Consider the following 56,950-nt stretch of genomic DNA (forward strand, 5'->3'; position numbering starts at 1 on the left):
CCGCCGCGTCCCGAGGGGGCGCGGCGGCCGCTCGGCGTAGTTTGTCGGCATGCTGCTGCCCAACTCCCGCACCGAGCCGGACGGTTCGGCCGTCATCCGGGTCCTCGGCTACAACATCCGTTCGATGCGCGACGACGAACGGGCCCTCGCCCGGGTGATCCGCGCCTGCGCACCCGACCTGGTGCTGATCCAGGAGGCCCCCCGCTTCTTCCGATGGCGGAAGAAACTCGCCCGGCTGGCCGCCGCGTCCGACCTGGTGGTCCTCTCCGGCGGCGCGACCGCCGCGGGACCTGCACTTCTGTGCTCCCTGCGCGCCACCGTCGAACGGACCGAGGACGTCCTGCTGCCCCTCACCCCAGGTGAGCACCGGCGCGGCTTCGCGACCGCCGTGGTCCGCTTCGGCGGCGCCCGCGTCGGTGTCCTGAGCTGCCATCTCTCCCTGGAGCCGGACGAGCGCTACGAACAGGGCGGCATGCTGCTGGACCGGCTGGCCGGTCTGGGCGTCCGGCACGCCGTCGCCGGCGGCGACCTGAACGACCGCCCCGACGGCCGCACCTTCCGCCGGCTCGCCTCGGACCTCCAGGACTGCTGGGCCGTCAAGCCGTGGGGCGACGAGTACACCTGGATCCAGGACGATCCGCACCGGCGCATCGACGCGGTCTTCGCGACCCCCGGGATCGAGGTGCTGGGCTGTGGCGTGCCCACGGAGCACCCCGGTGTGACGCGCAGGGACCTGGAAGCGGCCACGGACCATCTGCCGGTCCTGGCCGCCCTCCGCGTACCGGCGGCCGAGAACGAGTCCCCCGGGTCACGCAGGGGTCCCGGGGTGCTCTGATCAGGGGATCGCGCGGGGCTCCCGGGGTGCTCCGATCCACGGGTCACGCAGGGATCCGGGCGGTCCGAGCCGCGGGGCGCCCTCGCCTCCGGCGCCTCAGACCACCGCCCCGCGCCCCGGATCGTCGTCCCCGTCGTCGTCCTCCTTCATCCGGACGACCAGCGTGGCGAAGCCGCCGAGGAAGCCGCCGATCCCGAGGGTGGTCAGCCACCAGGTCATATCCCAGCCGAGGACGACGGCGACCAGCAGCAGGACGGGGCCGCCGATGACAGCCAGCCAGGCGAACTTGGCGGTCGTGTCGGCGGCGGGCAGCGGTGGCGGCTCGGGCGGCACGAAGTGGCCCTCGTCGTCGGGGCCGAAGTCGTCGTCGGACGGCTCGGGCGGCGTGTAGTCGCGCGGGCCGCCGCCCACGCCGGGGGCGAAGGACACCGATCCGCCCAGGCGCTGCGCGGGACGCTTTCCGCTGTCACCGCCGTCCTCGTCGTCCCCGGTGGCCTCCCCCGGACCGAAGGGCGGCAGGGCCAGGTCCTCGACGGAACGGAAGGGCCGGGCGCCCGGCGGGTCCGGCGGCTCGTCGCCGTACCCGGCGACGATGGCCGCCCACGCGGCCTCCTCGTCCAGCGGAGTCTCCTCGCCGGGCGTTCTCTCCGCAGGACGCGGCGACTTCTCCGGGGGCGCCGCGCTCCCGTCGTCCGGCTCGCGACTCTCGTCGCGGTCCGCGTCGTGCTCAGCCACCGGTGGCCGTCCCTTCCTGCCGACTCGCTTGGGGGTCCCTGTTCCCTGGGGCGAGCCGGTCGATGAACGCGAGGCTCTCCTCGAAGATCCGGTCCGCATCATGGTCCAACGTCGCCACGTGGTAGCTCTGTTCCAGCAGGATCTCCGTGACGTCCGTGGAGGAGACACGGCTGAGCACACGGGCCGAGTCCGCGGGCGGCACCACATGGTCCTGCGGGCTGTGCAGCAGCAGCATCGGCTGGGTGACCTGCGGCAGCTCGCCGTCGACGAGCTTGAAGAACTGGCGCAGCGAGTGCGCGGCGTGCAGCGGCACCCGGTCGTACCCGATCTCCTCGGAGCCCTCCTTGGCGATGTCGCTGGCGATCCCCTTCGTCGTCCGGACGAGGTGCCGGGCCACCGGAAGGGCGTACGCGGCGAGGCCGTGCACCTTGTTGCCCGGGTTGACGACGACCACGCCCGCGATGTCGTCCCCGTGCTTCGCGGCGAGCCGCAGGGCGAGCGCGCCGCCCAGGGAGAGCCCGCACACGAAGACGGTCCTGCACCGGTCCCGCAGGGCGCGCAGTTCGCGGTCCACCTCCGCGTACCAGTCCTGCCAGCCGGTGAGCTGCATGTCCTCCCACCGGGTGCCGTGGCCCGGCAGCAGCGGCAGCGACACCGTCAGGCCGCGTTCGGCGAGATACTCCGCCCAGGGGCGCAGCGACTGCGGGGAACCGGTGAAACCGTGACAGAGGAGGACGCCGATCTCTCCGCCCTCGTGGGCGTACGGCTCGGCTCCAGGAAGGACCGGCACCTTCGGTCTCCTGTTCGTGTGAGGTCAGGCAGGAATGGACGCCGACATCGTGCACGTCGTGCGGAGGTACGGGCAGCGGAACGCGCAGAGGTGTCGGGCGTACTTCACCGTACGCGACCGCGCTGACACCGACCAGGGTCGTCGGTCACCTCGAACGAGGTCCGGGTTAAGGTCTGACCCACAGACACAGGAAGGCAGTGGGTTGATCTACGGCGCAATGAAGTTTTCCATCGGGGGGCCGCTGAAGCTCGCCTTCCGGCCGTGGGTGGAAGGCATCGAGAACATTCCCGCCGAGGGTCCCGCCATCCTGGCGAGCAACCACCTGTCGTTCTCGGACTCGTTCTTCCTGCCCGCGATGCTCGACCGCAAGGTCACCTTCATCGCCAAGGCGGAGTACTTCACCACGCCCGGTGTCAAGGGACGACTGACGGCCGCCTTCTTCAAGGGCGTCGGACAGCTCCCGGTCGACAGGTCCGGGGCCCGGGGGGCGGGCGAGGCCGCCATCAAGAGCGGTATAGAGGTGCTCGAGCGCGGCGAGCTGTTCGGCATCTACCCGGAGGGCACCCGTTCCCCGGACGGCCGTCTCTACCGGGGCAAGCCGGGCGGCCTCGCGCGCGTGGCGCTCGCGACGGGTGCGCCCGTCATCCCCGTCGCGATGATCGACACCGAGAAGATCCAGCCCCCGGGGAAGGTCCTCCCCAAGCTGATGCGCCCCGGCATCCGGATCGGCAAGCCCCTCGACTTCCGCCGCTACCAGGGCATGGAGCACGACCGCTTCGTGCTGCGCGCGGTGACCGACGAGGTCATGTACGAGATCATGAAGCTGTCCGGCCAGGAGTACGTCGACATCTACGCGACCGCCGCCAAGCGGCAGATCGCGGAGGCCGCCAAGGCGCAGAAGCAGGCGGACAAGGCGGCGGACGCGGCGCAGAAGGCGTCGGAGAAGCAGGGGCAGGGGGAGTCCGACTCGTAGCGCGGCGCGTCGGTTGCGAGGGGTGGGGGGGCATGGCCAAGCGCGAGAGAGTCATCAGGATGTCGGTCGAGCAGCCGCTCTGGCGTGCGCTCACCGTGTACCGCGTCCTGACCATGGTGTACGCGGTCGGCCTGTTCGTCGCCGCGTACAACACCTTCGTCCGGCCCTGGGTCGCCGTCGGCTACTTCTCGGTCCTCTTCGTCTGGACCGTGGCCACGCTGCCGAAGGTCGCGGGGGCCGCGAGCTGCACCAAGCGGTTCCTCGTCGCCGACCTGGTGATCGCCCTCACCGGCATTCTGCTCACCCCGGTCGCGGACTCCCACCAAAGGATCGTCGAGGGCGGCCCGACGCTGCCGTCGATCTGGACGGCCGGCGCGGTCCTCGCGTTCGCGCTCAAGGGCGGCTGGCGCTGGGCGGCCGTCGCGTCGACGCCGGTCGCCGTCGCCAACATCGTCCAGCGGGGCGCGCCGAGCCGGGACACCGTGCACGCCGTGCTGCTGGTCTGGATCGCCTCCATCGCCATCGGCTACGTCGTCGAGGTCGCCCGGGCCTCCGAGCGCACCCTCGCCCGCGCCCTGGAGATCGAGGCCGCCACCCGGGAGCGCGAGCGGCTCGCCCGGGACATCCACGACGGGGTGCTGCAGGTACTGGCGATGGTCCAGCGCCGCGGCACCGCCCTCGGCGGCGAGGCCGCGGAGCTGGGCCGTATGGCCGGCGAGCAGGAGGTGGCGCTGCGCACCCTCGTCGCCGGCGGACTGGTCCCCGCCTCCCGCGCCTCCGAGGACGTGGCGCAGGGCGCGGTCGTACGGCTCGTGGAGGAACCGGACGACGACGAGCCGTGCGACGTCCGCTCGCTCCTGGCCCCGCACGCGTCGGGCCGGGTCACCCTCTCCGAACCCGGTGCCCCGGTCCTGCTCGCGCCCACCGCGGCCCGGGAGCTCGCGGCCGCCGTCGGCGCCGCCCTGGACAATGTCCGCAGGCATGCCGGAGAGGGCGCCCGCGCCTGGATCCTCGTCGAGGACGAGCCGGACGACGTCGTCGTCACCGTGCGCGACGACGGCCCGGGCATTCCCGAGGGCAGGCTCGTCCAGGCCGAGGGGGAGGGCCGGCTCGGAGTCGCCCTCTCCATCCGGGGGCGGCTGCGGGACATCGGCGGAACGGCCGAGCTGATCTCGGTGCCGGGCCAGGGCACGGAGGTCGAGCTGAAGGTACCGAAGGTTTCACGGGGGAAGGCGGAGCACCGATGAGTGAGCAGCAGGGCCCGATCAAGGTCATGGTGGTCGACGACCACCCCATGTGGCGGGACGCCGTCGCACGCGACCTGGCCGCGTCCGGTTTCGACGTGGTCGCCACGGCGGGCGACGGGGAGCAGGCGGTGCGGCGTGCCCGGGCCGCGTCGCCCGACGTCCTCGTCCTGGACCTCAACCTCCCGCTCAAGCCCGGTGTCCAGGTCTGCAAGGAACTCGTCGGGGGCAACCCCGCGCTGCGCGTGCTCGTGCTGTCCGCGAGCGGTGAGCACGCCGACGTCCTCGAAGCGGTGAAGTCCGGCGCCACCGGCTATCTGCTCAAGTCGGCGTCCACGGAGGAGCTGGTCGACGCGGTGGGCCGCACGGCCGTCGGCGACCCGGTGTTCACCCCCGGTCTCGCCGGCCTGGTCCTCGGCGAGTACCGCAGGCTGGCGTCGGAGCCGGTGCCGTCGGAGCCGGACGAGCCCAAGGCGCCCCGCCTCACCGACCGTGAGACCGAGGTGCTCCGGCTCGTCGCCAAGGGCCTGAGCTACAAGCAGATCGCCGAGCGCCTCGTCATCTCGCACCGCACCGTCCAGAACCACGTGCAGAACACGCTCGGCAAGCTCCAGCTGCACAACCGTGTGGAGCTCGTGCGGTACGCGATCGAGCGCGGCCTCGACGAGGAGTGAACACGTGGTCGGGGTGCGCCCCACCTTCGAGTGAAATTCGTTGATCAACTCGCCGCTGTTTCACCGGAATTGACTCTTCGCCCCATCCCGGGAGGACCTGGGTCGCCGTTAGTGTGACCCGCGTCACCTCACTCGGAGCGAAGGGACCTTTCCATGCGGGTCGGAGTACTGACCGGGGGCGGCGACTGCCCCGGCCTCAACGCCGTCATCCGCGGCGTCGTCCGCAAGGGCGTGCAGGAGTACGGCTACGACTTCGTCGGCTTCCGGGACGGCTGGCGGGGGCCCCTCGAGGGCGCCACCTGCCGTCTGGACATCCCTGCGGTGCGCGGCATCCTGCCGCGCGGCGGCACGATCCTCGGCTCCTCGCGCACCAACCCCCTCAAGGTCGAGAACGGCATCCGCCGTATCAAGGACAATCTCGCCAAGTACGAGGTGGACGCCCTGATCGCGATCGGCGGCGAGGACACGCTCGGCGTGGCCGCGCGGCTCACCGACGAGTACGGCGTCCCGGTCGTGGGTGTGCCGAAGACCATCGACAACGACCTGTCGGCCACCGACTACACCTTCGGTTTCGACACCGCGGTCGGCATCGCGACCGAGGCCATCGACCGCCTGCACACCACCGCCGAGTCGCACATGCGCGTCCTCGTCGTCGAGGTGATGGGCCGCCACGCCGGCTGGATCGCCCTGCACTCCGGCCTCGCGGGCGGGGCCAACGTCATCCTCATCCCCGAGCAGCGCTTCGACCTCGACCAGGTGTGCGCCTGGGTGACCTCCCGGTTCAAGGCCTCGTACGCGCCGATCGTGGTCGTGGCCGAGGGCGCGATGCCCAAGGACGGCGACATGGTCCTGAAGGACGGCACGACCGACTCGTTCGGCCATGTCCGTCTCTCCGGCGTCGGTGAGTGGCTGGCCAAGGAGATCGAGAAGCGCACGGGCAAGGAGGCCAGGACCACGGTCCTCGGCCATGTCCAGCGCGGCGGCACCCCCAGCGCCTTCGACCGCTGGCTCGCCACCCGCTTCGGCCTCCACGCCGTCGACGCCGTCCACGACCGCGACTTCGGCAAGATGGTCGCCCTCCGCGCCACGGACATCGTCCGCGTCCCGATCGCCGAGGCGACCGCCAGACTGAAGACGGTCGACCCGGCGCTCTACGCGGAGGTCGGCGTCTTCTTCGGCTGAGAGCCCCACGGCACCCGGGGCCGGGCCACCGGCCGCTGTGCTCCCGGTGCCGCAGGGAAGACTCCGGGGGAGGCGGCTCGGCCCCCGGTTCCGGGCGGCCGCGGCACGGGCACGCTCAGCCGGGCAGCCTGGGGGCGGTGGTCCGTCCCACCAGCTCCCGCACAAGATCCGCCCCGCGCAGTGTCAGCACGGACTCCGGATGAAACTGCAGGCTCACGAAACCGGCCCCCCGCAGCGCATGCACCTCCCCGCTGCCGACGGCCCGGCTCACCTCGATCCCGTGGACCGCCAGCTCCGCCTCCGCCGCGTCGTCGCACCGCGCGACGAAGCTGTTGTAGAAGCCGACGGTCTCGACCTGCCCGAACAGGTCGACCTCGGTCTGTGCCCCCTGGTACGGCACGTCCTTCCGCACGATGTCCAGTCCCACCTCGGCCGCGATCAGCTCATGACCGAGGCACACACCGAGCACACCGTGCCGGTGGGTGCTCAGCACATCGGCGGTCAGCCCCCGCAGGAACCGCATCTTGGGATCGGCCGTGTCGGACGGGTCCCCCGGCCCGGGCCCCAGCACGAGCGGCCCCTCGTGCGCCAGCACCGCCTCCCGCAGCCCCGGCTCGTCGTACCGCCGCACCGTCGCCTCGAGACCCGACGAGCGGAGCAGATGGGCGAGCATCGCCGTGAACGTGTCCTCGCCGTCGACGACGAGCGCGTGCCCGGTCAGCTCGGACGGGCGCTCCTGCATCCGCAGCCAGAACGGCGCCAGCCCAGCCCGCCGGGCGTCCAGCGCGGCCCGCACCCGCGGGTCGTCCGCGAGCCGTACCCCGGCCGAGCCGGCGCGGAGCCGCCCGGGGCGCACCCCCAGCGCGGTCAGCACCCCCGCGGCCTTCGCATGGGTCTCGGCGACCTCGCCGAGCGGGTCGGAACCGCGTACGAGCGTCGCGCCGACCGGCACCCGCAGCCGCCCGGACGCGTCGATGTCGGCGGTGCGGATGAGGATGGGGGAGTCGAGCGACTGGGTGCCGTTCGCATCGCGGCCGACCAGCGCGAGCGCCCCCGCGTAGTAGCCGCGCCCGACCCCGTCCGGCCCGAGGGGCTCGTACCGCTCGATCACACGGCAGGCGTTCTGCACGGGGGAGCCGGTGACGGTCGCCGCGAACATTGTCTCGCGCAGCACCTCCCGCACGTCGAGCGAGGAGCGCCCGCGCAGCTCGTACTCGGTGTGCGCGAGGTGCGCCATCTCCTTCAGCCGCGGCCCGACGACGACCCCGCCCATGTCGCCGACGGTGCACATCATCTTCAGCTCCTCGTCGACGACCATGGAGAGCTCCTCGATCTCCTTGCCGTCGGCGAGGAAGTCCAGCAGGTCCTCGGGGGTCGGCCCTCCGGCGGGATACCGGTAGGTCCCGCTGATGGGGTTCATGACCACGGTCCCGCCCGCCATCCGGACGTGCGCCTCGGGACTCGCGCCGACCAGGGTGCGCTCCCCGGTGTGCACCACGAAGGTCCAGTACGCCCCTCGCTCGCCCACCAGCAGCCGCCGGAACAGCGCCAGCGCGTCGGCCCGCCCGAACCCGGGGATCTCGCCGGTGTACGTACGCCGGATCACGAAGTTGGCCCCCTCGCCGCTGCCGATCTCGTCGCGCAGCACGCGGCCCACGATCCGCGCGTACTCCTCGTCGGCCACGTCGAAGCCGCCGTCCGTCACCTGCACGTCATGGGCGGGCAGCTGCTCCAGGGCCTCGGCGAGCGGCAGCTCGTGGATCTCCTCGGCGGTCAGCACGGAGAGCGGTGTGCCGTCGTCGCGTACGTCGAAGCCGCGCTCGCGGATCTGCCGGAACGGCACCAGTGCCAGCGAGGGCAGCTCGCCGACCGGGATGTCCGCCAGCCGGGCCACCTCGTGCACCGGGCCGGTCAGCACCTCGACGGTGTCGTGGTCGCGGCCCGGGGTGCGGCGCCGGAGCAGGGCGAAGGGCGGGCCTTCGGGGGACAGGAGAGTGCGCAGGTCCATCGGTGTTCCTTCCGTACGAGGGGGTCGTGGGAGAGGAACGGCCGGAAGTTCTCGGAAAAGACCGAAGGCCGCCCCTCGGGCGGCCTTCGCGAGTCTGGGTACGCGCAGTCAGCGGGCCGCCGGATGAGCGGTCCACCACCAGGACTGGTGCGTCTGCGCGAACATACGGGGCACCCTACCCGACCGTCCGGGCACGGCCGTCGCCCTGCGGACACCGAGGGCCGCGTCCCGTCGTGCCGGGCGCCGTGGAGCGGTACGTTCCGAACGCCGTGGAGCGGTACGTTTGTCTCATCTGGTGAGCGGGGGAATGGACGCCGGACCCGACCCCGTAATGTTGTCGAGGTGACCGTGAACGCTAAGCCCACCGCAATCGGTGGCAACACCTGGCGAGACCTTCCCGCGGCGCAGCAGCCCGAGTACCCCGATGCCGAGGCTCTGCGCGATGTGATCGCGGACCTCGAGTCGTATCCGCCGCTCGTCTTCGCGGGCGAGTGCGATCAGCTGCGTGCCCGGATGGGAGCCGTCGCCAAGGGCGAGGCGTTCCTGCTCCAGGGCGGCGACTGCGCCGAGGCCTTCGACGCCGTGTCCGCCGACCACATCCGCAACAAGCTCAAGACCCTGCTCCAGATGGGCGCCGTGCTGACGTACGCCGCGTCCGTGCCCGTCGTGAAGGTGGGCCGGATCGCGGGGCAGTACTCCAAGCCGCGCTCCAAGCCCACCGAGACCCGTGACGGGGTGACGCTGCCGACCTACCGCGGCGACTCCGTCAACGGCTTCGAGTTCAGCGAGGCGGCCCGCATCCCGGACCCCGAGCGCCTGAAGCGGATGTACCACGCGTCCGCCTCCACGCTGAACCTGGTGCGCGCCTTCACCACCGGCGGTTACGCCGACCTGCGCCAGGTGCACGCCTGGAACCAGGACTTCGTGAAGTCGTCGCCGTCCGGCCAGCGCTACGAGCAGCTGGCGCGGGAGATCGACAACGCGCTGAACTTCATGCGGGCCTGCGGCACCGACCCGGCCGAGTTCCAGACGGTCGAGTTCTTCGCCTCGCACGAGGCGCTGCTGCTCGACTACGAGTCCGCGCTCACCCGCGTCGACTCGCGGACGGGCGATCTGTACGACGTCTCGGGCCACATGGTCTGGATCGGCGAGCGCACCCGGCAGCTCGACGGCGCGCACATCGAGTTCGCGTCGAAGATCCGCAACCCGATCGGGATCAAGCTCGGCCCGACCACGACGGCCGAGGAGGCGCTCCAGTACATCGAGCGCCTGGACCCGGACCGTGAGCCGGGCCGGCTGACCTTCATCGTCCGCATGGGCGCCGACAAGATCCGCGACAAGCTTCCCGAGCTGGTCGAGAAGGTCACGGCATCCGGCGCGGCGGTGGCCTGGGTGACCGACCCGATGCACGGCAACACCTTCGAGGCGGCGTCCGGCCACAAGACCCGTCGCTTCGACGACGTGCTCGACGAGGTCAAGGGCTTCTTCGAGGTCCACAAGGGCCTGGGTACGCACCCGGGCGGCATCCATGTGGAGCTGACCGGCGACGATGTCACGGAGTGCGTGGGCGGCGGCGACGAGATCTTCGTCGACGACCTCCACCAGCGCTACGAGACGGCGTGCGACCCGCGGCTCAACCGCAGCCAGTCGCTCGACCTGGCCTTCCTGGTCGCCGAGATGTACCGCGACCAGTGAGCCGGTAGGTCCGGTGGGCCGGCATGGCCGTACGGGGCGTGGATCCATGTGATCCGCGCCCCATCGCCGTCTCCGGGACTTTTGCGCCACCGGGGCTCCGGGTAAGGTTAGGTTTGCCTCACCGATCAATCGGGACGGCGCAAACGAATCGATCCCGTCCAGGGCCGGGGAGGTGAACCGCGTGTACATCTGCAGTTGCTTCGGTGTGACCGAGGACCAGGTGAAGAAGCACGCGGAGGCCGGTGCCTGCACCCCCCGCCAGATCGCCTCGGCCTGCAAGGCCGGCACGGACTGCGGTTCCTGCGTACGCCGCATCCAGTCGCTCCTGGGCCGCGGTGCCTGCCCCCGGCGTGAGCTCGTCGAGCAGGGCAAGCCCGCACTCTCCCGGGTGGGCCAGGGCGAATCCCTGCTTCCCCGGGCGGACCGGGGCGAGCCCTCGCCGGTCACGGTGCTGGACGAAGCGCCCCAGGTCCTGGACGAAGCGGCGTAGCCGCGCGGGGCCGGGGCCCGCGCCGGGACGTTTCCCCTAACTCTCCGGCTGCTCGATCAGCTGTGCGATGTACAGCGGCTCACCCAACTTCTCCACCAGCTCCAGCTGGGTGTCCAGATAGTCGATGTGGTGCTCCTCGTCGGCGAGGATCGACTCGAAGATGTTCGCCGACGTGATGTCGCCCTTCGCCCGCATCACCTCGATGCCGCGCCGCAGACGGTCGATCGCCTCGACCTCGATCTGCCGGTCCGCCTGGAACATCTCGGTGACCGTCTGCCCCACGCGCACATGGAAGAGCCGCTGGTAGTTCGGCAGGCCGTCGAGGAACAGGATCCGGTCGGTCAGCACCTCGGCGTGCTTCATCTCGTCGAACGATTCCGCCCGGGTGTACGTGGCGAGCTTCGTCCAGCCGAAGTTCTCCTGCATCTTCGCGTGCAGGAAGTACTGGTTGATCGCGGTCAGCTCGGCGGTCAGCTGCTCATTGAGGAATTCGATGACCTCGGGGTCGCCCTGCATCGCAGAGGCTCCTTCCAAGCGGGTGACTGGGCAGGTGCGCGCATCCTCGCACCGGCACTCTGACCAGTCCAGTAAGTGCACGCTTAGTACGAGTTGCCCCAATGGTCTCTTGGCTGGTCATCGGCACCGGTCGCGGTCTGTCAGGATGGAGGCATGGGTCATCCGGTGGGTCGCACGTCTCGACAGGCAGCAGAGTCGGAGCTTCCGCCGGGACAGCGTCTGCAGCGGGGATGGCCGGTCACCCACTACGGTCCGGTGCCGAAGTTCCGGCCCGAGCGGTGGGAGTTCAGGGTCTTCGGCGCGACCACCGACGGCGAGAAGCACTGCTGGACGCACGACGAGTTCACGGCCCTTCCGTACGCCACCGTCGTGGCCGATCTGCACTGCGTCACGAAATTCAGCATGCTCGGGGCCGAATGGGGCGGCGTCCCGGCCCGTACCGTGCTGGAGCTCGCGCCGCCCGCGCCCACCGTCACCCATGTCATGGTCTGGGCCGAGTACGGCTTCAGCGCCAATCTGCGGCTCTCCGACTTCATGTCCGAGCGCACGATCTTCGCCACCCACAAGGACGGTGAGCTGCTCACCGCCGAGCACGGCTTCCCGCTCCGGCTGATCGTCCCGCATCTGTACGCCTGGAAGGGCCCGAAGTGGGTCCGCGGTGTCGAGTACATGACCGCCGACCGCCGTGGCTTCTGGGAGGAGCGCGGCTACCACAACATAGGCGACCCGTGGCGGGAGCAGCGCTACTCGTACCAGGAAGAACTCGGCGACGGCCCCGAGTTCTGAGGGACGGGTCGTCGGGGCCGTCGCCGCGGTGGCTGTTGTCAGTGGTGGTGGCCGTGTGCCACCGCGTGGCCCTTTCCGCGGCCGATCATCCACCTGTTGACCGGCGTGGTGACCACGAACGCGAGGGCGAGTGACACGGCGAGCGAGCCCCAGAACAGCGCGTCCGTGAGGGCGGCGTCCATGGCGCTCGGCCAGAGTGCGATCACACCGTTGTCGATCAGCTCCATCACGGCGATGGACAGGGTGTCGGCGGCCAGGGCGACCCGGAAGGCCGTCCGGAAGTCCACACCGGCCCGCAGGACGCCGCGCAGCGTGAGCGAGTAGCCGAACACGAAGGCCAGGGCGATCGCGAGGACCATCGTCGGGACATTGCCCCACCCGAACGCGGTGCCTGCCACCATGCCGAGCACCTCGCCGATCGCGCATCCGGTGAGGCAGTGCAGCGTCGCCCGGGCCGCCGTGGCCCAGCCGACCCCGGCGGTCCCGTGCGCGTGACCCTCGTGGTCCGTGCGCCGGCCGTCCTGATGCGTCTCGTGCCCTGCGTGCCCTGCGTGCCCCGAGAGTGCTCCGCCGTCGCCGGCATGCGCTCCGTATCCGGCGTGTGTCCCGCGTCCTGCGTGTGCCTCGTGCTGCATGGCGTCCCCCCAAAGCGGTCCGGTGCTCCTGTCGTCAAGCAGGAACGCAATACCCCCAGGGGGTATTCCATCGAGGATTCGTGGCGTGCGCCGAGCAGGTCCGGGAGCGGTTACAAGCCGGCTCAGCCCTCCCTGAGCTTCTTCAGCCGCTCCACGTCCGCCGTGTGCCCGTCCTTGCCGCCCGGCGTCTCGATGATCAGCGGTACGCCCGCGGTGGCCGGGTGGGTCATCAGGGCCCGGAACGGCTCCTCGCCGATGTGCCCGGCGCCGATGTTCGCGTGCCGGTCCTTGTGCGCCCCGACGACGTCCTTGGAGTCATTGGCGTGGATCAGCTTCAGCCGTCCCTCGCCGACCGTGTCGACCAGCAGGTCGAGGGTCCGGTGCATGCCGTCGGGGCCGGTCAGGTCGTGGCCCGCGGCGAACACATGGCAGGTGTCCAGGCAGACGCCGAGCTTCGGATGGGCGTCCAGCGCCTCGAAGTACGGAGCGAAGTCCCAGGTGCGCGAGCAGAGCGAGGCGCCCTGTCCCGCCGTCGACTCCAGCAGCAGGAACGGGTCGTCGTCGTGGGTCAGCTCGTCCAGCAGGGGCAGCATCCGCTCCCGCACCTGGGCCAGCGCGACGGCACGCTCGCGGCCGCCGGTCGCCGAGCCGGTGTGCACGACGACGCCGAGCGCGCCGATCCGGCGGGCCCGGCGCAGCGAGTGGCGCAGCGACGCCACGGACCGGTCGACGGTCGCCTCCGTGTGCGAGCCGAAGTTGATCAGATACGGCGCATGGACGTACGCGGGTATGCCCTCGGTGGCGCAGGCGGCGCGGAACGCCTCGTCCTGCGCCGGGTTGCCGTCGGGCGTCGCCCAGCCGCGCGGATTGGCCACGAAGACCTGAACGGCCTCCGCGCCCATGTCGCGTGCGTACGACAGCCCGACGGAGGCGAGGCCGCCGGACACGGGGACATGGCCGCCGACCGGGTTGCGGGAAAGGATGCTGCTGGTCACGCGCTCCAGGGTGGCACGGTGGCGACGCCGGCCGAACCGCGGGCCGCATCGCGGACCCCGGGCCGTGGCCCGGAGGCCCGGGAGCGCCGGAGTGGGAGCTCCCCAGGGAGCGCCGGTGTGCGAGGGGAGCCCGGTCGGTGTGCAGGGCCCCGTGTGCGAACTCCCCGGGAGCCCGGCGGTCCGTGGCTCCCGGGGCCCGCGCTCGCTCCGGGCTACCTGATCTTGATGGTGATGGTGTCGCCCTTGGGCGCCTTGTCGCCGCCGTGCACGGACTGCTCGGTGACCGTGTCCCCGAAGAGCCCGAGGAGCCCCCGGTCCAGGTCGACCTTGAATCCGGCGTCCTCCAGGGTCTTCGTCGCATCGTCGACGCTGTCCCCGACGACGTCCGGCACCTTGATCATCTCCGGGCCCTTGGAGAGCGTGAGTGTGACCGTGTCGCCCTCGGCCGCCTGGCGGCCGGCGTCCGGCGACTGCTGGGCCACCATGCCCGCGTCGAACTCCGAGTTCACCCTCTGCTGGGCGATCCTCACCTTGAGGCCCTTGTCCACCAGGTCCGAGGTGGCGTCGTCGACGGACTCGCCCGAGACGTCCGGGACGTCGACCCGGCTGCCCTTGCTGACCGTGAGCGCGACGGCCGAGCCCGCATGGCGCTTGGTGCCGGCGTCGGGGTTGGTGCCGATCACCTTGCCCCGGTCGACCTCGTCGCTGAACTCCTGGGTGACCATGCCGGGCGCGAGGCCCGCGCTCTTCAGCTGGGCCTTCGCCCTGGCCAGCGGCACACCCTCGACCTTGGGCACCCGCACGGTCTCCGGGCCCTTCGAGATCGTCAGCCCGACCTTGTCGTTGTCGCGGATCCGCGCCCCCGCGGCGGGGTCGCTGGCGATGACGGTGCCGCGCGGGTCGGTGTCGCTGTACTTCTGCACGACCGAGCCGACCTCGAGGCCGGCGGCGGTGAGCTGCTTCTTCGCCTCCGCCTCGGTCTTCGTCAGCAGCGGCGGGACCTTGGTGAACTGCCCGGCGTTGATGTACCAGACGCCCGCGCCGAGGCCGAGCACCAGCAGCACGGCCACGACGCTCGCGAGCACACCGCGCCGGGGCCCGCGACGGCGGGGCGGGGCGGGGGGCGGGGTCTCCAGCCTGCTCGTCCGGAGCACCCCGGACTCGTCCTCGTTCACCGGCAGCGGGCGCGGCATGGTCATCACCGCGCGCGGGATGACGCTGGTGCGGTCGTCCGCGTTGTCGTGCTCGCCCTCACGGGCCCCCGGCGGCACCGCGTCCAGCTGCTCCTCGGTGAGGGCGGCGCGTGCCTCCCGGACCCGTGCGAGCAGCGCCACGGCGTCGTGCGGCCGCATCTCCGGCGTACGCGCGGTGGCGGACGCCACCAGCTCGTCCAGCTCCACGGGGAGCCCCGGAACCAGGGCCGACGGAGGCGGCACGTCCGCGTGCAGGTGCTGGTAGAGCACCTGGGCAGGGGAGTCCCCGGAGTGCGGGCGGCCGCCCGTCAGCATCTCGTAGAGGACCACGCCGCACGCGTACACGTCGACGCGCGGGTCCGCGGTGCCGTGCTCGATCTGCTCCGGGGCGAGATACGACACGGTGCCGAGGACGGCACCGGTGGTGTTCGTCACCGTGTCCACGGCCCGTACGAGACCGAAGTCCGCCACCTTCACCCGGCCGTCGTCCCCTATCAGGACGTTCTCGGGCTTCATGTCGCGGTGCACGAACCCGGCGCGGTGGGCGGCGCCCAGCGCGGCGAGGACCGGCTCCAGAATGTCCAGCGCGGCCCGCGGGCGCAGTGCGCCGCGCTCCCGCAGGACGTCCCGCAGGGTGCAGCCGGCGACGTACTCCATCGCCAGATACACGTACGCCCCGTCCGTGCCCTGGTCGTAGACCCCGACCACATTCGGATGGGACAGCCGCGCGACGGACTTGGCCTCGCGGATGAACCGGTCCACGAACGACGCGTCGGCCGCCAGCGTCGGGTGCATCACCTTCAGCGCGAGCACACGGTCGAGGCGGGTGTCCACGGCCCGGTAGACCGTGGCCATCCCGCCGGCCGCGATCCGCGCGTCGATGCGGTAGCGGCCGTCGAGCACCTGCCCGACGAGCGGGTCCTTAAGGGTCGTATCCACGCGACGAGTCTACGAGCCGCCATGGACAGCCCGTGCAGCCCGGCGGCCTCCGGGTCCGTACTGCAGCCGAGCTGTGACAGGTCACCATCACACCGCCGGGAACGGGCACACCCGGGGCGGCGACGGGCGTGCCCGGCACCGGGCGCACCCCCTAGAACGCGGGCCGCTCCGGGTCCAGCCGGGCCAGGCCCGCCACGGGCGAGGACGCCTCCGCGAAGTGCCGGCGCGGAATCCGGCCCGCCCGGTGCGCGAGGCGCCCCGCCTCCACGGCGTGCCGCATGGCCTCGGCCATGAGGACCGGCTCCTGCGCACGGGTCACCGCGGAGGCGAGCATCACACCGGCGCACCCCAGCTCCATGGCGAGGGCGGCGTCCGACGCGGTCCCGGCGCCCGCGTCCAGAATGACCGGCACGCGCGCCTGCTCCACGATCAGCTGGAAGTTGTGCGGATTGCGGATGCCGAGCCCGGAGCCGATCGGGGAGCCGAGCGGCATGACCGCGGCGCAGCCGACGTCCTCCAGCTTCCGCGCGAGGACCGGGTCGTCGTTGGTGTACGGAAGGACCGTGAAGCCGTCGTCGACCAGCGTCTCCGCGGCGTCGAGCAGCTCGACCGGATCGGGCAGCAGGGTCCGCTCGTCGGCGATGACCTCCAGCTTGATCAGGTCGGTGCCGAGCGCCTCACGCGCGAGACGGGCCGTGAGGACGGCCTCACCTGCCGTGTAGCAGCCGGCGGTGTTCGGCAGCACCCGGATGCCGAGCCGGTCGAGCACGGACAGCACCGAGCCCTGCGTACCCGGGTCGATACGGCGCATCGCGACCGTGGTCAGCTCGGTGCCGGAGGCGACCAGGGACCGCTCCAGGACGTCGAGGCTGGGCGCTCCGCCCGTCCCCATGATCAGCCGGGACGACAGGGACGTACCGCCGATGAGGAAGGCGTCGTCGGCCATGGTGTCAGCCTCCTTGGACGGCGGTGAGGACCTCGACGCGGTCCCCCTCGCGCAGCGTGGTCGTCGGCCACTGCGTGCGCGGGACGACGGTTTCGTTGAGGGCCGCGGCCACGCCGGACGGGGCCGCGGTCAGAGTCGAGACGACGGTGTCGAGGGTGGTGCCGGGCGCGACGGCGCGCACGGCACCGTTGACGGAGACCGAGACGGATGCCGGTGCGCTCATGCGGGCTGCTCCACGAGGAGGGGCCGGGCGCCGAAGCGCCCGGGGCTGAAGGGGCGTGCCTCGTCCGGCAGCTCCCCGGTGGTCAGGACGTGCGCCATGACGTCGCCGGTGACCGGTGTGAGCAGCACGCCGTTGCGGTAGTGGCCGGTGGCCAGCAGCAGACCCGGCAGCGCGGTCGGGCCGAGCAGGGGCGCGTTGTCCGGGGAGCCGGGGCGCAGTCCGGCACGGGTCTCGATGAGCGGCAGCTCGGTGATGCCGGGCACCAGTTCGTGCGCGTCGCGCAGCAGCTCGTAGACGCCGCCCGCGGTCACCGTCGTGTCCCAGCCCAGCTCCTCGCTGGTGGCGCCGACGACCAGCTCGCCGTCGGCACGCGGCACCAGGTAGACGTGACTGCCGCGGACGACGGCGCGCACGGTGCGGCTGAGGAACGGCGCGTACCGCTCGGGCACCCGCAGCCGCAGCACCTGTCCCTTCACGGGCCGCACCGGCGGCAGCACATCGTCGGGGACGCCGGTGAGCCTGCCGCTGAGGCTGCCCGCGGCGAGCACCACCTGCTCGGCGGCCAGCCCGGTGCCGTCCGCGAGGACGACACCGCGGGCGCGGTCGCCCACGACCTGCAAGCGGTCCGCCCACTGCCGGTGGAAGACCACTCCCGCGCGCTCGCACGCGGTCACCAGGGCACCGGCGAGACGCCGCGGATCGACCTGGTGGTCGCCGTCGACGCGCAGCCCGCCGCGTACGCCGGGCGCGAGCAGCGGTTCGAGCCGACGGCAGTCGCGGCCGCTCAGCCACTCGGACTCGAGCCCCGACCGGTGTTGCAGGGCGTGCAGTTCCCGCAGATGGGCCCGGTCGTCCGCGTCCAGGGCGACGGCGAGCGTGCCGCACTGCCGGTAGCCGAGGTCGAGCCCGGTGGCCTCGGTCAGCTCCGCCGCGAAATCGGGGTAGCGGCGCGCGGACGCCAGGTTCAGCCCCAGCAGGGTCTGCTCGCCGTAGTGCAGTTCCGTGACGGCCGCCAGCATGCCCGCCGCCACCTGGGCGGCTCCGCCGCCCGGTCCGGGGTCCACGACCGCGGTGGCGAGCCCGCGCTGCGCCGCCCGCCAGGCCGTGACCAGTCCGATGATGCCGCCCCCCACGACGAGGACGTCCGCCCCCGAGACGGGGACGTCTGATGTACACGACATGGGCGTCCAGCCCCTCCCTTCGCCGGCATGACCCGGATCAGGTTCGTACGGTCGGAGGCCGCTCCAGCCTCCCTCTCAGCCCGCTGCGACCGGGCTCCCGCGAGTGCTTATCGTTGGTCACCCTAGCTCTTCGCCCCGCACCGCAGTAAGGGAGCCGCCCGCCATGGTCCGTTCGCTGGACGGCCGCGTCCTCGCCCCCGTCGTCGACCAGTCCCCGGGGCAGGTGGGCACCAGGACCCGCTTCGAGTACCGCGAGCAGGACGGCGTGATCTGGGCCGACTACGCGGGCGGCGACGTCGTGCGCGGGCACCTCGTGGGCACCCGTGCGGGCGACCGGATCGACTTCCGCTACGTCCAGCTCACGGTGGACGGCGGGACCTCCTCCGGGCACTGCGTCTCGACCGTCGTCGAGCTGCCGGACGGGCGGGTGCGCCTGGAGGAGACCTGGCAGTGGGAGTCCCGGGAGGGCAGCGGAACGAGCGTGGTCGAGGAGCTGGTGGCCGCAGCCCCCCTGACTGACTGAACGTCAGTTGTCTATGGTGATCGGGTGAGCGACGAGAACCTGGCGCAGGGCGGCGCCGAACTGCGACGACGGGCGGAGCGACGCGTGGTCGTCGCCGGGGCGGGCATGGCGGGGGTGCAGACCGCGGTGGCCCTGCGCGAGCAGGGGTTCACCGGGCCGGTCACGCTGATCGGCGCGGAGCCGCACCAGCCGTACGACAGGCCACCGCTGTCCAAGGCCGTGCTGCTCGGCAAGGCCGAGGGCTCCGCCCTCGACGTCGACTTCGAAGGGCTCGGCGTCGAGCTGCGGCTCGGCGTCGAGGTCACCGGACTGCGCCCCGCCGACCACGAACTCGACACCGAGGCGGGTCCGGTGCCGTACGACGTCCTCGTCGTCGCGACCGGCGCGGAACCGATCCGGCTCGCGGGCTCGGAGGGCGTGCAGGGCGTCCATCTGCTGCGCACCCTGGACGACGCCGAACGCCTGCGCCCGGTCCTGGCGGCCCAGCACGACATCGTGGTCGTCGGCGCGGGCTGGATCGGTGCCGAGTTCGCCACGGCCGCACGGGAGGCGGGCTGCGCCGTCACCGTGGTCGAGGCGGCGGACCGCCCGCTCGCCGGGGCGCTGCCCGCCGAGGTCGCGGCGCCGATGGCCGGCTGGTACGCCGAGGCGGGCGCCGTGCTGCGGGTCGGCGCGCGCGTGGAGCGCATCGAGCCGGGGGCGGTGGTCCTGGACGACGGGACGCGGGTGCCGGCCGGGGCCGTCGTCGTCGGCATCGGTGCGCGGCCCGCGACCGCCTGGCTCGCCGGCTCCGGGGTCGCGCTCGGCGCCCAGGGCGAGATCGTCGCCGACGACCGGCTGCGCACCTCGGCGCCCGACGTCTACGCGGTCGGCGACTGCGCGTCCTTCCCGTCCGCCCGCTACGGCGAGCGGCTCCTCGTCCACCACTGGGACAACGCCCTGCAGGGACCCCGGAGCGTCGCCGCCGGCATCGTCGGCGAGGCGCACGCCGCATACGATCCCGTGCCCTACTTCTGGTCCGAGCAGTTCGGCCGGTTCGTCCAGTACGCGGGTCACCACGCGCCCACCGACACGCTGCTGTGGCGCGGCGACCCCACGGGCCCCGCCTGGTCGGCCTGCTGGCTCCGCGGCTCCCGCCTCACCGCCGTCCTCACCGTGGGCCGTCCCCGCGACCTGGCCCAGGGCCGCAAGCTGATCGAAAGGGCGACCCCGCTGGACCCGGACCTCCTGACCGACCCGGCGCGGCCGCTGAAGGCGGCGGTGCGGTAGCGCGCCGGCCGGGCTTCCGGGCGGCCGCCGTCCGGCCGGCCGGGAGTCCGGGTGTGGCAGGGACGACTGGGACCGCGACAGCCGGAACCCGGCCGGATGGGGACGGCGGTGACGGGAACCCCAACGGCCGAGTCCCGCCGTGCCGGACCGCCCCGGGGCGGCGCCCGCGCAAACCGGTTTTCCCAAGGCCACGGGCACTCCGGGTGCCTCCCGGCCCGGCGCCCGGACCCGGGCCCGGCTTCCGGCTGTCGGTCCGGGATGGCACGCTTGTGCCGTGACCGAGATTGACGCAAAGATCGATGCTCTCGTCCCCGCCTGGCTCACCCTCCCCGACATCGCCGAACAGATCGGCGTCGAGGTGACGCGTGTCCGGCAGCTGGTCAAGGAGGGCCAGCTGATCGCGGTGCGCCGCGGTGAGAACAGGGCGCTGCACGTGCCCGCCGCCTTCATCGACGGCGACAAGGTCGTCAAGGGCCTCACCGGCACCCTGACGCTCCTGAGGGACGACGGCTTCACCGACGAAGAGATGCTGGAGTGGCTCTTCACCCCCGACCCGACCCTGCCGGGCACCCCCGCGCAGGCGCTGAGCGAGAATCGCGGAACGGAGGTGAAGCGCCGCGCCCAGGCGCTCGCCGTCTGATCCGACAACCCGGCGTACGGACCGCGGGCCCCGTGGTCCGTACGCCACCGACTCCACCCACGGGGGACATCGTCATGCCCGGCCCGACGCCACGCGACCCCTACGCCACGCCGCGCGACCTGCTCGCCGACGCCCGGCTCTACCTCTGCACGGACGCCCGCAAGCGCCAGGGCGACCTCCCGGAGTTCCTGGACGCGGTCCTGGCGAGCGGCGTCGACATCGTGCAGCTGCGCGACAAGGGCATGGAGGCCGCCGAGGAGCTGGAGCACCTCCAGGTCCTCGCCGACGCCTGCCGCCGCCACGGCAAGCTCCTCGCCGTGAACGACCGGGCGGACGTCGCCCACGCCATCGGCTCGGACGTGCTGCACCTCGGTCAGGGCGACCTGCCGGTTCCCGCGGCCCGCGCGATCCTCGGCGAGCGCGTCCTCGTCGGCCGGTCCACGCACGCGCAGGACGAGGCCGCCGCCGCGGCGGCCCAGGAGGGCGTCGACTACTTCTGCACCGGGCCGTGCTGGCCGACCCCGACCAAGCCGGGCCGCCACGCCCCGGGCCTGGACCTGGTCCGGTACACGGCCGGTCTCGCCACCGGCCGGCCGTGGTTCGCGATCGGAGGCATCGACCTCGCGAACCTGGACGAGGTGCTGGACGCCGGCGCGCGCCGCGTCGTCGTCGTCCGGGCGATCACGGAGGCGGACGACCCGGCCTCCGCGACGGCCGAGTTCGCCAAGCGCCTGCGGACGGTGTGAGTCCACCTGGTGGACAGAAACGCCCCCGAGGATGCCCCAAAACGGGTTGGGCCGTCCGAGGCGTGGACAAGAGCCCGGCAAATCCGGCATTTAGCTTCGCTCTGGTTGGGGGACCGTCCCGCCCTGGCTAACCTGCCCATATGGCCCTAGGTACCGCGTCCACCAGGACTGACCACGCCCGCACGGTGCGCGACATGCTTGCGACCGGCGAGACCACGTATTCGTTCGAATTCTGGGCGCCCAAGACGGCGAAGGGCGAGCGGAACCTGTGGAACGCGCTGCGCCGGGTCGAGGCCGTCGCGCCCAGCTTCGTCTCGGTTACGTACGGTGCCGGCGGCTCCACCCGCGCGGGCACGGTGAAGGCGACCGAGCAGATCGCCGAGGACTCGACCCTGACGCCCGTCGCGCACCTCACGGCGGTCGACCACTCCGTCGCCGAGCTGCGCAACATCATCGGCCAGTACGCCGACGCCGGGATCCGCAACATGCTCGCGGTCCGCGGCGACCCGCCGGGCGACCCGATGGCCGAGTGGGTGCCGCACCCGGAGGGCCTCGCCTACGCCGCCGACCTGGTCCGGCTGATCAAGGAGTCCGGCGACTTCTGCGTGGGCGTCGCCGCCTTCCCCGAGATGCACCCCCGCTCCGCGGAGTGGGAGGAGGACGTCCGGCACTTCGTCGACAAGTGCCGTGCGGGCGCCGACTACGCGATCACGCAGATGTTCTTCCACCCCGAGTCGTATCTGCGGCTGCGCGATCTCGTCGAGGCGGCCGGCTGCGCGACCCCGATCATCCCGGAGGTCATGCCGGTCACCAGCGTCAAGATCCTGGAGCGACTGCCCCAGCTCAGCACCGCCGTGTTCCCGGAGGCGCTGAAAGAGAGGATCCTCGCGGTCAAGGACGATCCGGCCGCTGTACGCTCCATTGGCATCGAGTTCGCGACGGAGTTCTGCGCGCGCCTGTTGGACGAGGGCGTGCCGGGGCTGCACTTCATCACACTCAACAACTCGACGGCGACGCTGGAAATCTACGAGAATCTGGGCCTGCACCCACCCCAGGTCTAGACCGGCCGTATCCGGAGGGGCGGCGGCCGACGAGAGGGGCGTACATGGGCTGGACGGTCCTCTACATCGCGTTCGGATTCGTCGCGCTGTGGCTGCTCGGCGAAGTGCTGCTGCAGTACAAGGCACGGCTGCGCTGGCGGCTGCTCGCGTTCGTCGGCTTCCTCGGGGTCGTCGTCGGCGTGCTGATGCCCTCGGTCGTCGTCATCGGTATCGGCGCCGCGGCCTTCGCCGTCGGCCAGACGTACGTGACGCTGTCGTTCCGCCGTGGCTTCTCCACCGGCTGGGCCGTCGGCGGCAGGCCGGGCTCCAGCAAGCGCCGCAGGAGCGAGTCCCGGGACGCGGGCCGGCAGGAGCCCACGCTGGAGGTCTCCGGCCTCGAGTACGACGGGGCCGACGACGGCCCCGAAGGGTCCGAGGCGTCGTGGGAGGCCGCCCCGTCCGCCGGCCAGGTCTACGAGCCCGAGCCGCTGCCCGAGGACACCGGTACGTACGGCGTCTACGGCGACTCGCCGTACGGCTCCGACGGCGAGGCCGCCTACGCCGCTGCGGCCGCGGCCCAGCAGACCGACTACGGCTACGGCACCTACGCCGGGTACGACCAGCAGCAGTACGGCTACGACGCCGGCCAGCAGCAGTACGCCGCATACTCCGACCCGTACATCGGCACGCAGAGCTACGGCGGCCAGCAGGCCTACGACACCTACGGCGGCCAGCAGCCCTACGAGCAGGCCGGTTTCGCGCAGGACCCCTATGCCACGGGCGCCTACGCGCCGACGTCGGCCTCGGAGACCCCGCCCGGCGGAGTCTGGGTACCGCAGCAGCGCAGCGACGACCAGACGACGTACGGAGGGGAGCTGCCGCCCGAGCAGTCCTACCCCTACCAGGGACAGGCGCAGGGGCATTCCGAGTACGGCAGCGGGTACGAGCAGCAGCCCTACCGGTACTGAGAGCCCCGGACGCCTTCCACCGCCGCGGCGGCAGGGCCTCGGCCCCTCACTGCGAACCCCTGAAGTCCGGCCCCTCCACGACCAGTCCCGCGACCAGGGCACCCGACATGCCCGCATGGGGCAGTCCGCCGCCGGGGTGGGACCAGCCCCCCACCGTCAACAGGCCGGGCAGGGCGGTGCTGTTCGACGGGTGCAGATGCCGGCCGCCGGCCGCGGCGAGCGCCGGAGCCGGGACCGAGCCCCCCGGCGTGCCGGTGGCCTCCTCGACGTCCGCAGGGGTGCGGATCTCGCGCCAGAGGATCCGGTCGCGCAGGCCTGGCACCGCGCGCTCGGCGACGGCGATCATCCGCTCCGCGTGACCCGCGGCGTCGGTGTCCCCGCCCGGCTGCCGCGCGGGCACCGTGGCCGTCAGAGTGACCGCCTCGTGGTCGGTGTCCGGCACGAGAGAGGGGTCGTCGGGGCGCAGCACCGTGACCGTTGGCTCGGCGGGCAGGCCGGGGCGGTCACCGAACAGGGCTGCCAATGAGGCCTCCCGGTCCGGCGCATGCACCACCGTGCGGTGCGGCGTGCCCTCGGGCCGGCCCCCGCGCAGCGCCAGCAGGACGGTGAGCCGACTGGGCAGCCCCGTCTGCGGCGGCACACCGCCGGGCTCCCGGACCGCGCGGCCCGGCAGCATGGCGTCGAGCACTCCCGGCGCGACGCCCGCCACCACGAACTCGGCCTCCGCGGTCGAGCCGTCCGACAGCTCGACGCCCGCCGCCCGGCCGTCCTTCTCGATGATCCCGGTCACCGCGGCGCCGAAACGGAACTCGACCCTGCGGGCCACGCAGCGCTCGTACACCGCCCCCGCCAGCGCCCGCATCCCGCCGCCCACGGCCCACACACCGAAGGTCTGCTCCATGTACGGCAGGGCCGCCGCGCTCGCCGGTGCGGTCCGCGGGTCCAGACCGGCCGCGACGGCGTAGTGCTCGAGGAGGGCGCGCAGTCCGGGGTCGCCGCCCAGCTCCAGTTCGGCGATCTCCGTGAGCGTGCTCGCCGCCCGGTCCTTGCGCAGCAGCCGACGGCGCGGCACCGCGGGATACGGCTCGCGCTCCGCCAGCACCTGCCAGTTGGGCCACAGCGGCTCTTCGAGCAGCGGGCGCCGCGAGCGGTCCCAGGCCTCCCGGGCGCGGTTCATGAATGCCGCCCAGCGCGCCCCCGCGCCCGCGCCGAGCGCCGCGTCCAGGGCCTCGCCGACGCCCGCACGGGACGCGTTCGGCAGCGCCACACGGGTGCCGTCCGCGAAGACATGGGCCGATGCCGACTCCACCTGGGAGAGCTCGACGCACTGCTCCAGGGGCTCCTTGCCCGTCTTGACGAAGAGGTCGCGGTACACGGCGGGCAGCTGGAGCAGCCCGGGTCCCGTGTCGAACGCGAATCCGTCGCGCTCGAAGCGTCCCACCGCGCCGCCGTAGGTCTCCCCGCGCTCGTACACCACCACCCGGTGGCCCGCCACGGCGAGCCGGGCGGCGGCCGCCATGGCGCCCATGCCCGCGCCGATCACCGCAATCCGTGCCATGCCAGGGACTTTATCGGCCGCCACCGACAGTCACTCCCGGCGGCTCCGGCGCCCTCCGGGCATCGGCGCCTCAACCCGGTCAGCCCGGTGGCCAGGAGGGGGCCGCGAGCCGCTTCTCCGCGCGGCGCTGCGCCCGGCGCCGCAGGAACCGTCCGATCCGCGAGGCCAGGAAGACCAGGAGCGCGAGGCCGAGCGCCAGGAGCGTGCCCGCGACGACGGCCGCCGCCACGGGATGGAACATGGCGAAGGTGACGATTCCGGCGACGCCGAGGTCCTCCGCCGCGCTCACGACGATGTTGCTGAACGGCTCGGGCGACGCGTTCACCGCCATCCGCGTCCCGGCCTTGACCGCATGACTGGCCAGCGCCGTCGACCCGCCGATCGCGCCCGCCGCGAGCTCCGGCAGCGATCCGCTCTGGCCCGCGAGGAGCGCCCCGACCACCGCACCCGCCACCGGCCTGATCACCGTGTGGACCGAGTCCCACACCGAGTCCACATAGGGGATCTTGTCGGCCACCGCCTCGCACAGGAACAGCAGGGCGGCGGCGATCAGCACATCCGTGCGCTGAAGGGATCCGGGCACCTGGTCGGTCAGGCCGGTCGCACCGAAGAGGCCGAGCAGCAGGACCACGGCGTACGCGTTGATCCCGCTCGCCCAGCCGCTCGTGAAGACGAGAGGGAGTACGGACACGGACGCGATCGTAACCAGTGGCCCGTCCGCCGTCCCGGGGATGAGTACACAGGCCTGAGTATCCGTACTCACTCGGCGAGATGAGTAGCCGTGCGGATGGGTGCGGGCCCGCCCGGACGGAAGAGTGGAGGCACGGACGAGGCACTCGCGCCGGTACCGCCGACACGGGGCGGCGGAACGGTGCGGGGCTCTCGCCCGTCGCTCCCTGCGACCGGGGGAGCGGGAAACCGGGGGACCGGGGGACGACCGCACGGGGGTCGACGGGGGAAACGAGAACGCCGGTCCGGCGCAGGTCTCGCAGGAGACCGGCCGGACCGGCGTCCTCGTCGTCGGCAGAGGGCGGGCGGTTCAGCGGGTACCGCTCACCCGGCCCTGGAGCAGCCGCGACAGCGCCGCGTGCACATCGTCCAGGGAGCGCTCCGGCTGGAACGCCTGCCAGTCGAGCGCGGCGACCAGCACCATGCCGACGAGCGCGGCCGCCGTCAGCGGGATGTCGATCTCGTCGCTCAGTTCGCCGTTCTCCACACCCTCGCGCAGAACGTCCTCGACGACGGCGACGGCCTGCCGCCTGACCACCATCAGCGTGGACTGCCAGGCCCTGTTGGTACGCCACAGCTCGGCGACGTACAGCTGGGTGAAGGCCGGGTAGCGGCCGATGAACTCGAGACCGGCCCTGATCATCGCGTCCAGGGCGTCGACCCTGCTGCCGCCCTCCTTCGCGGTCCGCTCGGCCGCCTCCCTGAGGGAGGCGGTGAGCAGTCCCACACCGTGCTTCAGCAGCTCCTCGAAGAGGACCGACTTACTCGCGAAGTTGTAGTAGACCGTTCCCTTCGCGACCCCCGCGCGCTCGGCGATCTCGTCCACCGTGGTGGCGGAGAACCCCTGCTCTGCGATGAGGGTCACGGCGGCTTCGTAGAGCTTCTGCCGCGTCGCCTGGCGACGGGTGCTGCTGCTGTCCATGGCGTTGATTGTCACAGGCCCCGCTCCCGGGTGAGCCGGTCCGACCCGCTGCGCCGCGCGCTCACAGGCTCAGCTCCGGGTGCAGCCGGTCCAGGGTCCACACCTGCTTGCGGCGCGCCGACAGCGCGGTGAGCGCCAGGGTGCCCACGGTGAACGCCGCGAGCACCGCGCACGCCTGCCAGACGGGTCCCAGGCCGCCGCCCGTGATGAGCCTCCTGAGCGCCGCGACGACGTAACTCATCGGAAGGAAGGGATGGATGGCGTTGAAGAAGTGCGGACTGGTCTGGACGGGATACGTGCCGCCCGCCGACGTCAGCTGGAGCATCAGGAACGCCAGCACGAGGATGCGTCCGGCCGCCCCGAAGCGCGCGTTGAGCCACTGCACGATCGCCGCGAAGCACGCCGTGACCAGGCACAGGAAGCCGATCGTGCCGGCCGCGCGGGCCATCTCCAGACCGATGCCCCAGTGCAGCACCGCCATCAGCGCCCCTGTCTGGAGCGCGCCCAGCGCGGCCACCGGCAGCCAGCCCGCGAGCGCGATGCGCCACGCCGACGCGCCCGCCGCGAGAGCACGCCGGTTGAGCGGCTGGATCAGCATGTACGCCACCATCGCGCCGACCCACAGGGAGAGCGGGATGAAGTACGGGGCGAACCCGGTGCCGTAGTTGGGCGCCTTGTGCAGGTCACGCGAGGCGAGCTGCACCGGGTCGGCCATGACCTCCGTGCGCAGGTCACGGTCCTTCTTGTCGTAGTCCGGGATCTTGCCGGCGCCGTCGTGCAGTCCGCCCGCGAGCTTCCCCGAGCCGCCGACGAGCTTGAACATGCCGCCGTTGAGGTCGTTCGCGCCGTTCTCGAGCTTGCCGACGCCCGCGTCGAGGTCCGTCGCACCGGTCTGGGCCTTGCTGATCCCCGTGTGGAGCTTCGCCATGCCCTTGGCGACCTTGCCCGCGCCCCTGTTCAGCTTGTTGACCTTGGCGACCGCGCTCTCCAGGTCCTCGTCGAGGTGCGGCGCCGCCTTGGCCAGGTCCCGGGCCTGCCGCTGAAGCGTCCCCAGGTCCGTCTTCAGCGCCGCTTCGTCGCCGTGGTAGTCCTGCACCACGGTGTTGACGTCCTTGGCGATCCGCGCCGCGTCCGCCGCCGCGTCCTTCGCCTTCTTCAGGTCCGCGCAGGCCGGGTCGGGCAGCAGCCCCTTCTCACAACGGCGTTCGTACACGCCGTTGAGCGCGTCGGAGGCCTCGCGGGTGCCGGTCTCGGCGATGGGGGCCGTCCTGACGAGCGTGTCGAGGTGCTTGCTGATGACGCCCGCGGAGTCGGCGACCAGGGTGGCGTTGTCGGCGATGTCCTTGCCGTTGTTCTTCTTCAGGAAGGGCCGCACCTGGGCCGCCGTGCCGTTGACCTTGTCGGCGAGTTCCTGCGTGCCGTCCGCGACCCGCTGAGAACCCGTCTCCAGGTCACCTGCGCCCTTGTTGAGCCTCGTCAGCCCACCGGCGAGCTTGCCGCTGCCGTCCTTGGCGTGCTGCAGACCGTCCGCGAGGTCCTTGGAGCCCTTCTCGGCCTTGCCGATGCCGCCGTTGAGCTTGTCGGCACCCTTGGCGGCCTTCTCGGTCGCGCCGTGGATGTCCGAGAAGGAGATGAAGATCTTGTCGAGGAAGGACCGCGACGCGTTCGTCGAGGCCGCCTTGCGGACCTCCGAGAACACCGACCGCGAGATCTGCCCGACGATGTAGTTGTTGGCGTCGTTCGTCCGCACCTGGAGCGCGCCCGTCTCCGGGGAGCTCCCGGAGCTGGAGGCGATCCGCTTGCTGAAGTCGGACGGCATGGTCAGCGACAGGTAGTACGTGCCGTTCTCGACGCCCTTGCGGGCCTCGGCGGCGCCGACCTCGTGCCACTCGAAGGTCTTGCTGTCGTGCAGTCCCTTGGTGATGTCGTCGCCCGCGTTGACCTTCGCGCCCGCGGCGGTCGCGCCCTTGTCGTCGTTGACGAGCGCCACGGGTATCCGGTCGAGCCGTCCGTACGGGTCCCAGAACGACCACAGGTACAGGGCGCCGTACAGCAGAGGCAGCAGCAGGAGCGCGACGAGCGCCGCGCGCGGGAGCTTGCCCCTGCCGAAGCGCCTCAGTTCAAGCGCGGCGAGCTTCGGCGAGCGCATCGGCCCCCTCCTTGTCGTTCTCGGTGTTCTTGCCGTGGTCGTTCTCGGCCTGCTCGTCGTGCCCGGTGTTCTCGCCGTGCTCGGCGAGCCGGTCGGTCTCGCCGGGCTCGGTGGCGTCCTCGGTCCGGGCGCCTCGGGTGGTGCTGCCGGCGCCGTCGTTGTCGGCCTCGGTGGCCTTGCCGACCTTGTCGGCCAGGGTCTTCGGGGTGGTCCCGGTGTCCCGGTCGGAGCGGTCGGCCCCGGCGTCCTGCGGCGCGCTCTTCGTCGTGCGCGCCGCCGTCGACACCACGAGCGCGCCCTCCGGTGCCTCGCTGCACACGGCCAGGACCGTCGTGCCGCTGTCCGCGATCGACCTCAACAGCGCCCAGGCCTCGGCCCGTTCGGCGTCCGACAGCTTGAGGTCGGTGTCGTCCACGCCGAGCAGCCGGGGCCGGCCGATCAGCGCGAGCGCCACGGACAGACGCAGCGCCTCCAGACGCTCCAGGTCCCGCACCGCCGTCCGCGGGCCCTTCACGAGCGTGGACACGTCCAGGCCCGCCGCGGCCAACGCGGTGTCGACGAGCTGCTGCGTCTGCGCCTTCCTCCCCCGAACTCCCGACTCCGCTCCGCCGGGGCGCGCCCCCACGGCACGCGGCCGCAGCAGCTCGCGCAGCGATCCGCCGAACCGGCGCTGCAACAGCGCCCTCTCCCGCAGGTGTTCGCCGACGGTCAGCGCGGGATCGAGGTCCGTGACCCCGGGCACGGGGCCGAGACCGCTGACCCTGCGTACATGGCCGAGCTGCTTGGGAAGCCGGAACCGGCCGACGGTCGCGTGTCCCTCGGTGGGCTTCATCCGGCCGGTGAGCGCGAGCAGCAGACAGGTGCGTCCGGAGCCGGAGGGGCCCTCGACGGCGATCAGCGAGCCGGGCGCGGCCTCGAAGGTCACCTCGCGGAACACCCACCCGCGCGGGCCCTCGAGCCCGAGTCCCTCTGCGCGGACGGCGACCCCGGCGTCCGCGGCCGGCCCCCCGTCCGCGCGCCCGTCGCCCTTGTGCGGACCGTCCACGGTCCCCCCTCGTGTACTGCTTTTGAACTGACTGGTCAGTTCAAAAGTTACTCCGAACCTGCGATCGAAGCAAAACGGCAGGTCAGAGCCGATTGTCAGTGGTGTGTCGCACGATGAGCACATACGGCCATTGCGCCGTCACACAGACGACAGGAGGCTCGTCATGGCCCGCTCGTCCGCAGCCGCCGCGTCCCGGCGCCGCGCCACCGGCCCTGCCCCCTCACTGACCGGTCCGGCGGGCGACGTGCACCCCGTGATCCGCCGTGCCACGGCCCCGCCCGCCGCCCTCGTTCTGCTCACCCGGGCCCGCGCCACCCTCGACGAGGCGGCCCTGCTCGAGGTGCCCAACGAGCGGTACGCGACGGCGCACCTCGCCGCCCTGCGCACCGCCGCGGCCGTCCTCGCCGCGCGTGCCCGCCCCGAACCCGCGTCCAGGCGCCGGCCCCGGATCCGCAGCGCCTGGGAAGTCCTTCCCGAGATCGCACCCGAACTGACCGAGTGGAGCGCGCTGTTCGCCTCCGGAGCCGATCGGCGGGCCCGCGCGGAGGCGGGCATCCGCGGCGCCGCCGGCGCCCGTGACGCCGACGACCTGGTGCGCGACGTGGCCATGTTCCTGCGCATGGTCGAGCGGATGCTCGTCCTTCAGCCGGTGCTGCCGCAACCCCGGGAGGAGGGGGCGGGGAGCCGCAGGCAATAGGGTGGAGGTACCTGTCATCGATCTGCTCCGCCCCTGAGGAGTCAACTGCCGTGTCGGACCCGATGCGCCCCCGCGCTTCTCTCCGTACCGCCGTGGTCTGGGAGGTCCTGAAGGACGCCCTCGACCGCCGGGTGAAGGCCACGGGCCGGGAGTCGCTGGACGTCCTCGACACCGGCGGCGGCAGCGGCAACTTCGCCGTGCCCGTCGCCGGTCTCGGCCACCGCGTCACCGTCGTCGACCCCAGCCCGAACGCGCTGTTCGCCCTCGAGCGCCGCGCTGCCGAGGCCGGTGTCGAGGACCGTGTCCGGGGCGTCCAGGGCGACGCCCACGGCCTGTTCGACGTGGTGGAGCGCGAGGGGTACGACGCGGTGCTCTGCCACGGCGTCCTGGAGTACGTCGACGACCCCGCCGAAGGCGTGCGCAACGTCGTCGGCGCACTCCGCCCCTCCGGGGTGCTCAGCCTGCTCGCCGCCGGTCTGGGCGGCGCCGTCCTCGCCCGCGCGCTGGCCGGTCACTTCAAGGAGGCCCGGCATGCGCTCACCGACCCCGACGGCCGCTGGGGCGAGGGCGACCCGGTGCCCCGGCGGTTCACCGCCGAACAGCTCACCGACCTGCTGGGGACCGAGGGCGTACGGGTCGGCGCGGTGCACGGTGTGCGGGTCTTCGCGGACCTCGTGCCGGGCGTCCTGGTGGACACCGAGCCGGGCGCCCTGGACGCGCTCCTGAAGCTGGAGGCGGCGGCCGCCGAGCTGCCCTCCTTCCACTCCGTCGCCACCCAGCTCCATGTCCTCGGCGAGAAGGAGGACCCGGCCGGGGCCTAGACCCCCGGCCGCCCCGTCCGCGACCGTGCCGCTGATCAGCGGCGCAGCCGCAGATGGAGTACGCCACAGCACCTACGATCGGGCGGCTGTCGCCGTATGATCGAGGGAGACCGTCCGGCATGACGGACCGCTGGCTGGGGAATCTAGGCCTCAGTGAGCGGGGCGCTGTGGCGTTCCGGATCGGCGAATTGGCGCAGAGGGGCGGGTTTCACGGGGGCGATTCCCTGCCTATCCTGAAGAGGCCCCCAGTCGCCCCGGCGACTGCACGATGAGGAGGACGCCGTGCCGCTCTCGGAGCACGAGCAGCGAATGCTCGAGCAGATGGAGCGAGCGCTGTACGCCGAAGATCCCAAGTTCGCGACAGCGCTTGAGGGAAGCGGGCTGCGTACGTACACCCGGCGACGGGTCTACCAGGCGGTCGTGGGCTTCCTGGTGGGTATCGCGCTCCTCATGGCCGGAATGGTCCTGACCGTTATTTGGGTCAGTGTGGTCGGGTTCCTCGTCATGCTGGGCTGCGCGGTGCTCGCCGTGACCGGCTGGCGCAAGGCGCCGAAGCCCGGGGAGCAGGCGCGCGGCACCGGTCCGCAGGCGGGGCGCCAGGCCAGACAGCGTAAGTCCATGATGGACCGCATCGAACAGCGCTGGCAGCGCCGCCGCGACGAGCACGGACACTGAGCCGCCCCGGGCAGGGGCGGCGCTCTTGACGGCGCATCGACGGCGCCGTCACCCACTGCCGACGACGAGGGGTGACCACCATGTGTGGTCACCCCTCAGGCATATTCACATCGGGCGTCCACGCCCCGCACTTGGCCTCGGCCCGCACGCAGGTGCGGTCGCGCCGGCGGCCGTGTCCGGCTTCACCGGTCTTCGCGTGCCCGGCCGCTTCCGCGGGTCTTCGCCGGCCCCCGGATCGCACCGCCGGGGCGATCCGGGGGCGGGTCTCAGCCCTCCTGACGCTTCGCCCGCCACGCGGTCATCCGTCGCCCGGCTGACGACCGCGCGGACGACAGGCACCGGGTCCCGCGGGCCCGCAGATCCGCCCAGCGGTCGGCGAGCTCCCACATCACGCGGGCCGTGGAGCGCGGGGCGAACCTGGCCCGCAGCCGGCCGCCCCGGCCCGTGGTGGCCGAGAGAGCCGCCACCAGACGCCGTACGTCGTCGGCAAGCCCCGCGACCGGCCGGGGGTGCGGGGCATAGAGAACCTGCTCCACCGCCGCCGCCACCCGCTCCACGGACTCCGCCGCCACCGGGTCGAGCCGGCCGGCCCGGACGATCCGTGCCGCGGCCGTCCGAGGGGTCTCGGAGTCGTGGGGAGCGATCCCGAAGTCCCAAGCCGTGTCCGTCACCTCGGCCCAGGCCCCCAGGGCACGCGCGGCGGCCTCCTCCTCGGTGCGCCCGGGGGCGCCGAGCCGCAGGGCACGCGTGCGCTGCCGCCAGAGCATCGGCAGCAGCGGCACCACCACCACGACCGCCACACCGAGCGCGCCCAGCACCACCCAGACCAGCAGCCGCCACGGGAAACCGCCGTCACCGGAGCCGGGCGCCGCCTGCGTGGCGGCACCGCAGTCACCGAGCCTGCGCGCCTGGGGCGGGCAGCTGTCGGAGGCCGACGGCTGGTCCTGCGGCGCCGAGGACGCCGCCTCGGAGGGCGTCGCCTGATCGCTCGGGGTGTCGGTCGGCGTCTGGGAGTGCGTGTACCCGGGCGCCGTGCCACGGCCCGGCGTCGGCTCGAAGCGGGTCCAGCCCACCCCCTCGAAGTACAGCTCCGGCCAGGCGTGCGCGTCCTTCAGCCCCACCGCCATCGTGCCGTCGGGCGAGGGCGCGCCGGGCGTGAAGCCCACCGCCACACGGGCCGGGATCCCCAGCGTCCGCGCCATGGCCGCCATCGAGAAGGAGAAGTGGACGCAGAAGCCCTGCTTCTGCTGGAGGAACCTGGCGATCGCCCGGGAACCGCTGCCCGCCTCGACCCGGGTGTCGTAGGTGAAGCCGCCGTCCAGGGCGAACCAGTTCTGGAGCTTCACCGCGCGCTCGTAGTCGTTCCTCGCACCCTTGGTCACCTGCCGTGCCGTCCGCGCCACCACGGCGGGGAGCGACTGCGGCACCTTGGTGAAGTCGCGCCGCACGTCGTCGGGCGGCGCAGGCGCGTTCGCGAGCTGCTCCGCCGTCGGCCGCACGATCAGGCTGTTCACGGTGTACTGGGCGCCCCGTGTGGTCTGGCCGTGATCGCCGACGAGGGTGCGTCCCACCGGCTCGTACCGCCAGCGGCCGCCGATCCGGACGCCGCTCGCCGGATACGGCATGGGCAGCCAGTCCTGGGCGTACCAGTCCGCCGCGGAGACCGTCGTGCGGATCTCCGTCCTGCGGACGTCGGGCGCCAGGCCACGCGGCGTGGGGAACGGGGACGGCACGTCCGTGATGTGCCGGACCGCGGGCTTCCAGGTCGTGCCGTCGAACTCGTCGAGGGAGACGATCCGCAGATACAGGTCCTGGGTGTCCCCGGAGTTCGTGCGGTACGACATCACCTGCCGGTCGTCCGGCTGGTTGAGGCTGTTCTGCAGCGAGACCAGGGGGTTCACCGCCGAGATGGTGCCGCCGTCGCCCGGCCCCGCACCGGGGCCGGAGCCCGTGCCGCCGAGCAGGCCGCCGCTCAGGTCGGGCAGCAGCAGCGGCACCAGCACCGCGATGCCCAGCGCCACCGCGCCGATCCGCCGGCCGGTGCGCACCGGTGCGACCGCACCGCCGCTCCCGCTCTCCAGGCCCGCCGACACCCGGCTCGGTCCGCGTGGGGCCCCACCGAAGACCCGCCCCCACTGCGAGAGCCGGTCCCGGCCCTCGGCGAGGAGCAGCAGCAGATAGCCGACCGCCGCCAGCAGGAACTTGAGCCAGCCCCAGTCGCCGTCCGACAGTCCCGCCGCGACCGAGTACAGCGCGAGCAGCGGCAGCCCGGCCGGAGCAGCGCTGCGCAATGTCACCGCGAGCGTGTCCACGGCAAGGCCGATCAGCAGCACGCCGCCGATCAGCATCAGCCGTATGCCGTCGGTCAGCGGCGCCGGAATCGCGTACCTTCCCACGTCGTCCGCGCCCGCCTGCAGCAGCGTCCCGAGATGCTGGAGCGCGTCCGGGCCCGGCAGCACCAGCGCGATCGCCTGCTCGTGGGCGAACGTCATCGTGAGCAGCAGCAGCGTCGTCAGCGCCTGCGCCGCGACGGTCAGCGGCCGGGCCAGTGGCACCCGCCGGGCCGCCGCGCCCACCCCGCTCTGCGCGGCGAGCAGGAACACCGTCTGAAGGATCCAGGTCGCCCGGTCGACCAGCGGCAGCAGCGCACACGCCGCCAGCAGGGTGGCCAGGGCGGCGCACACGGTCAGCCGTGCCCGTCCGCTCATGACCGGCCTCCCGCCGCACCCGCCGACGAGGCGGAGGTCATCCGGCCGCTCTCCCGGTCCGCCTGCCGCCACACGGAGGGCAGGGACGCGCCAGGTGGCACCACGACGGCCGTCCAGCCGGCGTCGTGCAGCATGCGCAGCGTGTCCGCGGGCCGGCCGGTGCCGTGCATCCACTGCTCGCTGTCCAGCAGGAAGGCGACCGCCGCACCGCTGCGCTGCCGCATTCTGGCGACCACGGACGCCTGGGTCTCGTCCAGGTCGCCGAGAAAGGCGACCAGCAGCCCTTCGCTGCCGCCGCGCAGCGCGTCGTACGCCCGGGACACGCCCGCACCGTCGGAGTGGTCGATCACCGCGAGGGTGTCCATCATCAGCCCCGCCGCGTCCGCCGACTCCTGCCCGGAGCCCACGAAACCGTCGGGTCCCTCGCCGGGCACGGACGATCCGGTGTCCGTCAACATACGTACCGAGAAGCCGCGTTCGAGCAGGTGCACCAGTACGGACGCCGCGCCGGAGACCGCCCACTCGAAGGCGGAGTCGGGGCCCGCGCCGTCGTACGCGATGCCGCGGGTGTCCAGGAGCACCGTGCAGCGGGCCCGCTGCGGCTGCTCCTCGCGGCGCACCATCAGCTCGCCGTACCGCGCGGTGGAGCGCCAGTGCACCCGGCGCAGGTCGTCGCCGTACCGGTATTCGCGCGGGATCACGTCGTCCTCGCCGGCCAGCGCGAGGGAGCGCTGCCGTCCGTCGCCGTACCCCTTGGCCTCACCGCTCATCCGCACCGGCGGCAGCGGCTCGACGCGCGGGACGACCGTCAGCGTGTCGTGGGCCGAGAAGGACCGGGTCAGCTCGCAGAGTCCGAACGGGTCGGTGAGCCGCAGTTGCAGCGGGCCCAGCGGATAGCGCCCGCGCAGATCCGAGCGGACGCGGTACGACACCTCCCGCCGGCCGCCCGCCTCCACGCGGTCCAGCACGAACCGGGGCCTGGGCCCGAGGACGTACGGCACCCGGTCCTGGAGCATCAGCAGCCCCGTGGGCAGCCGGGAGACGTTCTCCATGCGCAGATGGACGCGGGCCTCGGACCCCGCGGGCACCCGGGCGGGGGACAGACGGCGGCTGCCGGTGACCTGATGACGGGTCCGGTACAGCACGGTCGCACAGATCAGCGGCAGGGTGGCCAGCAACAGCCCCACCCGCAGCAGCTCGCCCTGTCCGAGCACATAGGCGCACATGGCGGCGGCGATGCCCGCGGCGAGGAAGGAGCGCCCCCGGGTGGTCAGCCCGGCGAGTGCGATGCGCAGCCCTCCCCGGCGGTCTTCCCCGCCGGCGTCGTCCGCGCCGCCCTCGTCCTCCGCTGCCGCGATCCCCCCGAACGTCATCACAGGCTCCGCGTGCCGGGCGGCTGCTGGCGGTAGCCGAACGCGCCCGGCGCGGGTCCGCGGCCCGATGCGAACGGGCCGTTCGCCGGGGGCGTCGCCGGGACGGGTGTGCGCTGCAGGATCTCGCGGACGATCTGCTCGGACGTACGGCGGTTCAGCTGTGCCTGGGCGGTCGGCAGGAGCCGGTGCGCGAGGACGGCGACGGCGAGGTCCTGGACGTCGTCCGGCAGGGCGTAGTCCCGGCCGCCGAGTGCCGCGGACGCCTTCGCGGCGCGCAGCAGGTGCAGCGTCGCGCGCGGTGAGGCGCCGAGTCTCAGCTCGGGGTTGCTGCGCGTGGCCGCGACCAGGTCGACCGTGTACCGCCGGACCGCGTCCGAGACGTGCACCGCCCGGACCGCGTCGACGAGCTTCACGATGTCGTGCGCGTGGGCCACCGGCTGGAGGTCGTCCAGCGGGGAGACGCCGCCGTGCACGTCGAGCATCTGGAGCTCGGCCTCCGGGCTCGGATAGCCGACGGAGACCCGCGCCATGAAGCGGTCGCGCTGCGCCTCGGGCAGCGGGTACGTGCCCTCCATCTCGACCGGGTTCTGCGTGGCCACCACCATGAAGGGGCTGGGCAGTTCGTACGTCTGCCCGTCGATGGTGACCTGGCGCTCCTCCATGGACTCCAGGAGCGCCGACTGGGTCTTCGGCGAGGCGCGGTTGATCTCGTCGCCGATCACGATCTGGGCGAAGATCGCGCCCGGCTTGAACTCGAAGTCCCGGCGCTGCTGGTCCCAGATGGACACACCGGTGATGTCCGACGGCAGCAGGTCCGGTGTGAACTGGATACGCCGCACGGAGCAGTCGATGGACCGCGCCAGCGCCTTGGCGAGCATCGTCTTGCCGACGCCCGGCACGTCCTCGATGAGCAGGTGGCCCTCGGCGAGCAGCACTGTCAGCGAAAGCCGTACGACCTCCGGCTTGCCCTCGATCACGCTCTCCACCGACCTGCGGACACGCTCCACGGTGGTGGTCAGATCAGTGAGGCTCGCTCGATCGTCATAGGTCGTCACCCGGCCCTCCTCGGCCCTTTTCCGGGCCGACGCTCTGTACTGCGGACCGGCCCACCCCGAAACACGGACACCATGCGTGAACCGTTCAGTTCCGCGCGATGTCACACACCCGCATTCTTGTTGCCGTTACCGGTTCGTGTCACCGCCTGTGGATAACTCGCGGGTGATGGCGGGACTCCCACGGGTGACCGCGGGAGCCCCGCCGGGCGCCGCGACGACCCCCACGGGAGATCGCGGGACACGTGCGGGAGCTACGGCGCCGGACGGTCGGGCCCGGCCTCAGGCCGGATCGATCTCCCGCAGCAGACCCGTCTTCACGTCGAAGACGAAGCCCCGGACGTCGTCGGTGTGCAGGAGGAACGGCGAGGTCCGGACACGCTGCATGGACTGCCGTACGTCCTGGTCGACGTCCCGGAACGACTCCACGGCCCAGGCCGGACGCTGCCCGACCTCCATCTCCAGGTCGTGCCGGAACTCCTCGGTGAGGGTCTCCAGGCCGCAGCCGGTGTGGTGGATCAGCACCACGCTGCGGGTGCCGAGGGCACGCTGGCTGATGGTCAGGGAGCGGATGACGTCGTCCGTGACGACGCCGCCCGCGTTGCGGATGGTGTGGCAGTCGCCCAGCTGCAGACCGAGCGCACGGTGCAGGTCGAGCCGGGCGTCCATGCAGGCGACGACCGCCACCTTGAGGACGGGACGTGCGTCCATCCCGGGATCGGTGAAGGCGGCGGCGTAGCGCTCGTTCGCGTCGACCAGACGGTCGGTGACCGTGCTGCCGTCACGTATGGTGTCGGGCTCTGCGGGGATCGATGCAGAAGTCGTCATACCCATGAAGGTAATGGTCAAGGGCTGGGCAGTCCTGCTGTGGGAGCGGACAAAGAACGTCAATGAGCCTTGTTGTGACGTAACCCACAGGGCGGGGGGCGTACGGCCGTCCGGGGGAACGGGCCCGATCCACGCCCCGGCCGGGCGAGCTCCCGCGACGCGCAGGCCGGTTGATTGACCGCGCGACACGGTGGACTAAAGTGACGCGAAGCGGGAGGCCGGAAAGCAACCCCCTGCTGGATCGAAGAGTTTCAAGCCGTGGAGGCCGCCAGAGTCTCCCCGCGTGCGCGGTGCGTACGTACGGCTCGGCCTCCTCCCGCTCCCGGTCGGCCGACGCCACTTCCCCGGCGCCGGCGGTCCGTTCCCCTTCGTGAGCGGGCGGGGACCCGGCAGTGCGTACGGCCGCGCCCGACCTGAGAGGGCACAGTGCAAGGGCGCGATGGGGGTACCCCCGAACAGGGTGTGGGGGAGCTTCCGCACGACGGTGGTGACGTGCGACCGGAGTCGCAGGCCCGGCACGTCCCGGTGATGCTCAGGCGCTGCCTGGATCTGCTGTCCCCGGCGCTCGCCGAACCGGGAGCCGTCGTCGTCGACTGCACCCTCGGCCTCGGCGGCCACAGCGAGGCGTTGCTCAGCACCTTCCCCGAGGTCCGCCTCATCGGCCTGGACCGCGACAAGGAGGCGCTGCGCCTGTCCGGCGAGCGGCTCGCCCCGTACGGCGAGCGGGCCACATTGGTGCACGCGGTCTACGACGAACTGCCCGAGGTGCTGGACCGGCTCGGCGTCCCGCGCGTCCAGGGCGTCCTCTTCGACCTCGGCGTGTCCTCGATGCAGCTCGACGAGGCCGACCGCGGCTTCGCGTACGCCCAGGACGCCCCGCTCGACATGCGGATGGACCAGACGACCGGGATCAGCGCCGCCGAGGTGCTGAACACCTATCCGGCGGGCGAGCTGGTGCGGATCCTGCGTGCGTACGGCGAGGAGAAGCAGGCCAAGCGGATCGTCTCCGCGATCGTTCGCGAGCGCGAGAAGGAGCCGTTCAGCAACAGCGCGCGGCTCGTGGAGCTGATCCGGGACGCGCTGCCGCAGGCCGCCAAGCGCACCGGCGGCAACCCCGCGAAGCGCACCTTCCAGGCGCTGCGGATCGAGGTGAACGGCGAGCTGAGCGTGCTGGAGCGGGCCATCCCCGCGGCGGTGGCCGCCCTCGCCGTGGGCGGCCGGGTCGCCGTCCTGTCCTACCACTCGCTGGAGGACCGGCTGGTCAAGCAGGTGTTCGCCGCCGGAGCGGCGAACACGGCCCCGCCCGGGCTGCCCGTGGTGCCCGAGCGCTACCAGCCGCGTCTGAAGCTCCTCACGCGCGGTGCGGAACTCCCCACCGACGCGGAGATCGCCGAGAACCGGCGCGCCGCCCCGGCCCGGCTGCGCGGCGCCGAGCGCATCCGCGAGGAAGTCACGGAGTGACCGCCGCGTGACCGGCACGCCGGAAGCAGCCGCACCAGCGGGGGCCCTCGACGGACGGGCCGCCCGCCGGTCCGCGGAGCGGCCGGACCGCCGGGTCATGGCGACGGCGCCGGAGGGTCCGGAACACCGGGACACCGCGACGGCCCCGGAAGCCTCGGGCCGCCGCACGGCCCGGGACGCGTTGCACTGTCGGCAGATGGGGGAGGCACGCATGGCTAGGAAGCCCGAGCTGCGGGGGAGGGCGGCCCGGTTGGCGCGGCTGCTGCCGAGCGGGTCCAGCCGGGCCGCTCGTACGCCGTTCGTGCTGCTCGTGGTGGCGCTGCTCGGCGGCGGCCTGATCGGGCTGCTGATCCTGAACTCCTCCCTCAACGAGGGATCCTTCCAGCTCAGCGAGCTGAAGAAGCAGACCACCGAGCTCACCGACGAGCAGCAGGAGCTCCAGCGCGCCGTCGACTCGTACTCGGAACCCGGCGCCCTGGAGCGCCGCGCCCGCGAACTCGGCATGGTCCCCGGCGGCGACCCCGTCTTCCTCAACCCCGACGGCACTGTCCGCGGCGTCCCCCATGCCGCCGCACCGTCCGCGCTCGGCCCGGCCGACCCGCACCTGGTGCCTCCGGAGGTCCTGCAGCTCGCGCCGCGGCCGGCCCTCTCGCCCGCCCGGCCGTCCGCGGCGGGCACCCCGTTCGGGACCGCCCCGGCGAAGCCCCGCCCCGACAGGCCGGTCCGTCCGGAACGCACGTCCACGAAGCCCGCCCCCACCACCTCCGGCAGGTGACGCCGTGACCGACAGGGAACCCCCGCGGCGCCGCGTTCCCGGGCCCGCCCGGCCCGCGCGCACCGGCCGCCCCGCGGCCCGCCGCCCGGGCGCCTCGGACCTCCCCCGCTCCCGACCCCGCTCCGGTGGGGGGACCCCGGTGCGCCGCCCCCGCCCGTCGGCGCCCAGGGGCCCGCGGACCATCCGGCTCGGCAGCCCCCGGCCCCGGCTGCGCATGGTCAGCCTCGGCCTGACCCTGGTGATGCTGGCCTTCGTGGTCCGGCTGCTCCAGGTGCAGGCCGTCGACGCCAGCGCCTACGCCGCCAAGGCCGAGACCAACCGCTACATCAGCCACACGCTCGCCGCCGAGCGCGGTCAGATCACCGACCGCAACGGCGTGGCCCTGGCGATCAGCGTCGACGCGTACGACATCACCGCCGACCCGACGATGTTCACGTCCGGGACGACGAAGACCGACGACGCGCCCGAGCAGGCCGCGGCCCTGCTCGCCCCGATCCTCAACCAGAGCGTCGACACGGTCACCAGAAAGCTCCGCACGCCCAGGACGCGGTACGTCCTGCTCGCCCGGCGTCAGACCCCGCAGGTCTGGAAGCAGATCAAGGACCTGAAGACGGCGCTCGCCGACAGGGCACAGTCCGACCGGACCGCCGTGAACGTCCTCGCGGGCGTCTTCCAGGACCCCAGCAGCAAGCGGGTGTACCCGAACGGCGACCTGGCCGCCGGGATACTGGGCTGGGTCAACGCCGACGGCAAGGGCGGCGGAGGCGTCGAGCAGCAGCTGAACGGGGAGCTGTCCGGCAAGAACGGCAAGATCACGTACGCCCAGTCGGGCGGCCGTCAGGTGCCCACCGCGGGCAGCGACGAGAAGCCCGCCGTGCCCGGCTCCGAGGTCGAGCTGACCATCGACCGCGACATCCAGTGGGCCGCCCAGAAGGCGATCGCCGACCAGGTGAAGAAGTCCGGGGCGGACCGCGGCTACGTGGTCGTGCAGGACACCAGGACCGGGCAGGTACTCGCCCTGGCGAACGCCCCGGGCTTCGATCCGAACGACCTCTCGCAGGCCAATGCGGCCACTCTCGGTAACGCCGCCCTCCAGGACGCCTACGAGCCCGGCTCCACCGCCAAGGTGATGTCGATGTCGGCCATCCTCCAGGAGAACGTCGCGACGCCGGACACCCATGTGACCGTGCCCAACCGGCTGCACCGCGGCGACCGGCTCTTCCAGGACGACGTCGACCACGCCACCTGGTACCTCACGCTCAACGGGGTCCTGGCCAAGTCGAGCAACATCGGCACGATCCTGGCCACCGGACAGCTCGGCAAGACCCAGCCGGCGGCGAACCGGATCCTCTACTCGTACCTGCGCAAGTTCGGCATCGGCAGGCCGACGGGACTGGGCTTCCCGGGTGAGACCGCCGGCATCCTGGCACCGCCCGCCAAATGGTCCACTTCGCAGCAGTACACGATCCCTTTCGGCCAGGGCTTCTCCATCAACGCGGTGCAGGCGGCCTCCGTCTACTCGACGATCGCCAACGGCGGCGTACGCATCGAACCCTCACTCATCCGCGGGACCAAGGGGCCCGACGGACGCTTCACGCCCGCCGCGAAGCCCGGAAAGACCAGGGTCGTCAGCAAGAAGACCGCGACCACGGTCGCGCAGATGCTCGAATCCGTCGTCGACGACGAACAGGGCACCGGCATCAAGGCCCGCATCCCCGGGTACCGGGTGGCAGGCAAGACCGGCACCGCGAACCGAGTGGATCCGGCCACCGGCAAGTACCACGGCTACACGTCCTCGTTCGCCGGGTTCGCACCCGCGGACAACCCCCGCATCACCGTCTACTGCGCGATCCAGAACGCCACCAGGGGCAGCTACTACGGCGGCCAGATCTGCGGACCCATCTACAAGAAGGTCATGGAGTTCGCCCTGAAGACCCTTCAGGTGCCGCCCACCGGTGCACCGCCCGCCCGGCTGCCGGTCACCTTCGCACCGGGGGGATGAACCGAAACCGTCCACGACCCGCCTCGGAACCGCCCGAGACCCGCATCGGGCCGCCCGGGACACCGCCGGGGAGCCGACCAGGAAGAGCCCGTGACCATGATCACCTCACACGCCGGGAAGCCCGTGACGGCGACCCCCTCCGACCCCGGGAAGCGCCCGTGACAACCATCACCCCCGGCTCCGGGAACCATCCCGCGCCACGTCCCTCGCCGGTGCCGGACCACGCCTCGGACGGGCCTCGATTTAGCCCCGAGCGCGGTACGCCCGGTACGCTCACCGCCGTGTCACACGCTGATCAGTCCCAAACTGCCCATAAGGGCGCTCCCGCGCATCGTCCGGGACCGCCCCGACCGGTCCGTGTCTCCGCCACACCCCTCGCGGAGCTCGCCGATCAGCTGGGTGTTCCCGTATCCGCCGACGCCGAGGTCACCGGCATCACGCACGACTCCCGCGCGGTGCGCCCGGGCGACGTCTACGCGGCTCTGCCGGGTGCCCGGTTCCACGGTGCCGACTTCGCCCCGCAGGCCGCCGACCACGGTGCCGCCGCCGTGCTCACCGATCCGACCGGCGCCGAGCGCGCGGCGGCCACCGGGCTTCCGGTGCTCGTCGTCGACGACCCGCGCGCGCGGATGGGCGAGCTCGCGGCGACGGTGTACGGCCGCCCGGGCGACCATCTGCTCCAGATCGGCATCACCGGGACCTCGGGCAAGACCACGACCGCGTACCTCGTGCAGGGCGGTCTGGCCGCGGCCGGCGACGGTGACCGGGTCGGGCTGATCGGCACCGTCGAGATGCGCATCGGCGACGAGCGCATCAAGTCCGAGCGCACCACGCCGGAAGCCACCGATCTCCAGGCGCTGTTCGCCGTCATGCGCGAGCGCGATGTCGAGGCCGTGGCCATGGAGGTCTCCAGCCATGCGCTGGTCCTCGGCCGTGTCGACGGCTGCGTCTTCGACGTCGCGGTCTTCAACAACCTCAGCCCGGAACACATGGAGTTCCACTCCGACATGGAGGACTACTTCCGGGCCAAGGCGCAGCTCTTCACCCCGAAGCGCAGCAAGAAGGGCGTCGTCAACCTCGACGACGAGTACGGCCGCCGGCTGGTCCGGGAGGCCACCGTCCCGATCGTCACCTTCTCCGCCGAGGGGCACCCGGACGCCGACTGGCGCGCCGAGGACGTCGAGGTCGGCCCGCTCGGCTCCACCCTCACCGTCGTCGGCCCCCGGGGCGAGCGGGTCACCGCCAGGGCGCCGCTGCCCGGCCCCTTCAACGTCGCCAACACGCTCGCCGCGATCGCCACCCTCGCCGTCGCCGGGCTCGACCCGCAGACCGTCGCCGACGGCGTCGCCGCGGTGCCGGGCGTGCCGGGCCGGCTGGAACGGGTCGACGCGGGCCAGCCCTACCTCGCGGTCGTCGACTACGCGCACAAGACCGACGCCGTCGAGTCCGTGCTGCGGGCGCTGCGCAAGGTCACCGACAAGCGGCTGCACATCGTGCTCGGCTGCGGCGGCGACCGGGACAGGACCAAGCGGATGCCGATGGGCGCCGCCGCCGCGCGGCTCGCCGACACAGCGGTGCTGACCTCCGACAACCCCCGCTCCGAGGACCCGCTCGCGATCCTCGCCACGATGCTCGCGGGCGCCGCCGAGGTGCCCGCCCACGAGCGCGGCGACCTGCTCGTCTTCGAGGACCGGGCCGACGCCATCGCCGCGGCCGTCGCCCGTGCGGAACCGGGCGACACCGTCCTGGTCGCCGGCAAGGGCCACGAGCAGGGCCAGGACATCGCCGGAGTGATCCGCCCCTTCGACGACCGTCAGGTGCTGCGCGAGGCCATCGAGGCCGTCCAGAAGGCCCGGGCCGCGCAGGCTGCCGAGGTCCCGCAGAACAACCAGAACACACAGGGATGAATTCGTGATCGCCCTCTCCCTCGCCGAGATCGCCACAGTCGTCGGCGGGCAGACGTACGACATACCGGATCCGTCCGTCCGGGTCACCGGGCCGGTGGTCCGGGACTCCCGTGAGGTGGAGCCCGGCAGCCTCTTCGTCGCCTTCGTCGGCGGGCGCGTCGACGGCCACGACTTCGCCGCCGACGTCGTCGCGGCGGGCGCCGCCGCCGTGCTGGCCTCGCGGCCCGTCGGCGTGCCCGCGATCGTCGTGGACGACGTGCAGGCCGCGCTCGGCGCCCTCGCGCGCGCCGTGGTGGAGCGCCTCGGTGCCACCCTCGTGGCGCTCACCGGCTCCGCGGGCAAGACCAGCACCAAGGACCTCATCGCGCAGGTCCTGAACCGCCATGCGCCGACCGTGTGGACGCCGGGCTCCCTCAACAACGAGATCGGGCTGCCGCTGACCGCGCTCAGCGCCACCGACGCGACCAGGTACCTCGTCCTGGAGATGGGCGCCCGCGGTATCGGCCACATCCGGTACCTCGCGGACCTCACCCCGCCGAGGATCGGCGTCGTGCTGAACGTCGGCACCGCGCACATCGGCGAGTTCGGCGGCCGCGAGCAGATCGCGCAGGCCAAGGGCGAGCTCGTCGAGGCCCTTCCGGAGGACGGCGTCGCGGTCCTGAACGCGGACGACCCCCTCGTACGTGCCATGGCCTCGCGGACGAAGGCACGCGTGATCCTCTTCGGAGAGGCCGACGAAGCGGACGTACGCGCCGAGAATGTCCGGCTCACGGAGAACGGACAGCCCTCCTTCAGCCTTCTCACACCCTCCGGGTGCAGCGACGTGACCTTGCGCCTGTACGGTGAGCACCACGTGTCGAACGCGCTCGCCGCGGCCGCCGTCGCCCATGAGCTGGGCATGTCCGCAGACGAGATCGCCCGTGCGCTCTCCGAGGCGGGCACCCTCTCCCGCTGGCGCATGGAGGTCACGGAGCGCCCGGACGGCGTGATCATCGTCAACGACGCCTACAACGCGAACCCCGAGTCCATGCGGGCGGCGCTCCGCGCGCTCGCCACCATGGGCGAGGCCGCACGGGCCCGGGGGGGTCGTACGTGGGCGGTGCTCGGTCAGATGGCCGAGCTCGGGGACGAGGCGCTCGCCGAGCACGACGCGGTCGGACGGCTCGCCGTCCGGCTCAACGTGAGCAAGCTCGTGGCAGTCGGGGGCAGGGAAGCGGCCTGGCTGCAGATGGGCGCCTACAACGAGGGTTCGTGGGGTGAGGAGTCGGTGCACGTGTCCGACGCACAGGCGGCGATCGACCTGCTGCGCAGAGAGCTGCGCCCGGGGGACGTCGTACTCGTGAAGGCCTCCAGGGCGGTTGGCCTGGAGCGGGTTGCCATGGCGCTGCTCGACGGAGCCGGCGAGGGTGAGGTTGCCGCCCGATGATGAACCAGATCCTCTTCGCGGGAGTCATCGGCCTCTTCCTGACCCTCGTGGGCACTCCGCTGCTGATCAAGCTGCTGGCCCGCAAGGGTTACGGCCAGTACATCCGTGACGATGGTCCGCGCGAGCACCACAGCAAGCGCGGTACGCCGACCATGGGCGGCATCGCCTTCATCCTGGCCACGATCGTCGCGTACTTCCTCAGCAAGGTGATCACCGGCAAGCCGCCGACGTTCTCCGGGCTGCTGGTGCTCGGTCTGATGGCGGGCATGGGCCTGGTCGGCTTCCTCGACGACTACATCAAGATCGTCAAGCGCCGGTCGCTCGGCCTGCGGGCCAAGGCGAAGATGGCCGGTCAGCTGATCGTCGGCATCGCCTTCGCGGTGCTGGCGCTGATGTTCGCGGACAACCGCGGCAACACGCCCGCCTCCACCAAGCTGTCCTTCGTCACCGACTTCGGCTGGACGATCGGTCCGGTCCTCTTCGTGATCTGGGCGCTGTTCATGATCCTCGCCATGTCGAACGGCGTGAACCTCACCGACGGCCTCGACGGTCTCGCGACCGGCGCGTCCGTGATGGTCTTCGGCGCCTACACGTTCATCGGCGTCTGGCAGTTCCAGGAGTCCTGCGCCAACGCGCAGACCCTCACCAACCCGGCCGCATGCTTCGAGGTGCGCGACCCGCTCGACCTCGCCGTCGTCGCGTCCGCGCTCATGGGCGCCTGCTTCGGCTTCCTGTGGTGGAACACCTCGCCTGCGAAGATCTTCATGGGCGACACCGGTTCGCTGGCCCTCGGCGGGGCGCTGGCCGGACTCGCCATCTGCTCCCGCACGGAGCTGCTGCTCGCGCTGCTCGGCGGCCTGTTCGTGCTCATCACCATGTCGGTGGTCATCCAGGTCGGCTCCTTCCGGCTCACCGGCAAGCGCGTCTTCCGCATGGCCCCGCTCCAGCACCACTTCGAACTCAAGGGGTGGTCGGAGGTCCTGGTGGTGGTCCGGTTCTGGATCATTCAGGGCATGTGCGTGATTGTGGGACTGGGCCTGTTCTACGCAGGGTGGGCCGCCGAGAAGTGATCCCCGCACGGGCGGGGCGCCGGACACCGGTGCCCCGCGCCGCGCGGGACACCGTCAAGTGACCTTCTACGTGAGTTGGGCAGCCGAGAAGTGACCAGTACGCCGGAGTGGACCGGCCAGCACATCACCGTCGCCGGACTCGGCGTGAGCGGCATCAGTGCCGCCCGTGCCCTGGCCGGCCTCGGCGCCACCGTGTCCGTGGTCGACGGCGGCGACGGGGAGGCACTTCGCGCGAAGGCGGCGGAGCTCGCCGAGCTGGGTGTCGCGGTACGTCTCGGAGACGCGGAGACCCTCCCGGAGGGCACCGACCTCGTCGTCACCTCACCGGGCTGGAAGCCTTCGTCGCCCCTCTTCCGGGCGGCCGCCGAAGCGGGCGTGGACGTCGTCGGCGACGTCGAGATCGCCTGGCGGCTGCGCGGCCCGGACGCGGCGCCCTGGCTCGCGGTCACCGGCACCAACGGCAAGACCACGACGACGCAGATGCTCGCGTCGATCCTGCGCGCCGCGGGGCTGCGCACCACGGCCGTCGGCAACATCGGCACCCCGATCATCGACGTGGTCCTCGGCGACGAGACGTACGACGTCCTCGCGGTGGAGCTGTCCAGCTACCAGCTGCACTGGGCGCCCTCGCTGCGTGCCCACTCGGCGACCGTGCTGAACCTGGCCCCGGACCACCTCGACTGGCACGGCTCCATGGAGGCGTACGCCGCCGACAAGGGCCGTATCTACGAGGGCAATCGCGTCGCCTGCGTCTACAACGTGGCGGACAAGGCCACCGAGGACCTGGTGCGCGAGGCCGACGTCGAGGAGGGCTGCCGCGCGGTCGGTTTCACCCTCGGCACGCCGGGACCGTCCCAACTCGGCGTCGTGGAAGGCATCCTCGTCGACCGGGCCTTCGTCGAGAACCGGCACAAGCAGGCGCAGGAACTGGCGGAAGTATCGGATGTAAATCCGCCCGCACCGCACAACATCGCCAACGCGCTTGCCGCGGCGGCCCTGGCGCGTGCCTTCGGCGTACCGGCCGCCGCCGTGCGCGACGGGCTGCGTGCCTTCCGGCCCGACGCCCACCGCATCGAGCACGTCGCGGACGTCGAAGGCGTCGCTTACGTCGACGACTCCAAGGCGACCAACACCCATGCCGCGGAAGCCTCCTTGGCGGCGTACGAGTCGATCGTGTGGATCGCCGGAGGGCTCGCGAAAGGAGCCACCTTCGACGAGCTGGTGGCCGCGTCGGCGAAGCGGCTGCGCGGTGCCGTGCTGTTCGGTGCGGACCGCGACCTCATCCGTGAAGCACTGGCGCGACACGCCCCCGGGGTGCCGGTCGTGGACCTCGACCGGACCGACACTGGGGCGATGGCGGCGGCGGTCCGGGAGGCTGCGGAGCTGGCCCGCTCCGGGGACACGGTGCTGCTGGCCCCGGCCTGCGCCTCCATGGACATGTTCGCCAACTACAACGAACGTGGAGACCGCTTCGCGGACGCCGTCCGTGGGCTGGGTTCCGCTGACGCCTGAGCCGGGAGGTGCCCGGCACCCCTGGGAGGGACGCGTGAGGTCGTTGTGGCCGGAGTCCCGTCGGCGTGCTCTCGTCGGCGGAACGGGGCTGTGCCCGCCCGTCCCCGCCCCCGTGGCCGAAGGGCCGCGCGCGACGCCCCCGGGGGCTTCCGCGGCCGGCCGGTGTCCGTGCGGAGGCGCCGATGCCGCCGCGTAGCCTGCTCGTCCGTGCCCGGCGGGCCTGGGACCGGCCGCTGACCGCGTACTACCTGATCATCGGCAGCAGCCTGCTCGTCACCGTGCTCGGGCTGGTGATGGTGTATTCGGCGTCCATGATCAAGGCGTTGCAGCTGTCCTTGCCCGCCTCGTACTTCTTCCGGAAGCAGTTCGTCGCCGCCGTGATCGGGTCGGTGCTGCTGTTCGTGGCCTCGCGGATGCCGGTGAAGCTGCACCGGGCGCTCGCGTACCCGATCCTCGCCGGCTCGGTCTTCCTGATGGCGCTCGTGCAGGTACCGGGGATAGGGAGGGCCGTCAACGGGAACCAGAACTGGATCTCGCTGGGCGGGCCGTTCCAGCTCCAGCCCAGCGAGTTCGGCAAGCTGGCCCTCGTGCTGTGGGGCGCGGACCTGCTGGCCAGGAAGCAGGACAAGCGGCTGCTGACCCAGTGGAAGCACATGCTCGTGCCACTCGTGCCGGTCGCCCTCCTGCTGCTCGGGCTGATCATGCTCGGCGGCGACATGGGGACGGCGATCATCCTCACGGCGATCCTTTTCGGACTGCTGTGGCTGGCCGGGGCGCCCACCCGGCTCTTCGCGGGCGTGCTGTCCGTGGCCGCTGTGATCTGTGTCATTCTCATCAAGACCAGTCCGAACCGTATGGCCCGGCTTGCGTGCATCGGGGCGACCGACCCGGGCCCCGGAGACCAGTGCTGGCAGGCGGTGCACGGGATCTATGCGCTCGCCTCGGGCGGATTCTTCGGTTCCGGCCTCGGTGCGAGTGTGGAAAAATGGGGTCAACTGCCCGAAGCGCACACCGACTTCATCTTCGCCGTCACCGGGGAGGAACTCGGCCTTGCGGGGACGCTGTCGGTGCTCGCGCTCTTCGCGGCTCTAGGCTATGCGGGTATCCGCGTGGCCGGACGCACGGAGGACCCCTTCGTGAGGTACGCCGCGGGAGGTGTGACCACCTGGATCACGGCCCAGGCCGTGGTCAACATCGGTGCGGTGCTCGGCCTGCTGCCGATCGCCGGAGTCCCGCTCCCGCTGTTCTCCTACGGGGGCTCCGCCCTGCTGCCGACCATGTTCGCCATCGGACTGCTGATCGCCTTCGCGCGTGACGAGCCCGCGGCGCGGGCGGCACTCGCGCTGCGGCGGGGGGCGTCTCCCAGGCCCTTGAGGCGCTGGAGGACGGTTTTTGGTAGAAAGCGGGCTGCGGTGCGAGGCTCCCAGGAGCTCCGCAGATGGAACACGATGCGACGGCGCGCCACGGCGCGTTCGTCCGGAGAGCGGTGAATTTCGGTGCATGTCGTACTCGCCGGTGGGGGGACCGCCGGCCACATCGAGCCCGCGCTTGCCCTCGCGGACGCCCTGCGCAGGCAGGACCCGACCGTGGGGATCACGGCCCTCGGCACGGAGCGTGGTCTCGAGACGCGGCTCGTGCCCGAGCGCGGCTACGAACTCGCGCTGATCCCCGCCGTGCCGTTGCCCCGCAAGCCCACCCCCGAGCTGATCACCGTGCCGGGACGGCTGCGCGGCACCATCAAGGCCGCCGAGCAGGTCCTCGAGCGCACCAAGGCCGACGTCGTCGTCGGCTTCGGCGGCTACGTGGCGCTGCCCGGCTACCTCGCCGCCAAGCGGCTCGGGGTGCCGATCGTGATCCACGAGGCGAACGCCCGCCCGGGCCTCGCCAACAAGATCGGTTCCCGGTACGCCGCCCAGGTCGCCGTCTCGACCCCGGACAGCAAGCTGCGGGGCGCCCGCTACATCGGCATCCCGCTGCGCCGCTCCATCGCGACGCTCGACCGGGCCGCCGCCCGCCCCGAGGCCCGGGCCCTGTTCGGCCTCGACCCGAACCTGCCCACCCTGCTGGTCTCCGGCGGCTCCCAGGGCGCCCGCCGCCTGAACGAGGTCGTCCAGCAGGCCGCTCCGGTGCTCCAGCGGGCCGGGATCCAGATCCTGCACGCGGTCGGCCCGAAGAACGAACTGCCGCACGTCGACAACATGCCCGGTATGCCGCCCTATGTCCCGGTACCGTACGTGGACCGGATGGACCTCGCGTACGCCGCGGCCGACATGATGCTCTGCCGCGCGGGCGCGATGACCGTCGCCGAACTCTCCGCCGTCGGACTGCCCGCCGCATACGTTCCGCTGCCGATCGGCAACGGTGAGCAGCGGCTCAACGCCCAGCCGCTGGTCAAGGCGGGCGGCGGTCTGCTGGTGGACGACGCGGAGCTCACGCCGGAGTGGGTGCAGGGCAACGTACTGCCGGTCCTCGCGGACCCGCACCGGCTGTACGAGATGTCCCGCGCCGCCTCCGAGTTCGGCCGCAGGGATGCCGACGACCTGCTCGTCGGCATGGTGTACGAGGCCGTCGCGTCGCGCCGCTAGGGGCATACGCACAGATGTGAGAGAAGGCAGGGAGCGTGGCCGGACCCACGACCGCCGAGCGCGGTGAACGGCAGAGGCCGAAATCCGGCCCGCCCCGGCCGCGCCCCCGCCGACGGCTGCGGCTGCCCGGCCCGCGCGTCCTGATCCTGCTGGCCGCGGCCGGCCTCGCGCTCGGCACCGGGGTCGTCTGGCTGCTCTACGGCTCGCCGTGGCTGCGTACCGAGCACGTCACGGTCTCCGGCACCCGGGTGCTGACGCCGGCCGCGGTCCGCGCGGCAGCGGAGGCGCCGCTGGGTTCGCCGCTCATTTCCGTCGACACCGACGCCATTGAAGGACGTCTTCGTCATAAATTGCCCAGAATTGCTTCGGTCGATGTCGCTCGTTCCTGGCCGCACGGAATCAGCCTGAAAGTGCTGGAACGCAAGCCCGCCCTGATTGTTGAAAAGGGTGGAAAATATGTAGAAGTGGACTCTTCCGGCGTACGCTTCGCGACCGTCGCGCATGCACCGAAGGGTGTTCCCGCGCTGGAATTGATGCCGCGTCAGTCCGCCAGCCTGCGCCGTTTCGGACCGGACCGCCTGGTGCGCGAGGCCGTGCACGTGGCCGCGGACCTTCCGCAGGCCGTGGCGCGGGACACCCGGACCATCAGGGTCCGCTCGTACGACTCCGTCTCGCTGGAGTTGACCGGTGACCGGATCGTGGACTGGGGGAGCAGCGAGAAGGGTGGCGCGAAGGCCACGACACTCACCGCTCTCATGAAAGCGGCTCCCAAGGCCCGGCACTTCGACGTGAGCGTCCCCACCGCCCCTGCGGTGTCGGGGAGTTGACGCACATCTGTGCAGGCCAGCACCCTGGTTGGGCATCGCTACGGGTGATCACATAGGGTGAAAAGAAAAACGGGAGGTTCGGCGTGTTCGTTGAACGCGCGCCACTTGTCGACTTAGTGTCCTGTTCGGAAGAGTCCAGGAAACAGACATACTGGTAACCCTAAACTTCACCGTTAGGGTTCGGGTCGGCATTCGGACCGGCCCATTCGGCATCAGTCGTCGCAGCGCGAGCACGGCGAGGCGGCGACACGTAACTCGAGGCGAGAGGCCTTCGACGTGGCAGCACCGCAGAACTACCTCGCAGTCATCAAAGTCATCGGTGTCGGCGGCGGTGGTGTCAATGCCATCAACCGGATGATCGAGGTCGGTCTCAAGGGCGTCGAGTTCATCGCCATCAACACCGACGCGCAAGCCCTGTTGATGAGCGACGCCGACGTCAAGCTCGACGTCGGCCGGGAACTCACCCGCGGACTCGGGGCCGGTGCCAACCCGGCCGTCGGCCGCAAGGCCGCCGAGGACCACCGCGAGGAGATCGAGGAGGTCCTCAAGGGGGCCGACATGGTCTTCGTCACCGCCGGCGAGGGTGGCGGCACCGGCACGGGCGGCGCGCCCGTCGTGGCCAACATCGCACGCTCGCTCGGCGCCCTCACCATCGGTGTGGTCACCCGCCCCTTCACCTTCGAGGGCCGGCGCCGCGCCAACCAGGCGGAGGACGGCATCGCCGAGCTCCGCGAAGAGGTCGACACCCTCATCGTCATCCCGAACGACCGGCTGCTGTCCATCTCGGACCGCCAGGTCAGCGTCCTCGACGCCTTCAAGTCCGCGGACCAGGTGCTGCTGTCGGGTGTCCAGGGCATCACCGACCTCATCACCACGCCCGGCCTGATCAACCTCGATTTCGCCGACGTCAAGTCCGTCATGTCCGAGGCCGGTTCCGCGCTCATGGGCATCGGCTCGGCCCGCGGCGACGACCGCGCGGTGGCCGCCGCCGAGATGGCGATCTCCTCGCCGCTCCTGGAGGCGTCCATCGACGGCGCCCGGGGCGTCCTGCTCTCCATCTCCGGCGGTTCCGACCTCGGTCTGTTCGAGATCAACGAGGCCGCCCAGCTGGTCAGCGAGGCCGCGCACCCCGAGGCCAACATCATCTTCGGTGCGGTCATCGACGACGCCCTCGGCGACGAGGTCCGGGTCACCGTCATCGCGGCGGGCTTCGACGGCGGACAGCCGCCCAGCAAGCGCGAGAACATCCTCGGCGCCGGGGCCGGCAAGCGGGACGAGCCCGGACAGGCGCGTTCGTCCGACAGCCGCCCGTCCTTCGGCTCGCTCGGCAGCGTGACCCCTCGTGAGGAGGCCGCCCCGGAGCCCGAGGCCGACCCCATCCCGGCGAACGAGCTCCCGGCCTCCCCGGTCAACCCGCCCGTGCCGCCGTCCCGGAGCTACGCGGACAGCGCGGCCGAAGAGCTGGACGTGCCGGACTTCCTGAAGTGATAGGACAGCGCACCACCGTGAGCGGCGCGCACTTCGCCTTCACCGACAGGTGGGGCGGGGTGAGCGCCGCTCCGTACGAGAAGCTCAACCTCGGCGGAGCGGTCGGCGACGACCCCGACGCCGTACGCGCCAACCGTGAGCTGGCCGCACGGTCCCTCGGGCTCGACCCGGCTCACGTCGTCTGGATGAACCAGGTGCACGGCCGGGACGTCGCCGTGGTCGACGCCCCCTGGGGGGACCGGCCGGTACCGGAGGTCGACGCGGTCGCCACCGGACGCCGCGGCCTCGCCCTCGCGGTGCTCACCGCCGACTGCACCCCGGTCCTGCTGGCCGACCCGGTCGCCGGAGTGGTCGGCGCCGCGCATGCGGGCCGTCCGGGCATGGTGGCCGGGGTCGTCCCCGCCGCCGTCGAGGCGATGGTGCGACTCGGCGCCGAACCCGCCCGGATCGTGGCCCGCACCGGCCCGGCCGTGTGCGGCCGCTGCTACGAAGTCCCCGAGACGATGCGCGCCGACGTGGCCGCCGTCGAACCCACGGCGCACGCCGAGACGAGTTGGGGCACTCCCGCGGTCGACGTGACTGCCGGCGTGCACGCCCAGCTCGAACGGCTCGGGGTGCGCGACCGGGAGCAGTCGCCGGTGTGCACACGGGAATCGGACAATCACTTCTCGTACCGCCGCGACCGCACCACCGGTCGGCTCGCGAGCTATGTCTGGCTGGACTGATGGGGCATGACGGACCGTAAGCAGCAGATCGCCGGAAATCTGGCGAAGGTGGAAGAACGGATCGCCGCGGCGTGCGAGGCGGCCGGGCGCAAGCGCGAGGACGTGACCCTCATCGTGGTCACCAAGACGTACCCCGCGAGCGATGTGCGGATCCTGTCGGAGCTCGGTGTGCGCCATGTCGCCGAGAACCGTGACCAGGAGGCCGCGCCCAAGGCGGCGGAATGTGAGGATCTGCCGCTGATTTGGCACTTCGTCGGCCAGTTGCAGACCAACAAGGTCCGTTCCGTGGCTGGTTATGCCGATGTGGTGCAGTCCGTCGACCGGTCCCGGCTGGTCGATGCGCTCTCCGGCGAAGCGGTGCGCACCGGGCGCGAGCTCGGGTGTCTGATCCAGGTCGCGCTCGACGCGGGGGAGAGCGAACGGGGCGCGCGCGGCGGTGTGGCGCCGGGCGGAATCGAGGGTTTGGCCCGGCTTGTGGCAGACTCGCCCGGATTGCGGCTGGACGGACTGATGACCGTGGCGCCGCTCACCGGGCCGTACGCGGGCCGCGAACAGGCGGCGTTCGAGCGGCTGATGGAATTCTCAACCGCCCTGCGCGCGGACCATCCTGCTGCGAACATGGTGTCAGCAGGGATGAGTCAGGACCTCGAGCAGGCCGTGGCGGCAGGAGCGACACACGTGCGCGTCGGCACTGCGGTACTCGGAGTCCGACCCAGGCTCCGGTAACGTCGCCAGGAAGTCGGACCACAGCAGAAAATATGGTCATTGCCGCCGAAGAGCGGGCGGACCTCGTGGATCGCGAGGACGAGGTCGGCGTCAGCCGATTGTCAGGGGATCCACCACAGAGCGGAGGACTCAGAGCATGGCCGGCGCGATGCGCAAGATGGCGGTCTACCTCGGCCTCGTGGAGGACGATGGGTACGACGGCCGGGGGTTCGACCCCGACGACGACTTCGAGCCCGAACTCGACCCGGAGCCCGAGCGCGACCGCCGACGGCATGAGCCGTCACATGTGTCGCATCAGTCACAAAGGGAAGAATCGGTGCGAGTGGTGCAGCCGCCGGCTCAGCGGGACCCCGTCCCGCTGTCCGCGGAGACCGGCCGCCCCGCCCGTATTGCCCCCGTGTCATCCATCACACCCGACCGTCAGAGCCTGGAGAAGAACGCACCGGTGATCATGCCCAAGGTCGTGTCCGAGCGGGAGCCGTATCGGATCACCACGCTCCACCCGCGGACGTACAACGAAGCCCGTACCATCGGGGAACACTTCCGCGAGGGCACTCCGGTGATCATGAATCTGACTGAGATGGACGACACAGATGCGAAGCGACTTGTCGACTTTGCGGCCGGTTTGGTGTTTGGTCTTCACGGCAGTATCGAGCGGGTGACGCAGAAGGTGTTCCTGTTGTCGCCTGCTAACGTCGATGTCACGGCGGAGGACAAGGCCCGCATCGCAGAGGGCGGGTTCTTCAACCAGAGCTGAGACGCTGTTGCAGTTCGGACACCAGTCGCGAAGTACAGGGGAGAGGGAAGCACGGTCATGAGCGTGGTCGGAGAGGTGCTCTACATCGCTCTGATGTGTTTCCTCATTCTGCTGATCTTCCGGCTCGTCATGGACTACGTGTTCCAGTTCGCCCGCTCATGGCAACCCGGCAAGGCGATGGTGGTCGTTCTGGAGGCCACCTACACTGTCACCGATCCACCGCTCAAGCTTCTGCGGCGGTTCATCCCGCCGCTGCGTCTCGGGGGCGTGGCGCTCGACCTGTCCTTCTTCGTACTGATGATCATCGTCTACATCCTGATCTCGATCGTGCAGAACTGGCTGTGAGCGATGTGAAAGATACGGTCTTGCCGAATGCCGACGACTACGTTGAGGTGAAGAGATGCCGTTGACCCCCGAGGACGTGCGGAACAAGCAGTTCACGACCGTCCGCCTCCGAGAAGGCTATGACGAGGACGAGGTCGATGCCTTCCTCGACGAGGTCGAAGCCGAACTGACGCGTCTGCTCCGTGAGAACGAGGACCTGCGCGCCAAACTGGCCGCGGCCACGCGCGCGGCTGCGCAGAACCAGCAGAACATGCGCAAGCCCCCGGAGGGCCAGGACCAGCCGCCGCAGGGCATGCGCGGTCCGGGTGCCCCCGTTCCCGCCGGGATATCGGGCCCGCCGCAGCAGCAGATGGGTGGCCCCATGGGTGGTCCGCCCCAGCTGCCGAGCGGTGCGCCGCAGCTGCCCGCTGGTCCCGGTGGGCAGGGTGGTCCGCAGGGTCCCGGCCCGATGGGGCAGGGCCCCATGGGTCAGGGTCCGATGGGCCAGGGCCCGATGCAGGGACAGATGGGCGGCCCGATGGGCGGTCCCATGGGTGGTCACGGCCCGCAGATGGGTCAGCCCGGTCAGGGCCCCGGCGGCGACAGCGCCGCGCGTGTCCTGTCGCTGGCCCAGCAGACCGCCGACCAGGCGATCGCCGAGGCACGCTCCGAGGCCAACAAGATCGTCGGCGAGGCCCGCAGCCGTGCCGAGGGTCTGGAGCGGGACGCCCGCGCCAAGGCCGACGCGCTGGAGCGGGACGCGCAGGAGAAGCACCGCGTCGCGATGGGCTCCCTGGAGTCCGCCCGCGCCACGCTGGAGCGCAAGGTCGAGGACCTGCGCGGCTTCGAGCGCGAGTACCGCACGCGGCTGAAGTCCTACCTCGAGTCCCAGCTGCGTCAGCTGGAGACCCAGGCGGACGACTCGCTGGCTCCGCCGCGGACCCCGGCGGCCGCGTCGCTGCCGCCGTCCCCGGCGCCGTCCATGGCTCCCGCGGGCGCGGGTGCGCCGTCCTACGGCGGCAACCAGACGATGGGTGGCAACCCGTCGCCGGCTGCTCCGTCCTACGGCGGCCAGCAGCAGATGTCTCCCGCGATGACCCAGCCGATGGCTCCGGTGCGGCCGCAGGGGCCCCAGCCCATGCAGCAGGCTCCGTCGCCGATGCGCGGCTTCCTCATCGACGAGGACGACAACTGACGGCCCCCGCGTCGTCCTAGGCGTCGGCAACGCCACCAGGGCCGGGCCCCCCGAGTTTCGGGGGGCCCGGCCCTTTTGCGTACGTCCGTCGTCCGGGCCGTCCGGACGCCCCGGCGGCGCGCACACTCCCCGTGGCGCTCCTCCCCCGTCCCGGCGCCCGTGGGTACGGCCCTCCGCACCGCCGGCCGCCCGGCGCCGTAGTCGTGCGGGGGCGTGCACGTGTCCCGTAGGACGAAACGCCGAAGGCCCCGGCCCACCAAGATCTTCCGGTGGGTCGGGGCCTTCGGGCGCGGAGGCTACGCCTTGCGGAGGCGGAACGTCAGGGACAGGGACTCGTCGGTGAACGGCCGGCCGAACGAGTCGTCGGCGTCACCCCGGGCGAAGTCG

The 56,950-nt window shown here is 72.0% G+C and carries 54 protein-coding genes and 1 riboswitch (1 of these 55 cut by a window edge); of the genes, 33 read left to right on the forward strand and 21 right to left on the reverse strand.

The features are described from left to right. The first annotated feature begins 49 nt into the window (after positions 1-49). A complete protein-coding gene (locus tag ACWCP6_RS31715) occupies positions 50-835 on the forward strand; it encodes an endonuclease/exonuclease/phosphatase family protein (RefSeq protein WP_450936050.1) in 786 nt (261 codons plus the stop codon). Between the two features lie 96 nt (positions 836-931). Here the strand turns inward: ACWCP6_RS31715 and ACWCP6_RS31720 are convergent, their stop codons facing one another. Then, positions 932-1,570, reverse strand: coding sequence for a hypothetical protein (locus tag ACWCP6_RS31720; RefSeq protein WP_450936051.1), 639 nt, complete (start codon positions 1,568-1,570; stop codon positions 932-934). Next, positions 1,563-2,360, reverse strand: coding sequence for an alpha/beta hydrolase (locus tag ACWCP6_RS31725; RefSeq protein ID WP_450936052.1), 798 nt, complete (start codon positions 2,358-2,360; stop codon positions 1,563-1,565). Before ACWCP6_RS31725 ends, ACWCP6_RS31720 begins: the two co-directional genes overlap by 8 nt. Positions 2,361-2,565: 205 nt before the next feature. Between ACWCP6_RS31725 and ACWCP6_RS31730 the strand changes: the two genes are divergently transcribed. The 4 genes from ACWCP6_RS31730 to ACWCP6_RS31745 all read left to right on the forward strand — a co-directional run bounded on the left by ACWCP6_RS31730 (position 2,566) and on the right by ACWCP6_RS31745 (position 6,433). Beyond that, complete coding sequence (locus ACWCP6_RS31730; RefSeq protein WP_450936109.1) at positions 2,566-3,333, forward strand: lysophospholipid acyltransferase family protein; 768 nt, start codon at positions 2,566-2,568, stop codon at positions 3,331-3,333. A 32-nt stretch (positions 3,334-3,365) separates the two neighbouring features. Further along, entirely contained in the window at positions 3,366-4,580 is a 1,215-nt protein-coding gene (macS, locus tag ACWCP6_RS31735; RefSeq protein WP_450936053.1) for a MacS family sensor histidine kinase, read from the forward strand. Then, positions 4,577-5,251: a response regulator gene (locus ACWCP6_RS31740; protein ID WP_450936054.1), complete on the forward strand. Its 675-nt coding sequence runs from the start codon at positions 4,577-4,579 to the stop codon at positions 5,249-5,251. The genes macS and ACWCP6_RS31740 overlap by 4 nt, the downstream gene beginning before the upstream one ends. Before the next feature lie 153 nt (positions 5,252-5,404). Beyond that, on the forward strand, positions 5,405-6,433 hold the full coding sequence (locus ACWCP6_RS31745; RefSeq protein WP_450936055.1) for a 6-phosphofructokinase: 1,029 nt from the start codon (positions 5,405-5,407) through the stop codon (positions 6,431-6,433). 115 nt (positions 6,434-6,548) lie between these two features. Here the strand turns inward: ACWCP6_RS31745 and ACWCP6_RS31750 are convergent, their stop codons facing one another. Continuing rightward, a complete protein-coding gene (locus ACWCP6_RS31750; protein WP_450936056.1) occupies positions 6,549-8,441 on the reverse strand; it encodes an anthranilate synthase family protein in 1,893 nt (630 codons plus the stop codon). 108 nt (positions 8,442-8,549) lie between these two features. Next, positions 8,550-8,606 (reverse strand): trp operon leader peptide, encoded by a 57-nt coding sequence (locus ACWCP6_RS31755; protein WP_450936110.1) that lies wholly within the window; start codon positions 8,604-8,606, stop codon positions 8,550-8,552. 177 nt (positions 8,607-8,783) lie between these two features. Here ACWCP6_RS31755 and ACWCP6_RS31760 point away from each other — a divergent pair, with 177 nt between their 5' ends. Beyond that, positions 8,784-10,136, forward strand: coding sequence for a class II 3-deoxy-7-phosphoheptulonate synthase (locus ACWCP6_RS31760; RefSeq protein WP_450936057.1), 1,353 nt, complete (start codon positions 8,784-8,786; stop codon positions 10,134-10,136). 172 nt (positions 10,137-10,308) lie between these two features. Next, positions 10,309-10,626, forward strand: a complete 318-nt coding sequence (locus ACWCP6_RS31765; RefSeq protein ID WP_450936058.1) for a (2Fe-2S)-binding protein — start codon at positions 10,309-10,311, stop codon at positions 10,624-10,626. A 36-nt stretch (positions 10,627-10,662) separates the two neighbouring features. Here ACWCP6_RS31765 and bfr read toward each other — a convergent pair whose 3' ends face one another. Next, positions 10,663-11,142, reverse strand: coding sequence for a bacterioferritin (bfr, locus tag ACWCP6_RS31770; protein ID WP_450936059.1), 480 nt, complete (start codon positions 11,140-11,142; stop codon positions 10,663-10,665). Positions 11,143-11,295: 153 nt separating this feature from the next. On the opposite strand from bfr, the gene ACWCP6_RS31775 reads away from it, so the two are divergent. Beyond that, positions 11,296-11,928, forward strand: coding sequence for a sulfite oxidase-like oxidoreductase (locus ACWCP6_RS31775; RefSeq protein ID WP_450936060.1), 633 nt, complete (start codon positions 11,296-11,298; stop codon positions 11,926-11,928). A 38-nt stretch (positions 11,929-11,966) separates the two neighbouring features. On the opposite strand, the gene ACWCP6_RS31780 is transcribed toward ACWCP6_RS31775, so the two are convergent. From ACWCP6_RS31780 to thiO, 6 genes are all read right to left on the reverse strand, one after another. Then, positions 11,967-12,563 (reverse strand): DUF4396 domain-containing protein, encoded by a 597-nt coding sequence (locus tag ACWCP6_RS31780; RefSeq protein WP_450936061.1) that lies wholly within the window; start codon positions 12,561-12,563, stop codon positions 11,967-11,969. A 122-nt stretch (positions 12,564-12,685) separates the two neighbouring features. Further along, the gene (locus ACWCP6_RS31785) at positions 12,686-13,558 is read right to left on the reverse strand and encodes a deoxyribonuclease IV (RefSeq protein ID WP_450936062.1); all 873 of its coding nucleotides are present in this window, start codon (positions 13,556-13,558) and stop codon (positions 12,686-12,688) included. Positions 13,559-13,770: 212 nt separating this feature from the next. Next, positions 13,771-15,690, reverse strand: coding sequence for a Stk1 family PASTA domain-containing Ser/Thr kinase (pknB, locus tag ACWCP6_RS31790; protein WP_450936063.1), 1,920 nt, complete (start codon positions 15,688-15,690; stop codon positions 13,771-13,773). 151 nt (positions 15,691-15,841) lie between these two features. Next, positions 15,842-16,636 (reverse strand): thiazole synthase, encoded by a 795-nt coding sequence (locus ACWCP6_RS31795; protein WP_450936064.1) that lies wholly within the window; start codon positions 16,634-16,636, stop codon positions 15,842-15,844. Positions 16,637-16,640: 4 nt separating this feature from the next. Beyond that, complete coding sequence (thiS, locus tag ACWCP6_RS31800) at positions 16,641-16,859, reverse strand: sulfur carrier protein ThiS (protein ID WP_450936065.1); 219 nt, start codon at positions 16,857-16,859, stop codon at positions 16,641-16,643. After that, complete coding sequence (gene thiO, locus ACWCP6_RS31805) at positions 16,856-18,040, reverse strand: glycine oxidase ThiO (protein WP_450936066.1); 1,185 nt, start codon at positions 18,038-18,040, stop codon at positions 16,856-16,858. The genes thiS and thiO overlap by 4 nt, the downstream gene beginning before the upstream one ends. Continuing rightward, positions 18,038-18,151, reverse strand: a riboswitch (TPP riboswitch). It overlaps the preceding gene by 3 nt. A 52-nt stretch (positions 18,152-18,203) precedes the next feature. Here thiO and ACWCP6_RS31810 point away from each other — a divergent pair. The 6 genes from ACWCP6_RS31810 to ACWCP6_RS31835 all read left to right on the forward strand — a co-directional run bounded on the left by ACWCP6_RS31810 (position 18,204) and on the right by ACWCP6_RS31835 (position 23,226). After that, a complete protein-coding gene (locus tag ACWCP6_RS31810) occupies positions 18,204-18,563 on the forward strand; it encodes a hypothetical protein (protein ID WP_450936067.1) in 360 nt (119 codons plus the stop codon). Positions 18,564-18,668: 105 nt separating this feature from the next. After that, positions 18,669-19,832, forward strand: a complete 1,164-nt coding sequence (locus ACWCP6_RS31815; RefSeq protein ID WP_450936111.1) for an NAD(P)/FAD-dependent oxidoreductase — start codon at positions 18,669-18,671, stop codon at positions 19,830-19,832. Between the two features lie 274 nt (positions 19,833-20,106). Next, positions 20,107-20,472 carry an Rv2175c family DNA-binding protein gene (locus ACWCP6_RS31820; protein WP_450936068.1) on the forward strand — a complete coding sequence of 122 codons (366 nt, stop codon included), beginning with the start codon at positions 20,107-20,109 and terminating at the stop codon, positions 20,470-20,472. A 74-nt stretch (positions 20,473-20,546) separates the two neighbouring features. Then, positions 20,547-21,218: a thiamine phosphate synthase gene (thiE, locus tag ACWCP6_RS31825; protein WP_450936069.1), complete on the forward strand. Its 672-nt coding sequence runs from the start codon at positions 20,547-20,549 to the stop codon at positions 21,216-21,218. A gap of 140 nt (positions 21,219-21,358) precedes the next feature. After that, positions 21,359-22,279 (forward strand): methylenetetrahydrofolate reductase [NAD(P)H], encoded by a 921-nt coding sequence (metF, locus tag ACWCP6_RS31830; RefSeq protein WP_450936070.1) that lies wholly within the window; start codon positions 21,359-21,361, stop codon positions 22,277-22,279. Positions 22,280-22,323: 44 nt separating this feature from the next. Further along, positions 22,324-23,226 (forward strand): hypothetical protein, encoded by a 903-nt coding sequence (locus ACWCP6_RS31835; RefSeq protein ID WP_450936071.1) that lies wholly within the window; start codon positions 22,324-22,326, stop codon positions 23,224-23,226. Between the two features lie 46 nt (positions 23,227-23,272). On the opposite strand, the gene ACWCP6_RS31840 is transcribed toward ACWCP6_RS31835, so the two are convergent. The 5 genes from ACWCP6_RS31840 to ACWCP6_RS31860 all read right to left on the reverse strand — a co-directional run bounded on the left by ACWCP6_RS31840 (position 23,273) and on the right by ACWCP6_RS31860 (position 29,629). Then, positions 23,273-24,784: a phytoene desaturase family protein gene (locus tag ACWCP6_RS31840; RefSeq protein ID WP_450936072.1), complete on the reverse strand. Its 1,512-nt coding sequence runs from the start codon at positions 24,782-24,784 to the stop codon at positions 23,273-23,275. Positions 24,785-24,863: 79 nt separating this feature from the next. Then, complete coding sequence (locus ACWCP6_RS31845) at positions 24,864-25,475, reverse strand: DUF4126 domain-containing protein (RefSeq protein WP_450936073.1); 612 nt, start codon at positions 25,473-25,475, stop codon at positions 24,864-24,866. A gap of 348 nt (positions 25,476-25,823) precedes the next feature. Further along, a complete protein-coding gene (locus ACWCP6_RS31850) occupies positions 25,824-26,435 on the reverse strand; it encodes a TetR/AcrR family transcriptional regulator (protein ID WP_450936074.1) in 612 nt (203 codons plus the stop codon). A 61-nt stretch (positions 26,436-26,496) separates the two neighbouring features. Then, positions 26,497-28,584, reverse strand: coding sequence for a YhgE/Pip family protein (locus ACWCP6_RS31855; RefSeq protein WP_450936075.1), 2,088 nt, complete (start codon positions 28,582-28,584; stop codon positions 26,497-26,499). Next, positions 28,556-29,629, reverse strand: coding sequence for an ATP-binding cassette domain-containing protein (locus ACWCP6_RS31860; protein WP_450936076.1), 1,074 nt, complete (start codon positions 29,627-29,629; stop codon positions 28,556-28,558). The genes ACWCP6_RS31855 and ACWCP6_RS31860 overlap by 29 nt, the downstream gene beginning before the upstream one ends. A gap of 163 nt (positions 29,630-29,792) precedes the next feature. Here ACWCP6_RS31860 and ACWCP6_RS31865 point away from each other — a divergent pair, with 163 nt between their 5' ends. The 3 genes from ACWCP6_RS31865 (at position 29,793) to ACWCP6_RS31875 (ending at position 31,822) form a co-directional block, all read left to right on the forward strand. Beyond that, entirely contained in the window at positions 29,793-30,326 is a 534-nt protein-coding gene (locus tag ACWCP6_RS31865; protein ID WP_450936077.1) for an SAV_6107 family HEPN domain-containing protein, read from the forward strand. A gap of 50 nt (positions 30,327-30,376) precedes the next feature. After that, entirely contained in the window at positions 30,377-31,147 is a 771-nt protein-coding gene (locus ACWCP6_RS31870) for a class I SAM-dependent methyltransferase (RefSeq protein ID WP_450936078.1), read from the forward strand. 282 nt (positions 31,148-31,429) lie between these two features. Continuing rightward, the gene (locus ACWCP6_RS31875) at positions 31,430-31,822 is read left to right on the forward strand and encodes a DUF3040 domain-containing protein (protein ID WP_450936079.1); all 393 of its coding nucleotides are present in this window, start codon (positions 31,430-31,432) and stop codon (positions 31,820-31,822) included. 266 nt (positions 31,823-32,088) lie between these two features. On the opposite strand, the gene ACWCP6_RS31880 is transcribed toward ACWCP6_RS31875, so the two are convergent. From ACWCP6_RS31880 to ACWCP6_RS31895, 4 genes are all read right to left on the reverse strand, one after another. After that, complete coding sequence (locus ACWCP6_RS31880; RefSeq protein WP_450936080.1) at positions 32,089-34,530, reverse strand: transglutaminaseTgpA domain-containing protein; 2,442 nt, start codon at positions 34,528-34,530, stop codon at positions 32,089-32,091. Next, positions 34,527-35,903, reverse strand: a complete 1,377-nt coding sequence (locus tag ACWCP6_RS31885) for a DUF58 domain-containing protein (RefSeq protein ID WP_450936081.1) — start codon at positions 35,901-35,903, stop codon at positions 34,527-34,529. The genes ACWCP6_RS31880 and ACWCP6_RS31885 overlap by 4 nt, the downstream gene beginning before the upstream one ends. Continuing rightward, positions 35,903-36,958 (reverse strand): AAA family ATPase, encoded by a 1,056-nt coding sequence (locus ACWCP6_RS31890; protein WP_450936082.1) that lies wholly within the window; start codon positions 36,956-36,958, stop codon positions 35,903-35,905. The genes ACWCP6_RS31885 and ACWCP6_RS31890 overlap by 1 nt, the downstream gene beginning before the upstream one ends. 279 nt (positions 36,959-37,237) lie before the next feature. Then, positions 37,238-37,783: a beta-class carbonic anhydrase gene (locus ACWCP6_RS31895; protein ID WP_450936083.1), complete on the reverse strand. Its 546-nt coding sequence runs from the start codon at positions 37,781-37,783 to the stop codon at positions 37,238-37,240. 492 nt (positions 37,784-38,275) lie between these two features. Here ACWCP6_RS31895 and rsmH point away from each other — a divergent pair, with 492 nt between their 5' ends. From rsmH to ACWCP6_RS31975, 16 genes are all read left to right on the forward strand, one after another. Further along, a complete protein-coding gene (gene rsmH / locus ACWCP6_RS31900; protein ID WP_450936084.1) occupies positions 38,276-39,244 on the forward strand; it encodes a 16S rRNA (cytosine(1402)-N(4))-methyltransferase RsmH in 969 nt (322 codons plus the stop codon). Between the two features lie 211 nt (positions 39,245-39,455). Next, complete coding sequence (locus ACWCP6_RS31905; protein ID WP_450936085.1) at positions 39,456-40,019, forward strand: septum formation initiator family protein; 564 nt, start codon at positions 39,456-39,458, stop codon at positions 40,017-40,019. Positions 40,020-40,023: 4 nt separating this feature from the next. Beyond that, positions 40,024-42,021, forward strand: coding sequence for a penicillin-binding transpeptidase domain-containing protein (locus tag ACWCP6_RS31910; protein WP_450936086.1), 1,998 nt, complete (start codon positions 40,024-40,026; stop codon positions 42,019-42,021). A 158-nt stretch (positions 42,022-42,179) separates the two neighbouring features. Beyond that, a complete protein-coding gene (locus ACWCP6_RS31915) occupies positions 42,180-43,928 on the forward strand; it encodes a UDP-N-acetylmuramoyl-L-alanyl-D-glutamate--2,6-diaminopimelate ligase (protein WP_450936087.1) in 1,749 nt (582 codons plus the stop codon). 4 nt (positions 43,929-43,932) lie between these two features. Beyond that, on the forward strand, positions 43,933-45,354 hold the full coding sequence (locus tag ACWCP6_RS31920; protein WP_450936088.1) for a UDP-N-acetylmuramoyl-tripeptide--D-alanyl-D-alanine ligase: 1,422 nt from the start codon (positions 43,933-43,935) through the stop codon (positions 45,352-45,354). Continuing rightward, complete coding sequence (gene mraY, locus ACWCP6_RS31925) at positions 45,354-46,424, forward strand: phospho-N-acetylmuramoyl-pentapeptide-transferase (RefSeq protein WP_450936112.1); 1,071 nt, start codon at positions 45,354-45,356, stop codon at positions 46,422-46,424. Before ACWCP6_RS31920 ends, mraY begins: the two co-directional genes overlap by 1 nt. Before the next feature lie 90 nt (positions 46,425-46,514). After that, positions 46,515-47,936, forward strand: a complete 1,422-nt coding sequence (murD, locus tag ACWCP6_RS31930) for a UDP-N-acetylmuramoyl-L-alanine--D-glutamate ligase (RefSeq protein WP_450936089.1) — start codon at positions 46,515-46,517, stop codon at positions 47,934-47,936. A gap of 182 nt (positions 47,937-48,118) precedes the next feature. After that, positions 48,119-49,426, forward strand: a complete 1,308-nt coding sequence (ftsW, locus tag ACWCP6_RS31935; protein ID WP_450936090.1) for a putative lipid II flippase FtsW — start codon at positions 48,119-48,121, stop codon at positions 49,424-49,426. Positions 49,427-49,432: 6 nt separating this feature from the next. Beyond that, positions 49,433-50,521 (forward strand): undecaprenyldiphospho-muramoylpentapeptide beta-N-acetylglucosaminyltransferase, encoded by a 1,089-nt coding sequence (gene murG / locus ACWCP6_RS31940; protein WP_450936091.1) that lies wholly within the window; start codon positions 49,433-49,435, stop codon positions 50,519-50,521. Between the two features lie 35 nt (positions 50,522-50,556). Further along, positions 50,557-51,348 (forward strand): cell division protein FtsQ/DivIB, encoded by a 792-nt coding sequence (locus tag ACWCP6_RS31945; RefSeq protein WP_450936092.1) that lies wholly within the window; start codon positions 50,557-50,559, stop codon positions 51,346-51,348. A 276-nt stretch (positions 51,349-51,624) separates the two neighbouring features. Further along, positions 51,625-52,836 (forward strand): cell division protein FtsZ, encoded by a 1,212-nt coding sequence (gene ftsZ / locus ACWCP6_RS31950; protein ID WP_450936093.1) that lies wholly within the window; start codon positions 51,625-51,627, stop codon positions 52,834-52,836. Next, positions 52,833-53,561, forward strand: coding sequence for a peptidoglycan editing factor PgeF (gene pgeF, locus ACWCP6_RS31955; protein WP_450936094.1), 729 nt, complete (start codon positions 52,833-52,835; stop codon positions 53,559-53,561). The genes ftsZ and pgeF overlap by 4 nt, the downstream gene beginning before the upstream one ends. Positions 53,562-53,567: 6 nt before the next feature. Continuing rightward, positions 53,568-54,287: a YggS family pyridoxal phosphate-dependent enzyme gene (locus ACWCP6_RS31960; RefSeq protein WP_450936095.1), complete on the forward strand. Its 720-nt coding sequence runs from the start codon at positions 53,568-53,570 to the stop codon at positions 54,285-54,287. Between the two features lie 136 nt (positions 54,288-54,423). Continuing rightward, positions 54,424-55,044 (forward strand): cell division protein SepF, encoded by a 621-nt coding sequence (locus ACWCP6_RS31965; protein ID WP_450936096.1) that lies wholly within the window; start codon positions 54,424-54,426, stop codon positions 55,042-55,044. Positions 55,045-55,101: 57 nt separating this feature from the next. Beyond that, positions 55,102-55,389 (forward strand): YggT family protein, encoded by a 288-nt coding sequence (locus ACWCP6_RS31970; protein WP_450936097.1) that lies wholly within the window; start codon positions 55,102-55,104, stop codon positions 55,387-55,389. A 55-nt stretch (positions 55,390-55,444) separates the two neighbouring features. Beyond that, positions 55,445-56,563, forward strand: coding sequence for a DivIVA domain-containing protein (locus ACWCP6_RS31975; RefSeq protein ID WP_450936098.1), 1,119 nt, complete (start codon positions 55,445-55,447; stop codon positions 56,561-56,563). A 296-nt stretch (positions 56,564-56,859) separates the two neighbouring features. Here ACWCP6_RS31975 and ileS read toward each other — a convergent pair whose 3' ends face one another. Then, positions 56,860-56,950, reverse strand: partial view of an isoleucine--tRNA ligase gene (gene ileS, locus ACWCP6_RS31980; protein WP_450936099.1) — the final stretch only. The gene runs 3,053 nt beyond the window's last position; 91 of the gene's 3,144 nt are visible here — the last part of the coding sequence; its start codon lies off the right edge, out of view — the gene reads right to left on this strand; its stop codon occupies positions 56,860-56,862.

The organism is Streptomyces sp. NPDC002004 (assembly GCF_053593975.1).

Bases quoted from the DNA above. Each gene is read 5' to 3' on its own strand.
- ACWCP6_RS31840 (WP_450936072.1), bottom strand. From the start codon at position 24,784: ATGGCACGGATTGCGGTGATCGGCGCGGGCATGGGCGCCATGGCGGCC.
- ACWCP6_RS31750 (WP_450936056.1), bottom strand. From the start codon at position 8,441: ATGGACCTGCGCACTCTCCTGTCCCCCGAAGGCCCGCCCTTCGCCCTG.
- macS (WP_450936053.1), top strand. From the start codon at position 3,366: ATGGCCAAGCGCGAGAGAGTCATCAGGATGTCGGTCGAGCAGCCGCTC.
- bfr (WP_450936059.1), bottom strand. From the start codon at position 11,142: ATGCAGGGCGACCCCGAGGTCATCGAATTCCTCAATGAGCAGCTGACC.
- ACWCP6_RS31880 (WP_450936080.1), bottom strand. From the start codon at position 34,530: ATGAGCGGACGGGCACGGCTGACCGTGTGCGCCGCCCTGGCCACCCTG.
- ACWCP6_RS31865 (WP_450936077.1), top strand. From the start codon at position 29,793: ATGGCCCGCTCGTCCGCAGCCGCCGCGTCCCGGCGCCGCGCCACCGGC.
- ACWCP6_RS31895 (WP_450936083.1), bottom strand. From the start codon at position 37,783: ATGACGACTTCTGCATCGATCCCCGCAGAGCCCGACACCATACGTGAC.
- thiS (WP_450936065.1), bottom strand. From the start codon at position 16,859: ATGAGCGCACCGGCATCCGTCTCGGTCTCCGTCAACGGTGCCGTGCGC.
- ACWCP6_RS31850 (WP_450936074.1), bottom strand. From the start codon at position 26,435: ATGGACAGCAGCAGCACCCGTCGCCAGGCGACGCGGCAGAAGCTCTAC.
- ftsW (WP_450936090.1), top strand. From the start codon at position 48,119: ATGCCGCCGCGTAGCCTGCTCGTCCGTGCCCGGCGGGCCTGGGACCGG.
- ACWCP6_RS31965 (WP_450936096.1), top strand. From the start codon at position 54,424: ATGGCCGGCGCGATGCGCAAGATGGCGGTCTACCTCGGCCTCGTGGAG.
- ACWCP6_RS31975 (WP_450936098.1), top strand. From the start codon at position 55,445: ATGCCGTTGACCCCCGAGGACGTGCGGAACAAGCAGTTCACGACCGTC.
- metF (WP_450936070.1), top strand. From the start codon at position 21,359: ATGGCCCTAGGTACCGCGTCCACCAGGACTGACCACGCCCGCACGGTG.
- ACWCP6_RS31905 (WP_450936085.1), top strand. From the start codon at position 39,456: ATGGCTAGGAAGCCCGAGCTGCGGGGGAGGGCGGCCCGGTTGGCGCGG.
- ACWCP6_RS31835 (WP_450936071.1), top strand. From the start codon at position 22,324: ATGGGCTGGACGGTCCTCTACATCGCGTTCGGATTCGTCGCGCTGTGG.
- ACWCP6_RS31745 (WP_450936055.1), top strand. From the start codon at position 5,405: ATGCGGGTCGGAGTACTGACCGGGGGCGGCGACTGCCCCGGCCTCAAC.
- thiE (WP_450936069.1), top strand. From the start codon at position 20,547: ATGCCCGGCCCGACGCCACGCGACCCCTACGCCACGCCGCGCGACCTG.
- ACWCP6_RS31775 (WP_450936060.1), top strand. From the start codon at position 11,296: ATGGGTCATCCGGTGGGTCGCACGTCTCGACAGGCAGCAGAGTCGGAG.
- ACWCP6_RS31715 (WP_450936050.1), top strand. From the start codon at position 50: ATGCTGCTGCCCAACTCCCGCACCGAGCCGGACGGTTCGGCCGTCATC.
- ACWCP6_RS31780 (WP_450936061.1), bottom strand. From the start codon at position 12,563: ATGCAGCACGAGGCACACGCAGGACGCGGGACACACGCCGGATACGGA.
- ACWCP6_RS31815 (WP_450936111.1), top strand. From the start codon at position 18,669: ATGGCGGGGGTGCAGACCGCGGTGGCCCTGCGCGAGCAGGGGTTCACC.
- ACWCP6_RS31740 (WP_450936054.1), top strand. From the start codon at position 4,577: ATGAGTGAGCAGCAGGGCCCGATCAAGGTCATGGTGGTCGACGACCAC.
- ACWCP6_RS31855 (WP_450936075.1), bottom strand. From the start codon at position 28,584: ATGCGCTCGCCGAAGCTCGCCGCGCTTGAACTGAGGCGCTTCGGCAGG.
- ACWCP6_RS31810 (WP_450936067.1), top strand. From the start codon at position 18,204: ATGGTCCGTTCGCTGGACGGCCGCGTCCTCGCCCCCGTCGTCGACCAG.
- thiO (WP_450936066.1), bottom strand. From the start codon at position 18,040: ATGTCGTGTACATCAGACGTCCCCGTCTCGGGGGCGGACGTCCTCGTC.
- ACWCP6_RS31795 (WP_450936064.1), bottom strand. From the start codon at position 16,636: ATGGCCGACGACGCCTTCCTCATCGGCGGTACGTCCCTGTCGTCCCGG.
- ACWCP6_RS31885 (WP_450936081.1), bottom strand. From the start codon at position 35,903: ATGACGTTCGGGGGGATCGCGGCAGCGGAGGACGAGGGCGGCGCGGAC.
- ACWCP6_RS31960 (WP_450936095.1), top strand. From the start codon at position 53,568: ATGACGGACCGTAAGCAGCAGATCGCCGGAAATCTGGCGAAGGTGGAA.
- ACWCP6_RS31970 (WP_450936097.1), top strand. From the start codon at position 55,102: ATGAGCGTGGTCGGAGAGGTGCTCTACATCGCTCTGATGTGTTTCCTC.
- mraY (WP_450936112.1), top strand. From the start codon at position 45,354: ATGAACCAGATCCTCTTCGCGGGAGTCATCGGCCTCTTCCTGACCCTC.